Below are 50,921 nucleotides of genomic sequence, written 5' to 3'. Positions count from 1 at the left end.
TTATAAGGCGTAAGAGCTGGGATGAACATGATCGGTGAGATCCCGCAAGGCGTAGCCTGAGGAAACTCACCACATGCCCACGGAAAGCGAGTGATTTCCCGGACCTTCAAACGCCATCCTTGGTAACGGAAACCACCGGAATGCTCGAAGCTGTCTTACACATAAGGGGAGAATTGTTGAAGACTCGGAATAGTACCGTTCTACCGTCCATGTTCAAGTATTAAATATCTGTTATAACGCCAATTGAAACCCTGATCCAGTCACAGGATTTAACACAGTTTTTACGAAAAAAAAGATCAGACACGCTACGCGGCAAGAAAGTATAATCTTCACTTTCCTACTTCGTATAGCTGAGTCTGATCCTATAACTATTTCCTTCTACTTCTGTCTCAATAACCTCATACTGTTGAGTATAACCACTAAGGCAGCTCCCGTATCACTTAACACAGCCATCCATAAAGTCAAAAATCCTGGGAAAATTAATAACAACGCGGCAAATTTAGTAACGAGAGAAAACCATACGTTTTGTTTAATAATTTTTAGTGCTCTCCTGCTTAATCGGATCGTATGGGGTAATTTTTCCAAGTTATCGGCCATTAGAACAATGTCAGCTGTTTCCATCGCTGTATCCGTTCCTGCGCCACCCATTGCAATACCGAGATCCGCAGTGGCGAGAGCTGGAGCATCATTAATGCCGTCACCGACCATTGCTACAATTTTTCCTTCTCCTTGCAATTTCTTCACAACTTCCACCTTCTCCTCAGGTAAAAGTTCTGCAAAATAACGATCAATACCGGTTTCAGATGCTAATTTCTTAGCTGTTCCTTCATGATCTCCAGTCAGCATCACCATTTCCGCTAAACCAACATCCTTCAATTTCTGAATCGATTGGACAGTTACTTCTCGAATCGTATCAGCGACAGCAATAACACCGATCACTTCAGAGCGCGTACCAACGATCACTAAAGAGCTCCCCTCATCCTGCAGAGATTGGATATCACTTTCTAAACCTGAGAGCGGAACATTCATCTCTGCAAATAACTTACGATTACCAGCAAAGTATTCGACTCCTCCAATTGTAGCTTGGGCCCCTTTTCCGGCTATTGCTTTAAAATCGCTCCCATCTTTTGATGAGATGTTTCTTTCTGTTGAATAAGCTGTTATTGCTTGAGCGATCGGGTGATTAGAGTGTTCTTCAATCGTTCTTGTAATGCTTAATACTTCTTCTGCTTCTTTGGCATCACTTACCGTGATGACCTGAGAAACTTTAGGTTTCCCCTCGGTTAGTGTTCCTGTCTTATCAAAAGCAATCGTTTTAATCGCTCCTGCCTTCTCTAAGAAGGTACCACCTTTAATCAAGACTCCATTTTTAGCGGCATTTCCAATCGCTGAAACGATAGCGACAGGCGTTGATATTACTAAAGCACAAGGACAAGCAACAACCAATAGAGCCAACCCTTTATAAATCCATTCACCCCACGTTCCCATTCCTAATAAAGGTGGAAAGACCATGACAAGTAAAGCAAGACCAAAAACAATGGGTGTATAAACTCTTGCAAATCGATCGACAAACGCTTGTGTTGGAGCTTTTTGTTCTTGTGCTTCCTCAACAAGATGAATGATCTTAGCGATAGTCGTATCTTCTACCAATTTTGTGACCAGCACCTCTAAAGAGCCACTTTCGTTGATCGTTCCCGCATAAACCTTATCCCCAGCTTCTTTATCTACGGGCATCGACTCTCCTGTTATCGGAGCTTGATTCAAACTTGACGTGCCAGAAATAATTTTTCCATCAAGCGGCAGCTTTTCACCTGGTTTAACGATCATAACGTCATTGATAAAAACATCATCCACAGGTTTACGTACAAACTCATTGCCTACTTTTACTGTTGCTTCCGAAGGGGCAAGGTTAATTAATTTCCTAATCGAATTTCTCGTACGTTCAATCGATCGATTCTGTAGCGTATTTCCTAACGCAAACAACCAAACGACTGTTGCACCCTCAAACCATTCCCCAATAAGAGCTGCACCGAGGGCTGCTGTTGCCATTAGAACATTCATATCTAACGAGCCACTTTTAATTGCATAAAAAGAGCTTTTAACTGGCTTATATCCTCCAACAGCTATAGACGCAGCATATAATAAAGTCACGAGTAGATCTGGCAAATTAGTAAAAGAACTTATAAACCCAATAGCTAAAAGCGAACCTGAAATAATAGTTGTCATATCCCGTTTCTTAGGTTCAGGAGAAGTTTCTTGGGTTCTTCTTGCAGTTTCAAGAGAAGCCTTAAATCCAGATCTTTCTACTTCTTTCATAATTTCTTCTTGGGAAGTATCATGATCTACCTTCATCTTACCGGTAGAAAAGTTTACACTAATCTCTTTAACATTCGGGTTCTTTGAAAGGTGTTTCTCGATTGTTGCTGCACAAGACCCGCAGTCCATACCGTCAATCTTATAGATTTGATTATTATTAGTAGTAGAAACGGGCTCCGCCTCAAACCCTAATTTACGAACATGACTAGGGATTTGATCCATAATGGATGGATCTGCTACCCCTACCGACATTTTCCCTGAGCCATAATTGACTTGAACAGTTTCGATGCCTTTCGTTTTGCTAAGACTTTTTTCAATGGTTGCCGCACAAGAAGGGCAATCCATTCCTTTTATTGTATATTTTATTGTTTCTTTTTCTTTATGCTCATCATCCGAGCTGTTGCATGAATCTTCATCACTTCCACAACATGAACTAGTATGTTCAGGATCCTCAGATGGAATGACCTGTTCATCTGCACAACAGCTTTTTTTAATATGTTCTTGTGAGCGACTCATGTTCATACCTCCATTCTTTCTCGATAGACTTTCTAATATGTTTTAGGACTCATTCGCATGAATCATAGCGATTGATACGAGCTGGTGGACATGTTGGTCAGCTAACGAATAAAAAACCAATTTGCCTTCTTTCCTATATTTGGCTAAACCCATGTTCCGTAGAAGGCGCAGATGGTGGGAAGCTGTAGCTGTTGTAGCTCCAATAATATTTGAGACATCGCATACACACAGTTCAGATTCTATTGTTAAGGCATAGGCAATTTTCAAACGGGTAGCATCGGATAATGCTTTGAAAATCTGCTCTACTCCTAGAACGTTATCGATTTGAGGTTGGACTCGACGTACGATTTCTTCATCGTAGCAAAACGTATCACACGTATCAGATGGTGTGGTTTTCGCTATATGTTCACTCATTCGATTCACCTTCATTCTAATATTTGTTTGAGTATTTGATTATAGTGTATGTTGAATCAAATTTAATGTCAATGAATTCATTCAAATACTTGCTTGAATATAAAAATAATTCTTTCTTTACACCACATCAAGAGATTTGCTACAATTATACTAATCAGTTGAATAGTTGAATTAAGGAGTTGTTTTCTTTTGGATAAAAGAACATTTAAAAATAGCATTTACAACGAATTCACACGCATTGGGAAAGTATTATCTAGCCCTAAACGACTAGAGTTATTAGACTTACTTTCACAATCACCTAAGTCTGTTGAAACTCTTTCAAATGAAACAAAAATGAGTACTGCTAATACATCGAAGCACTTACAAGCCCTTCTTGATGGCCGATTGGTCGATTATCGTAAAGAAAAAAACTTTGTTATCTATTACTTAGCCAATCAAAAAGTTATCGACTTGTTATTTTCCATTAAAGGAATTGCTGAGGAACAAATCGCTGAAGTTAATTTATTGCGTGAAGAGTTTATCGGCAGAAATAATGAATTAGATACGATTAAGTTGGAAGATTGGATGAATCGGAAAGAGAATGGTAACCATATTCTAATAGATGTTAGACCACAATCGGAATATATGAATGGGCATCTTGATGGCGCTCTTTCAATCCCTATGGATGAAATCAATGACTACCTAAAGAATTTGCCTAAGGATAAAGAGGTAATTGCGTACTGTAGAGGTCCTTACTGTGTTTATGCAACCGAGGCTGTTGAGCTCTTACAGTCTGAAGGGTATCAAGCAGCTCGTTTGGATGCAGGCATTCATGAATGGAACCAATATCAAGATCAATATTCTCATTAAATTAAAGGAGGAATTCATTATGTTATTTCGTCAATATTTACACACAAATCCAATTGCTGCTTCTTACCTGTTTGGCTGTGGTAGCAAAGCTCAAGGGGTTATTGTCGATCCGTTAAAAGAAGAAGTCGATTTTTACATCGAGGAAGCCAAGCGGCTAGGAATGAACATCGAATATGTCATTGATACACACCTACATGCTGATCATATTTCAGGAGCACGCGAACTTTCGCAAAAAACAAGAGCAAATTATGTCCTTCACCACTCTGCGGACACAGATTTTGAGTTTACGGCCGTAGAGGATGGTGATGAAATTATGGCTGGGAATACGAAATTGACAGTTCTTCATACCCCAGGACACACTCCTGAACACATTTCTATTGTAGTTACAGATACAACACGCGGGGATGATCCTTGGTTCGTATTAACGGGACACACACTAATGGTAGGAGATGCAGGACGCACAGAACTAGCGTCATCATTAGAACAAGGGGCTACGAATTTATTTAAAAGTCTTCAAAAATTATCTGGTCTTGGTGAATATATAGAAATTTATCCTGGTGCCTTCTCTGGATCTGTTTGCGGTCGCAAACTAAGCGGGAAGCCTACGTCTACTATTGGATTTGAGAAACGATTCAATCATGCATTACTAATTCAAGAAAAAGATGATTTTATTAAACACATGATGGAAGATGTTCCTCCACAGCCAGAAAATTTCAAGGAAATGCGTAAAGTAAATCAAGGAAAATAATTGACTTAAACGAAAACCTCAGAATAGTTCCCAGGTTAAAGTTTCGGAGGTGAATTCCATATGGGAAAATTACCAAATAAAGTTCAAATCGGGGTCAAAGAAAACATCAGTCAATTTTCATTATTGGTCACCATTAACTTATTTGTTGGTTCTATGGTAGGTCTGGAACGTACGATTCTTCCGATGATCGGGGAAGAGGATTTTGGACTTGCTTCGACTAGTGCCGCCCTATCTTTTATTATCAGCTTTGGTTTCTCAAAAGCTATTGTTAACCTATTTGCGGGTGACTTTGCTGATCGAATGGGCAGAAAACAAGTGTTATTATTAGGATGGGGAATTGGCTTATTCGTACCTCTACTCGTTATATTCGCTCAATCCTGGTGGGTTATTGTATTTGCGAATATTCTTTTAGGAATGAATCAAGCTCTAACATGGTCAATGACCGTTAACATGAAAGTCGATCTTGCTAAACCAACACAAAGAGGTCTAGCTGTTGGTTTCAACGAATTTGCTGGTTACATTGGGGTTGCCTTAATGGCAGCTTTATCAGGATACGTCGCATCAACTTACGCTTTAAGTACTGAGGCATTTTATATCGGAATTGTGATTGTTGTGATCGGATTTATTCTTTCTTTAATCGTTAAAAATACCGATGAACACTTAAAAGTTCAGGCCAACAGTCAAAAGAGAAACACTACTGATGCCACTTCTACTAAGGAAGTATTTAAACAAACTTCCTGGAAAAATAACAACTTATCTAGTAGTAGCTTTGCAGGACTAGTAACCAATTTGAAAGATGGCATGGCTTGGGGACTTTTCCCATTGTTCTTCGCTGCTAGCGGTTTAACTGTGTCTCAGATTGGTACAGTTGTAGCTGTTTATCCCGCAGCGTGGGGATTCTTTCAATTGTTCACAGGAGTCTTAAGCGATCGAGTTGGCCGTAAATGGTTAATCGTCACTGGAATGTGGCTCCAAGGTCTTTCACTTTGGTTGATATTATTTGTTAATACCTATTCTCTATGGTTAGTAGGTTCCATTCTTTTAGGAATTGGTACGGCTATGGTTTATCCGACAATCATGGCAGCCATCAGTGATGTAGCCCATCCCGATTGGCGTGCCACCTCTATGGGGATTTATCGGTTTTGGCGTGATAGCGGATATGCTTTCGGTGCGATACTAGCAGGTGTTATTGCGGATATGCTTAATGTGAATTGGGCGATTGGTCTTGTAGCAATACTTCCCCTGCTATCTGGGTGGATTGTTTTTACGAGAATGAAAGAAACCTTACAAGTCAGTTCAGGAACATCCTAATAAAAGCGGTAATAAAAGAGTAAGTAGTTCCAATACTGTGGAGAAAGCGTAAAAATCAGCTTAATTATTATACTAAAACGCAGTATTCTAAGCACAATAAATAACTGTACAAATACCAAACAAAAACACTTGGATTTTTAATGCCCAAGTGTTTTTTTATATTTTATCGTTAAACTAAAGCCCCAGATTATGAAGGACTCAACTTCAGACATTCCGGTGGTTTCCGTTACCAAGGATGGCGTTAGAAGGTACGGGAAATCACTCGCTTTCCGTGGGCATGTGGTGAGCTTCCTCAGGCTACGCCTTGCGGGATCTCACCGATCATGTTCATCCCACTGGAGTCTCGCAATTTCCCGGACCTTCTTACTTTCGTGAGGAGAACGGAAGCATCGTGTTTGGTGAGGCTTTATTCTATAGCATAGGTAAGACGCATTCTCCTATGCTAAGGGTTCGTTCACTTTCATTTCGAATGGGGTGGCTTTGAAACGACGAGACTCCCGCGGGAGAGGGATTTAGACAAGACCCCACAGGGAGTGACAACGACCGAGGAGGCTTGCCAGTCCCCCGCAGGAAAGCGAGTTGTTTCAAAGCCACCCCTATCCCTTATATGGTAACGAACCCTCATCATCTCGGAATCGAGTCTTCAACAATCCTGTTCTGGTAGTTTAAGTACAGAATTTCATAATCTCTACTTTTTTTAACATAAAATCACATTCACCTTTTGGGTATGATTTAGTATTTTTAAATCCCATAACGGCTGATCTAGCAGTAATAGCACAAGACCAAACCGCTATGCGATTTGGTCTGCTAATTTATATGCTATTTTGCATGATTCTCCACCGAAACGGAACTTCTTTAAAAAGATCGACTCCTAAAAGGGAATCGGCTCCTTTATTATATAAAAATAATTTTATGAATATATTAAACTTGAAATTTTTCACCACCTTTCCATAAGTGTTAAGGGGCGTTTGTTTAAAAGTTCAAAGCAATAGATGCAACATTCGCATCCCCCTATAAGTCATCCAATTTGCTCTACTTCTTACACTGTTCATTATTTGCATATTCAACCGTCTCGATGTATCTTCCCTTCTCTATTTTAATTTATCGATGTGATATAAAATATACCATTCCAAGCAAAAAAGAGGTTGTCTCCACATGAGACAACCTCTCCTTTTTAAAACTAAACTACTTGTTTAGCTTCTTTTGTTTTTTTTCTTTGTTGTTTTTTCGATATAACTTCCTGATTAGCCGTTTTAAAGAATGAGTAACCCATTAACAGAATAACGACAGAGAATGGAAAGGCTGCAATAATTAGAACGTTTTGCAAGCCTTGCGTTCCACCAAAATACACGATGATGGCCGCCATTGCTGATAAACAAAGCCCCCAGATGATCTTCACCATACCTGATGGGTTTAAGGATCCTGAAGTAGTTAAAATTCCTAAGACAAATGTGGCTGAGTCTGCAGAAGTAATAAAGAAAATGGCGATAACAAGGATCGTAATAAATGACATGAGCACACCTAATGGATATTGTTCCAACATAGCAAAGGTTGCCGTTTCTTTTGGATATTCAGAAATTGCTGCGATCCCTTGCTGTTCAATTTCTAAAGCCGACACTCCAAATACAGCGAAAAAGACGAAACATACGATAGCTGGAACAAATAAGACACCGAGCATAAATTCTTTTATCGTACGTCCTTTTGAAATCCTCGCAATGAAAATACCGACGAACGGTGCCCAAGAAATCCACCAAGCCCAATAGAAAATCGTCCATCCATCAATCCATGAGCGGTTTTCTTCGTCCATTGGCGCTATTCGAAAACTCATATTGAAAAAGTTCGTAATATAACCGCCAATGGATTCAGTGAACATGTTCAAAATATACAACGTAGGACCAACGATTAATAGAAGAATCATCAGAAGAAAGCCAAGAACCATATTAATGTTACTTAAATATTTGATTCCTTTGCTGACACCTGACCAGGCTGAAAAGATAAATAAAGCGGTAGAAACAATTAAAATGACTAATTGAACGCCATAATTGCTAGGGGTATTAAAAAGAAAGGCCAGTCCTTCGTTTATTTGGGCAGAACCAAATCCAAGCATAGCCGCAACACCAACAACGGTAGCAACGACGGCTAAAGTGTCGATTAATTTGCCTGCGATTCCTTCCATTCGTTCTTTTCCAAATAGGGGGACAAGGGTGGAACTGATTAACCCTAAATAGCCTTTATGAAACTTAAAATAAGCGAGTACTAATGCAACAAGCGCATAGACAGCCCAGGCGTGGATACCCCAGTGGAAAAAGGAATACTGCAGAGATTCTTTAATAGCCTGCGCACTACCTTCCTCTGAAGTTGGACTGCTTACGAATGCATGTGAGATAGGTTCAGCAGTCGTCCAAAACACTAACCCCATTCCCATTCCAGCACTAAATAACATAGCAAACCATGATAGAAGACTGAACTCTGGTTTATCATCTTCCTTACCTAACTTAATATGATTGAAGCGTGAAAAGATTAAGTAGATGCAAAAAGCTAGCATCAACATGATGATTAATAAGTAATACCATCCAAACCGAGTGGATATAAAAGTAGTTGCATTTGAAGTCATTGTCTTCAAATGTTCCGGAGCTATTGCACCCCATAAGACAACCAGTCCACAAACCACGAGACTATACCAAAAAACTGATGAAACTTTTTTCATCTATGCTCACCTCTTTTGTAAAATTTTGTCGAAAACGCACGTTCAACGGATCGGCTTCAACAACATTTTTATATGTTACATACGATTATAATCAATTGCAAACCGCATTTTTTGAAAAAAGCAAACATTCAAGCCTCAAATTACGAGTTTTTTCAGACATATAAAAACCCTCCTCACCCCTATCATTGAGCGGTTGACTCAACCTCTCATTGATAAATACGCAGGATGATCAAATTGTACAGAAAAAACTTTTTGTCTAACACAAAAAATATTTTCAATAAAAACAAAATCTGTCACTGAGCTTCACTGAGCTTCACTGAGTCTCACTGAGCTCACTGAGTAGTACTCAGTCACTCTCAGTAGGTTTGGGGGGTTTTGTAATTCGCTGATATGATTTGAATTATGCGCAAAACAACCAACAAGGAGAGATTTTCTATGACAAAACAACGAATTCCATTAGTAGATACAGATATTCATGAGCGCGTTCAATATAAGGAGCTTCTTGAGTATCTTGATGAGCCGTTCAAACATTACATTACGAATTGTCATTGGATTCAAGAAAAACACATGCCTTACACTCAGCCTTCCGTAGCAGGAGTTGATCGTGCCGATGCAGCACTTCCGGACGGCAGACCTGCCGGGTCCGATTTAGCATACATGCAAGAACAACTCTTGGACGATATTGGTCATGAATTCGGAATTTTAACCGGAGCATTAGACCCTTCTCCTTCCTCTATGAACGGCTGGTACGAGATGGCAGCAGCTCTGGCATCTGCCTACAATGATTGGCAAATTGATAAGTGGCTAGATCAGGATGAACGATTATATGGGTCTGTTCACGTAGCTGCTCAGGAACGTGACGAAGCTGTAAAAGAGATTGAAAGAGTAGGTTCCCACCCTAAGATGGTGCAGGTTCTCCTTCCAATCGATGACATTATGTGGGGAGATCCCTACTATCACCCGATATTCGAAGCCGCTGAAAAGCACAACTTAATGATCGGTATGCACCACAATGAACCACCCGTCTATTATGGGAAATGGCCAAGATATTTTATCGAGTGGCATACATTAATCCCTACCGCTCATATGAAACAAGTCACCAACATGATATTTAATGGTGTTTTCGATAAGTTTCCAAACCTTGGACTTATGATGATTGAAGGTGGATTCACGTTCATCCCTCATATGATGTGGAAAATGGATCAGCAATTTAGAGACCTACGCCATGAAGTTCCGTGGGTGAAAAGAATGCCAAGTGACATTATGAAAGAGCAGGTTCGTTTCTGCACTCAACCTTCTGAGGAGTTGAGTAAAAAGGATTTCATGTCCCTAATTGACCAAATGGGTACGGACGAAATGATTTGTTTCGCGACGGACTACCCTCACTGGGACTTCGATTCACCTCATAGAGCATTACCGAATTTAGATTCAGAACTTAAACACAAACTTTACTCTGAAAATGCGAAAAACTTTTATCCAAAAATACCAAACACGAAGGAGGGATAATATGAAAGAACAAGTTGTTTGTAAAACGTCCGATATCCAGCCGGGGGATATGATGAAATCAACTTTCGGCAAACAAACTGTTCTGGTTTGCCGTACACCAGATGGTGAGTTCTATGCTTTTATGAACCAATGCATCCACCAAGGTGCTCCCCTCGATAAGGGAATGGTTTGCGGGGCGACCACCGAGAATAGTGAACCAGGTGAGTACGAATATTGCCATAAAGGGGAAATTATCCGTTGCCCATGGCATGGTAGAGAGTTTGATATAAAAAACGAAGGGCGAATGCTTGCGAACCCTAATAAAAAAATTCCTAGCTTTAAAGTACGAGTAGAACACGAAAGTGTCATCGTATATAAATAACGACAAGAAGGTGATTAATATGAACAATTCTGAAGAAATAACCGATGTCATCATTATAGGGGGAGGTCCGACCGGCCTATTTGCTGCTTTCTACGGTGGAATGCGAGAAATGTCTGTCAAAGTCATTGACAGCTTACCCCAGGCAGGCGGCCAGTTAATGGCCTTATACCCTGAGAAATATATTTATGATGTGGCCGGAGCACCAAAAGTTTTAGCAAAAGATTTAGTCCATCAATTAGAAGAACAAGCAAACCAATTCGACCCAGAAATGTGTCTTGAAGAAAATGTTCAGTATGTAGAGAAACTGGAAGAACAGTTATTCAAAATCACGACGACAAAAACCGTTCACTATGCCAAGACAGTATTAATTACGAGTGGCGCAGGAGCGTTTCAACCACGTCGACTGAAACATGAAACTGCCAATAAATATGAAGGGAAGAACCTCTTCTACTCCATCACTGACCTGCAATCGTATAAAGGTCAACGAGTATGTATTTCAGGAGGCGGAGATTCCGCTGTTGACTGGGCGCTTATGCTCTCAGAAATTGCAGAAGAAACGACTCTTGTTCATCGCCGAAATGAATTCAGAGCACATGAGCATAGTATCAATCAATTAAAAGAGACAAATGTTCAAGTTAAAACTCCAAGAGCGATCGATGAGCTCGTCGGAACTGAAGATTATATCCAATCGGTCGTTCTAAAAGAACCTAAAGGTGAGAATTCTGAGAATCTAGAAATTGATTCCTTGATTGTGAACCACGGCTTCCTATCAAGTCTTGGGGCAATTAAAGAATGGGGATTAGAACTCGAAAAGAATTCAATCGTTGTTAACCAGAAGATGGAAACCAATATTTCCGGAATCTACGCAGCTGGAGATATTACTACGTATGATGGAAAAGTTAAGCTCATTGCGACAGGATTCGGCGAAGCTCCTACAGCTATTAGTCAGGCGAAGCATTACATTGACCCGAATACGAAGGTGCAGCCGCCTCACAGTACGAGAGTCTTAGGCGGAGAGTAATCGTTTGTCGTTACAAGTCAAACAAACGAATCCATCAGACAATTATATAAACGATCTAATTGATTTGTTTCTTACCTTTATGAAGATCAGCCCTCTCACCTTTGGAGGTGGGATTGCCATGATTCCTCATATTGAAAGTGAAATAGTGTGCAAAAAAAGATGGTTTACCAGTAGTGAGGTGCCGAATATTATAGCGATTGCACAATCAGCACCAGGTTCTATCGCGATAAATGCTTCCATTTATATAGGGTACCATGTACGCGGCTTAGGTGGTGCTATAGCTGCCATGCTCGGTATGGTACTACCGGCTGCACTTATTATTATCGTATTAACCTACCTTTTTCTAACCTATCAAGACTTATCCCTCGTTCAAGATGCGTTTAAAGGGATTCGGCCAGCGATTATCGGACTTATCTTATTTGCAGCTTTCAAAATTGGCAAAAGTGCGATTCACGATCGTTTTACATTGCTGCTATTTATTATCGCTATTAGTTTACTGGTCGGCTTAGCCATCTCCCCTGTTTTTCTCATCATTGGAGGGGCTTTGATAGGATGGGTTTATCATGCTTGTCGTAATCAAAGGAGCTAACACTCATGCTCTTCTTTTATCTCTTTATCGAGTTTTTTACAATTGGCCTGTTTGGGTTCGGCGGAGGATATGCCATGATCCCTTTAATGGAACAGGCTGTCCGTGAACACCAATGGCTGTCTCAACAACAATTCACTGACATTATTGCCATTGCCGGATCCGCACCAGGACCCATAGCAACAAATTCAGCTTTATTTATAGGATACCAAACCTCAGGAATAGGAGGTGCGATCATTGCAGCAGGCAGTAATTTGCTGCCCTCCTTGATCATTGTGCTCCTTTTGATTAAAGTGATCGCGCGCAATGCCCAAACTCAACTTTTAAGTCGGAGTTTATATGGCATCCATCCAGTAATTACCGCACTTATTTTATATGCTGGCATCCGAATGGGTGTACAGAACGATATATTTTCACAATCAGCTGAATACCCGCAATATTTTATTATGATTCTAGCGATCACACTGCTATACAAAAAAGTGTCTCCTGTTTGGGTGATTGGTATTTCAGGTGTTTTAGGTATGCTGATTTATGGTTTATAAAGGAGGAAATGATTAATGATGAACAAAAAGATGTACATCAATGGACAATGGGTAACGGCTACAAGCGGACAAACTCGTACAATTATTAACCCATTCAATCAAGAACAGATTGCAGAAGTTCCTGAAGGCGATGAGACAGACGCACAATCCGCAGTCGATGCTGCTAGGAATGCTTTTGACCACGGTGAATGGCGCCACACACCAGCAACGGAACGAGGAAAGCTCGTTTCAAAAGTTGCTGAACTTATTGAGCGTGACCAGCAAGAATTAGCTGAGCTTGAAACGTTAGACTCAGGGAAAACGCTGACGGAAAGCTTAGATGATATGAGTGACATCGCAGAAGTTTTCCGTTATTACGGCGGACTTGCCGATAAAGATGGTGGTGAAATGATTGAATCCCCTCTTCCCGACTCAAGAAGTAAAGTCGTTCGGGAGCCTGTAGGTGTTTGTGGGCAAATCACCCCATGGAACTACCCTCTCTTGCAAGCATCTTGGAAACTAGCTCCAGCGTTAGCAGCCGGGAACACACTCGTAATCAAACCGAGCGAAATCACGCCGTTAACTACAATCAAGGTCACAGAGCTCATTGAAGAAGCTGGTGTTCCAAAAGGTGTGGCCAACTTAGTATTAGGCTCAGGTGCCAAAACAGGACAACTGCTCGCGGAAAGCCATTCTGTTGATCTCATTTCATTTACGGGCGGTGTTGAAACAGGACGCAAAGTAATGACAGCCGCTTCAGGAAATTTTAAAAAGATTGCCCTTGAGCTCGGCGGTAAAAACCCGAATATCGTGTTTGCTGACGCAGATTTTGAAACAGCCGTAGACCAAGCCTTAAACGCTGTCTTTTTCCATGCGGGTCAAGTGTGTTCAGCCGGCGCCCGTTTACTCGTTCAAGATTCCATCCATGATGAATTCGTTGAAGCGTTAGTTGAACGAACGAAACAAATCAAGCTCGGCAATGGCTTCGATGACTCCACCCAGTCAGGTCCGCTGATTTCAAAAGAACATCTTGAAAAAGTGGAAAGCTATGTTGACATTGGCGTCAAAGAAGGGGCCAACCTAATCGTCGGCGGTAAACGCCCTGAAGCTGAAGAGCTACAATCAGGCTTCTTCTTTGAACCGACGATCTTTACAAACTGTGAAACTTCCATGCAAATCGTGCAGGAAGAAACTTTCGGTCCTCTATTAACCATTGAACGATTTAGCACCGAGCAACAAGCCGTTCAATTGGCCAATGACTCAAAATACGGACTAGCTGGCGCCGTATGGACGACCGATATTAGAAAAGCCGAACGAGTCTCCAGTGAACTACGAATGGGAACGGTATGGATTAACGACTTCCACCCATACTTTGCCCAAGCCCCATGGGGAGGTTACAAATCTTCTGGAATTGGCCGTGAACTTGGCAAACAAGGTCTAGAGGAATATACAGAAGTGAAGCATGTATTCGAAAATACAAACCCAGCCCCTCTTAACTGGTTCTAAAATTTATCAGTGTAAGTAAATTTTAAAATTCAGACATATAAAACGGTATATCAAAAATGAGAATTAACTTTTAAGTAGTTCAGTTTTGGAGTCCAACTTTTGAAACACACACTCCAAAACGAACTACTTTTTTGTTGTGAATTGGTTACTAAAATCAAGTGATCTGGAACAACGATGCCTAGACGGTTGCTGTTCCGTCATCGGTAGAAGTCACAAAAAATACTCCGTAACCCTAACGCTTGTAGCTTCTGCTTCAGGGATTGCGGAGCATTCTCCCAACCTACAGTTATGTAGACATGAACGAATCAATTCAGCCCACAAGATCAGGGGGAATGACTAATCCTCCCCCACTAGAAAACATTGTAGTCGATCTTTTCACAAAACTAAACTGCCATACTCCGGTTGAATTCAGAGCTATGGCAGTTTAGTTTTTTGTTTATTCCTATATGAATGAACTCAGGTTAAGAGATACTAAAGAGCCTACAACCACTCTTAAACAATTGCTCCTTAAGGATATCGACTTTTAGTATAACTTTTTCAGTGCTTCTTTATTAAAAGGCAATAAATCATCTGCTTGACCATCGCGTACCTTGCTCACCCACTTAGGGTCCATTAATAGAGAACGTCCGATCGCTACCAAGTCAAACTCTTCATTATCGAGCTTTTCAATAAGACCATCGAGACTAGTTGTGTTGGCACCGGCAAAACTTGTGAATTCCCCATCAAGTCCCACAGATCCAACAGAAATAACCGGTTTACCTGTCACTTTTTTTGTCCAGCCTGCCAAGTTCAAATCAGAACCTTCGAATTCCGGTTCCCAGAAACGTCGGGTAGAACAGTGGAAAATATCTACCCCCGCTTCAACTAGAGGCTGAAGTAAATTTTCTAATTCTTCCGGCGTTTCAGCAATTTTGGCATTAAAGTTGTTCATTTTCCATTGAGAAAACCGGAAGATAATTGGGAAGTCAGGTCCAACTTCACGCCGACATGCCTCTATTACCTCAACTGCAAAATGTGCTCGCCCGATTATATCTCCACCATATCGATCAGTACGCTGATTTGTATTTTCCCAAAAGAATTGATCAATTAAATAACCATGCGCCCCGTGAAGCTCGATCCCATCAAAACCAATGCGTTTTGCATCAGCAGCTGCTTGAGCATAAGCTTCTACCATATTAGCAATCTCATCATCGGTCATTGGCTCCGTTACTTTTTCACCAGATAAGCTTAGACCAGATGGCCCAACAGGTAGTGCCTCTTCATTGGGAAGATCGCCCTCTTTACGTGTCATCCCCACATGCCAAAGCTGTGGTACAATTTTCCCGCCGACTTTATGAACTTCCTTCACCACTTGAGCCCAGCCATTTAATGACTTTTCACCATAAAAAACAGGAATACTAGCACCTGAAACAGATGTCGGATGATTGACCCCTGTTCCTTCTGTTACTATTAAGCCTACTCCATTTTCAGCTCGGCGCCGGTAATAGGCTGCCACATCCTCCCCCGGTACTCCATCTGGTGAAAACCCACGTGTCATAGGCGCCATCACCGTACGATTAGGCAAGGTTAATTTTTCACTTGTAAATGGTTGAAATAATGGTTTAGTAGATGTATTTGTACGTGTATTACTCAATATTTGTCCTCCTCTTTCCTTGATGCAATGAGTATTATTTCAAATTCCATCAAGAAATCAAAGATATCTGCCTACACATTTCAACGAGCGAATGAAGTTTCTCCCTCAACCATGTTCCCTAACCTTGCTTTTCTGATTCCAAAATCCACTTTTTCATGACTATGTTAAACCTTAATATTGTTAGTTATTTGAGGGGGAATTTTATTCAACCATCGGGCAGGATTGGAAGAATCGGTTTCGATATAATTGTGTAGAGAAAGGGGCGGTAGGGAAGGAGTCGCTTGCCGTATGTTTCTATCGGAATCATGCTGTTCTACTGTTACTGTTAAAGTATCTGTTATATCTATCGAGCCACTTAGATAAGTTGTTAAAATACGTGGTATGGCTAGGAGCTTAACTGGCGTGTATGCCTACCTTCGCCACATCTCCTTGTAAGACCGTTTCCAAATTTACATTACAAGTTAATTTGATGTCCTAAGTGGATCATATCAATGGCAATAATTACACAGTCCCACGATTTTTACGTATGAAGCTTGTGCCTCACGTGAAGATGTTTCCGTTCTCCTTACAAAAGCAAGAAGGTCCGGGAAATTGCGAGACTCCTGTGGGATGAACATGATTGGTGAGATCCCGCAAGGCGTAGCCTGAGGAAGCTCACCTCATGCCCACGGAAAGCGAGTGATTTCCCGGACCTTCTAATGCCATCCTTGGTAACGGAAGCCACCGTAATGTCTGAAGCTCAGTCTTCCATAATCTTGTGTGGTACCAGGTACCACACAATTACAGCCCCTTGCATAGAAAAAGTGATTGAACCAAATGGCTCAATCACTTTTATAAATTACTCTATCCATTCATTAACTAAATCTTCGTTTTCTTCTACCCATTTCTCTGCACCGTCAATAGGTTCCTCTGCATCATCCACATAAGTCATTAGCTCACCAATTGAAGCATCATCCATCTTCCAATTTTTCAACCATGCATCAACTTCTTCATAGTCTTCCGCAAATCCATGCCTTGTCGCATGATGAATTTTCTCAGTTCCTCCAAATGTTTCTTGAGGATCTTCTAAATATTTTAAGTCATATTGAGAAAATATGCGGTGAGGACTCCAAAGTGGAGCAACGATCGGTTCTTCATCTTTTATTGCTTCACCAATTTCAGCTAACATCGCTGGTTCAGAACTACTAAGCAACTCATAATCTAACTCATAATCTTCAATAAGTTGTTCCGTAACTTCCATTGTACCAGCGCCTGGATCAAACCCGGTAATTTCACCATCAAATAATTCTTTGTTTTCATTTAAATCTTCCACGCTATTAATATCTTCCATATATTCTGGAACGACTAATCCCACTTTTGCGTTTTCATACCAAACTTCGTCTGAGAAATTAACTTCATCTTTATACTCTTCTAGATAGTTTGCATCTTGTACAGGAAGCCAAACCTCAAGACTCGCATCCAATTCTCCATCAGATAAAGCTTTCATTGTCGTACCCATGTCTACATTATTTAATTCAACATCGTAACCTTTATCTTCAAGAATAACTTTCCACATATTCGTAACCGCAATATTTTCAGCCCAATTTATTTGCCCCATGCGGATTGGTTCTTGTTCGTTCTCCTCTGAATCACCTTCACCAGATGCACTTTCGCTATTTCCACAAGCAGCTAATATAGTAAATAAAGATAAAGTGATTAATAGTACAATAGACTTTCCCATTTTAAAATTCATTATAATACCCTCGCTTTTTTAAAATTTTTCTAAAAATTTTCACCTTTTGGATTTGAATTACTATAATTACACGATTACTGAGTATCCTCAAATAAAAGAAAACTTCCTTTCATCGTGCGATAATCACCATAAATCCGCCCCTTCAGATAAACATTGTTAAAAACGTTAAATTTTTTTCGAACAATATTTATCTTAACGTACTCAGATTAAATGTCAAATTTTCAGAGATTTCCAGAGTCTCAAACTCTATTCTCCCTAGAGTTTAATAAGCTTAGATTGCGCACACAACAAAAAGAGCGCAATCCTTTTTACAGAATTACGCTCTTTTGAATTAAGCGGGGTGTTAATTGTTCCCTAACTAGCTCGGATTGTTCCTTATCCCGTTAAGATTGTTCCCTAACTAGACAGGATTGTTCCTTATCTCATTAAGATTGTTCCCTAATGGCCAATGATTGTTCCCTATCAGAAATTTCATCTCTTAAAAGTGTGCTCCCTCGTCAAATGATTAAATTGTTTAGAATGTTTGATTGCGAATTGAATAATTTTATTATAAGTGTTTTGTTCCATTTCCTTTTTAGCAGGAGTGTAAATTTCTGCTGTACCTTCATCAATGATTTTGATCCTTTCACCACCTCGAACATACAATGTTACATACAGAAAAGGTTCGATCATTTGTGTGTTCACAAGGAATTCTTTTGGAAAGTCGGCAGTGATCAGAAGACGATCTTCTACTTGGCTTAAGGAAAGTTGGCTATGAAAACCAAGATTCTCAATTTCGTTTAGAAACAATGAACAAGCACCCCTTATATGTTCTAGATTTCTTCCATATTAACTGCAAACTAATCGGCGTTCTAATAGATCCTATTCATTCTCATTCCTTTCTATTCCCGGTTTCAAACGAATCTAACGTAAATTTTATTAGTGCGTGTTCAAAAAGACGCCAAATTAGAAACAAGCAGGTCGAGGCGGCGAAGTTTCTGAGGACCAGAGTGTAGGCTTTTCCTACATGAGGACCGGAAGAACGAGCCAACGAAGAGATGCGCTGCTTATCATTTGGTGACTTTTTGAACATCCTCTATTACGAGAGTTTCTAAAGAAATTACAAACGGTTATATATACTAAACAATAGGAACTTATATCGGTCAAAAGGAATCGAACTTTCATTGTGTTGAATCACGATAGACTGGTATTTACGAACAGAGTAGCCTCGTTGTAGATTCGAAAACTTTTCCAAGTGTTTAAAAGAGGGTCTTACTATTAAATTTGTCAGATAAGCTGATTGAGTCGCTCCAGGTTTTCTCGTGCGATTCAGTGCCTCAATCATTTGTTGAGCTGTCAAGACTCCAATTCCATGTCCAAAATAAAGACCATTCTCAAGAACTACAGCATTTTCTCCCCGCCAATGAGCAATTTGAGGATCAACGTCAGGATTTCTAAAGTAGACAATATCACCAAGTATAAAATTGTCCGTGTAAGTAGGATAAATTCCCAGATCAGGATCCGCATGCCAACTGTAAATATAAAGGTCAGGAAACAATCGATTAAAAGCGTATTCACCAATCGCTTTTAACACTGCATGATAAAGTATGATTAGCATAGCCCCTGCACATTCAAATCCATATTGGGCACTGTTTTTGAAAATATCTTCAATGCCTTCAGATGGTTTCACACCTTGCCGAAGCATAAGTCCTCCGGGCTGTGTCACTATCCAATATTCTGGGTTACTACGGGTTGTATTAAAAGTTGCAAACTGCACTTCACTTTGATGCATCACTCCGGCACTATCGATGATATTTTTTCGTAATTGAACTTCAAAATTAAACTCGCTCACGTATTCATACGAATAAACCTCAGGGGCTTCACTCATGGATTGAATAATCATTTTTTCAGTACTATTGGTTGACTCTATATTACTTTGTTGAAAGGGTCTTCCCGATATTAGAATCATACTACACCCCTTTTCAGATTAAGTAATTGTTCATTTATTAACAGCCTATTCGAACATAAAGAGATACTTGTTAATAATTCTGAAAAGGGATGAGTTATTAATTACTCAAGATTTAGCAAAAGGAGGCAATTCTCTCATAAGAATTGCCTCCTTTTCTAAAATTATTTTTTTGAGAAAAAACACTTCAGCTTACTACATAAATTTTAGCAGCCGCTTCCTCCACCTGTTGGCGCGCAGCCTCTACATTCTCCCCTTTACATAGAACAACAGCCATTCGGCGGCCAACTTTTGTATCTGGTTTCCCGAATAAACGCATTTGTGTATTTGGCACAGCTAACGCTTGGTCTACTCCGGAAATTTGATAAGTACTGCTTTCCTTCGATGCTTTGATCGCATAGCTTGCTCCTGGTGATACGAGTTGGACTTCTTCGACTGGCAATCCTAAAATCGCTCGGACGTGCAGGGCAAATTCAGATAGTTCCTGAGTAACTAAAGTGACCATGCCCGTATCATGCGGACGTGGGGAAACTTCGCTAAAGTACACACCCTTTTCCGTAATAAAAAGTTCTACACCGAAAACACCAAATCCACCGATCTCATCAGTAACTTTCTTAGCAATTTGTTCTGCTTCTATAATCTGTTCCTCGTTCATCGCATGAGGCTGCCATGATTGAATATAATCACCGTCCTGCTGGACATGTCCGATAGGTGGACAGAAAACTGTACCCGTAGCCGAACGAACAGTTAACAATGTGATTTCCGAATCAAAATGAATAAATTCTTCCACAATCACCCGAGTGCTTTTCCCGCGTCCACTGTTGATTGCTTCATTCCATGAATTCTCAATATCCGCTTCTGTACGACAAAGGCTTTGACCTTTCCCTGAAGAGCTCATGATCGGTTTAATTACACAAGGTGTTCCAATTTCACTCACTGCCTCATTTAATTCTGATAATGTGTTCGCAAACTCGTATTTAGCTGTCGGAAGTTCTAGTTTCTCACTTGCCAATCGTCTGATACCTTCACGATCCATAGTTAGTTGAGTAGCATAAGCTGTTGGAATAACGTGATAGCCCTCCTGCTCAAGCTCTAAAAGTGTTGCCGTTGCAATGGCTTCTATTTCAGGAACAATAAAATCAGGTTTCTCCTGCTCTATCACCTTCCGAAGCTGCTCACCGTCAAGCATATCAATTACATGAAAACGATGGGCTACCTGCATGGCAGGCGCACCTTCATAGCGATCTACAGCAATGGTTTCAACACCCAATCGCTGCGCCTCAATCACCACTTCTTTACCCAACTCTCCTGCTCCTAACAGCATTAATTTCTTAGCATACTTTTGATTCGGTGCTCCATACATATTGCAATCCCCCTGAATGTTTTTATTTACAGCTATTTTATCGTCATTTACAGGATAATAGCAAGTATTCACAGGTATTTTCCGAACGAATTTTAAATAAATATGAAAAATGTTCACTTTTAAACATTTACTTAGTAATTTTTTCAAGCAAAAACTAGGGATCACTGTCACGGGTCAACCCCAAGGAAACATAGGGTATCAATGAAGTTTATAATCGAATCAGGAGGAAAATAATGTATCCTAACTACCCATATTTTGGACCCTATACCTACCCGTACGCGATCCATCCTTATCACGGAATTCCGTATATTCCTCAAGACACCAGAAATTCTAATTATCAGCCCTATCCTTTTCACACAGCAGATCGCCAGCAACCTGTACAAGGTCAAGCTTCTTGGACAGAAGGCGGAGCTGTTACTCAATGTGGCATCCCTTGGTCGAATAATCGCTATATGACAGTAGCAGTCGGCAGAAATTCTCCTTATCAATGTGGCCAGACACTTAAAGTCACAAGGCCTTCTACCGGAAAATCTGTATTGGTTATGGTGGTGGATCAAGTTCCAGAATATCAAGCAAATAAAATCAACCTTCACCGACGAGCCTTTGAGACGTTAGGGGCAAGTCCTGATGTAGGTATAATTAATGTTGAAATAACACCATCACCAGAGTTAGAAGAGGAAAAATGGGGGAAATACCTTTTAGAAATTACTCAAACAGCTTACCCAAGTTACAACGTTACAGAGTATAATACTATAGAAAAAACACAAGTGAATTCTAACCGCACAAAAGAAACGTACGAATATAGCCTACAATCGCCACAAGAAAATATTAAGGTTAGAGGTACGGTTATCTATGATACGAACACAGACCGAGTAGTTTCTTTCGACTTAAAAGAAATGTAATCCATTAAAGCAGTAAAAAAAGGCTGGTTATTTGCCAAACGGGGTCCCTTTCAACAAAACCTAGAGTTCCACACTAAATTACAGTTGGATTTGTATAGCTAATTGCACCGTATTTATAGTGGTATTTGTAATTAAATAAAAAAATCTCAGTTTTTTTAACTGAGATTTTTTTATATTACTTGTTGAACTAAAGCATCCTTAAAGAAGTAGAATTTCATTTCCTCATTGCAATAAATATCTTTCCCCACATTCATTTGCCCCCGGACAAAACTAGTCCCTCCTGAAATTATGCTTGTCATATGTGAATAATTTAAAGCCTACACTACTTATTATGATATCTACTATTTATTAGTATCTCAACTTACTCACGTTTCATTTATACCGTTTAAGAAATTCACTTTGGCTTCTCTAGGGTTTTAATAAATTCATTAAGTTTCGTTATCTTGTTTGTTTTAAATGCAATCCCTTTTTCATCAGTAATTATATATGTAGGCGATCCCTCAGATAACTCTAACAACTCCTCTGTGTTTTTAACATCGCTGACAGAATGGGTTGCCTGTATTCTTTGAAAAGGAAAATCTGCTGCAACAGAACTAGGATAGGCATCATATCCTTCCTCTTCATTAGGTTCGGGATGATAGGTATAAAGCCCATACCCTTCTTCTACTGTCAGTTCCTGAACAATATCTTGTTTGGAATAAGGTGTGACAGTTACCGTTTGGGATTCATAGGCAGGCAGTTTACTATGATCTAACAGAGCATCCTTTGTAACTAGTTTTTCTTCATAATTCTCTCCAATTTCTACGGCTACTTTTTGCCCCTGCTTTAAACCATTAAATGAATCCACTTCACCCTTCACTTCCAAAAATTCATTTGTCTTAACTAAAAAAGCTTCGATTGACTTCTGTTTTTTATCGTGGTCCAGCTCTTGTTCTCCCATTAACTCATCTTCAACAAAGACGACAACTGTCTCTTTCTCATGATTTACTTCGAATATATTACCCTCAATAGAAACAGTATTATTATTGGAACACCCAGCTAAAAGTATGGTTATAACCATGATGATCCCCACGTTCTTATAAATAAAAAACTCCCCTTAAATTTGAAGTGATTGGCAATAATATTAGCGTATCATATAAGTTTAAAGGGAACGACCCAACAAAAGAGCCTCACCTTTTTAAAGAATCGCCCTAGTCCTGAGGGCCTGTGAATTTCAGTGGTAAATGTGGATAATAAACTAAGGGAAACGTATCAAATATAAATCCATTCACACCAAGGTATTTTGTTACTGGTAAACTAATAGAAAAGCCAAAACCATTAAATATGTTTTATGAAATATTGAAGCGATCAAGGCAATAGAACTTGGAATATAAAGAAAGATTACATTCTCTATTCTCAATATGCGTCGCCAGTCTGTAATAGTGTCGCCGTGATACTCTGGAAGATATTCTTTCCATAGATAAAACCCCATTAATGAACCTATAATTCCTACTACACTAGCTATTAATTTTCTCATAGTGTAACTCATTATGACTCCCCCCTTCTGGTGCAATATATGCATAAGGCATAGAGTCAAACACTAGTATAATTAAAAATGTTGCCTAGTTCATTGGTAAGAGAATGATAATCGCACCTTTTGGAAAATGATTGAGGTGGAAGATCAAGAAACCGATCGAGGAAGCCGTAAAAGTCTGTATCGATAATGTTTCCTAAACGGAATTATATTTATCATGGTAATTTTCATCCTAGCTACAGTGGGATTTTAGGTGAAACCATACAGTATTCCAACTTGTTCTAATGGAACTTGTCGTAAATCTTTCTTATACTAGTCCCCTGATAAACCTGAGGATCCCGCATATCAAAGAAGCAAACATATCGTTTATTCGATATTCTATTGTGTTAGGAAAGCTTAAAATAATTTTTCTACATCTTTGGAATCTAATCCACCTCCTTTAGGTAGGGGCGGGACAGACTTAGGTCCAAACCCTGGAGGAAGAGGTTCAGCTTTTGTCAATGGTTGAAATATTTGATGAAAATTCTTAATTGTAATTACCTTTGCACCTTTATCCGAATGTAGATAAACTGAAGATGTATCTTTTGATAGATAAACCTGAATGGCTCCAAATTCATTGAACTTCAATACACCTAATTTAGTATGTGTTTCGAAATTAGAGTCAATATCATAAGCAGAATTTATCGTGTTGATTATCTCTACTACTTGTTCTTGGTTATTAATTTCAATTGGATTTTTAGATTGTTGTTCAATAACCTGAATTTCTATATCGTAATCTTCTATCCAAATTTGTGAGTAAGTCTGTTTCTTCTCTTTTTTAAAAGGTTGATTAGTAGTATCTAAAGGGAAGGCGAAAGACGATTGAGTAGCAACAAAAAGAAAAAATGGAAAAAGAAATACTAATGCTCTTTTCATTTTCGAACTCCTTCCTGAATCAATAAGTAGCCCTTATAGAGTGTATTAAAGAACTCCTTTATATTATGAGACGACTCTTTCCATATTGAGTATAAGATTAAAGAGGGTGCAAATCTAAAAGAGGTTAAGAAATTGGTCTTTGACTCTAAATTGCTAATATTAGATGGTGTAGACATTATCAAAGAACTACCATTAAATAAGTAAAATTAATCATTAATCCCCTTTATACTACTATGTATTAAGAGGATTTTTCTAACTATATCAAAACTCGTTTTCCTTCTTCCACTATCCTGCGTCGTTAGCACAATAAGCGATAGAAACTATGCTGCTATTGCACCCGTTAATGCAATAAGTAAGTTTGGAGTGTTTAATATTATTTAGTCTCCCTTATAACTTTAAAGCACAAACTTGATAAAATAAATGAAGCTACTATTAAAATAGGTGCTACTACAAAAATTCCTAATAGATCAGTTTTATAATTCCACGGGACAAAAGCATCCCATAATTCAATCATTACTTTCCATAACACATTTAAAATAAATAAAGTAAAAGCAAAATATATTATTTTCACCAATATTGTTTTCATTATTTTTAATTCTTCCCCCCACAAGTGTACAAATTTTCATTCAACTCTTCTGGGTCTTTAGCACAAGAAGCGAATGCTCTTATTAAACAATCGTACCCTTGTGAACAAAATTATTTTTTCTCTAAAATTTTTTCTCTTCTAATTCTAATCTTTTTCGTTCCAAATCTAATCTTTCTTTTTCTAATTTAATTTCTTGTTCTTTCACTTTAAAGTATTTGTTAGTAGAATAAATACACATAATTAAGCTAACTACAACAACAATTGCTATCAACAAGATAGAAAATTCCAAATTACTCAACTCCCCTATATAATTAATTATGACTAAGAGAAAGGTTAACATAAGTATTACTCCTCAGTACCTCAATGACTCTTCTGTCTTCTTCCACTAAACTGCTGCGTTAGCACAAGAAGAGAGAGACCCCAACGACAACTCCAGTTATTCCATTCAAGTTACCCGTTTGTTTAAGTACCCTTTTCACCATAATTTAATTCGCTTTTAACTTTCCGACAATAAAACCAACAGTACAAACCAATAACATAGAAAGGTAAGAGATGATTGTAATAGTTGTTCCATTCAATACATCTGAAAATAATAAAGATAATTTAGTACCCGACCAAATAAATGAAAGCATATAATATTGACTAATAAGTGCTATAAACATATTTCTACTTTCATCATCCAAAAGTACAAATTGCCATAAATATAGTAAAAACGAAAGTAACCAGATACTATTTCCAAAAATAAAACTTTTAAAATTGTTTCCACCTATACTGGCAAGCTTAATTCCGATCCAGAACCACAAGACAGCAAAAACAATTTGGCTCAAAAGTGGAGGTATTATCAGCATAAAGGTATTTGATATAAATCCATATATAAGTGGTATTAGTATCCATATGAACACTTTTTTATTTTCTGTCATTTTCCCTCTTCCTATCTTTTAATTAAACTCTTCTGCGTCTATAGTTGAACAACAATGCTGGTATGTTATTGTGTTAAAGCCCCCTTTAACTTCAATAGAACTTTACTTTATTCATCAGCATTTACTGAATCATTTCTAATTTTTTATACCAGTCCAATGCTTTTACTTCAATTTCTTGAACAAGGCGCACTTTACCATTTATATACGATTCAATATCATTGGGAAATTGTTGTGACAATTCTTCTTTCAGCTCACCATAACTTTTCTTTACATGTTGATGATTTCTTAGGTAATCTCGAAAAGCTAAGTGGCGTTTTATTTCATAACTTCCAACCTGATAAATATGAACGTGATGGGAGCGATTATCTCCACCTTTTTGAAAGTACCTTCGTTTAGGTATCCCATTCTCACCTTTAGGTTCATATACAATGGCCTGCATATCTTGATTGTATTTATCTATAAGGTCAATGTCTTTAACGACAGGCATAATGTCTATTATTGGTTTAGCTTTTAACCCTGGAACTGATGTACTACCAATATGATAAATATCTATGATTTCATTTCCAAAAATGAGTTTAAGTTTTTCAACTTCTTCGGCAAACATTAAAGGCCATTTTTCATTATATGAACACACTTCGACCTTTCTCAAAATACCTTCCCCTTTCTTCAACTAAACTGCTTCGTTAGTTTAAGTATATTTCTTCACAATCTCATTCGATTTTAGCATAAATATCCAATTAAAAAGAGATAATTTCATCCAAAGTCTGACTCGATTGTTGAAGATTCCCCTTTAAATCATGAAACCCATTTCATATCAATAATGTTCGTATTCAATAATTATATGTAAATAGGCATTCTGACAATGTATAGGTTGTTCTTGACCAAACAGTTCTAACTCAAAGTTGTTAGACAAAAATTCGCTTTATCAAATTCACGCCCTTTTATAGTTGGTCTTTTCAAAAAAGATCGTTTAGCTTTTTTCAAGAAGATTTAAGCCTTTTACCTCCATAACAATGTCTAGAATTATCTAGGTCAATACCAATGGAAATAGTTCCACAAAGAACAGAGTTATAGATACTCAATTCTTCAAAGATACATAGTTCTTTAATTACGTTATAAGCATCCCTTTGCTTCTACTACTTTTTCTTGGAATCTTATTTATTTAAAATCATTCTCTAGACGAATATCAATACTTCTTCCTATGATAAAATGAAATGGAAGAGGGAGGTCGACGAATGGAACAATCAAATAAAACATATGCAGTAGAAGCAGATCAATTAGTAAAAGCTTTTGGAAAAGAACGAGCTGTAGATGGCATTAGCTTAAAGGTGCCAAAAGGAATTGTCTATGGATTCCTCGGGCCTAATGGAGCTGGAAAAACGACGATGATCCGTATGCTAGCAACTCTTCTGAAACCAACAGAAGGTCAAGCGAAAGTCATGGGGTATGATCTAGCAAAAGAAGCAGACAAAGTAAGGCAATCGATCAGTTTGACGGGACAGTTTGCTTCTGTTGATGAAGAATTATCTGGCCGAGAAAATTTAATTTTCATCGGCAGGTTAGTGGGTTTTTCTCGCAAAGCAGCAAAGGATCGTGCCGATGAATTATTAGCCGCTTTTAATTTAGAAGATGTAGCGAAACGCCAAGTGAAGAAATACTCCGGCGGAATGAGAAGAAGAATTGATATTGCCGCAAGTATTGTTACTTCACCAGAACTACTCTTTTTGGATGAACCAACAACCGGTCTTGATCCAAGAAGTCGGAATGAAGTGTGGGATATCGTTCGAGCATTAGTCAAAAATGGAACGACAGTATTTCTTACGACACAATACTTAGAAGAAGCAGATCAACTTGCTGACCTTATTGGTGTCATTGACCGAGGAGTTTTAATTGCGGAAGGAACGAGTGCAGAATTGAAATCATCGATTGGTGTTCGAAGCTTGATTATCGAATTCGAAGACGAACAGGATTTGAACCAAGCAGAGGCAATCTTTGAGGGTATGTTCACACAAGCACCTGAAGTGGACCGCGATCATTTATCGATTTCCGTTACGATGAAAGACCAATCAAAGGCTGCAAAAGCGATTGGAGAACTAGCAAACCAACAGATAGCAGTGAAAGACTTCTCTATGCAGCAACCAAGTTTAGATGATGTATTCTTAACGATTACCGGCAAGCCTACTAAAGGGGAGGTTGGGGAAGCAAATGGAGAATAATTCATTACAAAAATCAATCACTTTAGAGAAACGCCCATCAAAACCTTCGCCAATGAGCGCTGCCCTGACTTTTGCATGGCGAGCATTATTACGCATACGCTATGTTCCAGAACAACTTTTTGATGTGACGGTATTCCCGATTATCTTCTTGTTGATGTTTACGTACTTATTCGGTGGAGCGATTTCGGGCTCAACAGGAGAGTACTTAAACTTTGTCTTGCCAGGAATTTTAGTGATGACAGTTGCGATGATTACCATGTATACAGGACTAGATTTAAATAAAGATATCGAAAAAGGCGTATTTGATCGTTTTCGTTCACTACCGATCTGGCAGCCTGCTGTATTAGTTGGGGCGTTGTTAGTGGATGTAGTGAGATATTCACTTGCCTCAACAATCATGGTGACACTTGGGTATATTCTAGGATTTCGTGCAGAAGCGGGGTTCACAGGAGTACTCCTTGCAGTCTTGGTTATTTTATTCTTCGCTTTTAGTTTATCATGGGTCTGGACGATGCTTGGAATAGTTGTTCGCTCAGAAAAAGCACTAATGGCAATAAGTATGATGCTATTATTCCCACTGACCTTTTTAAGTAGCGTATTTGTTGATCCTTCAACCATGCCAAAGTGGTTACAACACTTTGTAGATATTAACCCAATAACCTTCGTGGTCGATGCTGCTAGGGGATTGATTCATGGCTATGATGTAACCAGCGAATTATTGATCATCACATACATCTCAATAGGTTTGATTACCGTGTTCGGTACTCTGACAATGTACTTTTTTAGAAATAAGAATTAAGTTTGCAGGTGCTGGTCGATTTTGATCTGCTACCTACCAACCAAGTGGAGAATTGAATTAATAATAATACTAAACAGCCTTGGTTCTGTAGTCTATGGGACTAAGGCTGTTATCCTTAAAATTGTAGTAAAAAATTTTTATAACAATCTACTTATTATTAAGCTGAATTGTTTCTTCGTTGTTCCCCCACTTGACAATAACTTCAATGGTTTCATCTTCGCCAATAAGAGATGATCCAGAGGAAGAAAAATTCTTTTTGTTTAGGATGTTCTTCTCCAAACGAGCATCCCACCATAAAGATGAAAGAAAATAAAACCACCGTTCTAGAAACTAATTTCTTTTTCCTATAATCTTCAAAAGCGAGCCTGAGTGGATAATCAGCACCCCTATAACGGATAACTTGAATTGGAGCTATATACTACTAGGTCTTTCACTCTAGCCCACTAATCTTTAATTCTTGTATGCGAGACACCTATAATAAAACCATAAAATGTAGTCCTGCATTTTTTTATTTACCTAACTACTCGACCTCGACCTCAATGATTTGGATAAGCCTTCGTCATCCATAAGTCTAAACTTCGTTATTTCTCCTTCCTCATTGATGTTAATTCTGCCAGTAACTTTAGAGTTTCTTTCTTCTGTACCTTCCTTGTTATACAGTACATTCACTGTGAAATCGTAGGCTCCTTCAGTTGCCTCAACGTTTTCAATACCCATCTTTTCAATTTCAAATTTATAGCCATTATTATATGCGGATGCATGATATCCAGTGGCATATGTTCCAATAAATTCATCATACATACTTTCACTAAAATAAGGTTGATATTTTTCTTCTAAATATAAATCGAGCTGAGTAGGTTCTTCTGGAGTAGTGGTTTCTCCATTCCCAATGATTGTTGAATTTTCAGGGTCATCTAACAAATCTATTAACTTTTGGTCAGGGCCTGTAAACTGTTGATTTAAAACAGTTTCTATAGTCGTAACATTTTGGTCTTTAGAAGCACTGTCAGAGGTGTTGACTGAAGAACAACCGGTAGAAACAAAACAGATTCCTAAAAGTAAAATGGATAATACTATTCGATAATTATTTTTTCTATAAATAAAATCCCCTCCATTTATTAGATTACTTGTATACATACGGATTACAGGAGGGAGACGTTTCAAACTCATTCCACATACTCGCATAAACACTCACTTATCTCGGAATCGAGTCTTTCACTAGTCTCAAAGCCACCCCTATCCCTTATACGGTAACGACAACACTACTTGCTTCAGTGGATCCATAATCTATTTCGTTACATGATTACGTACATACGGTTCATCCAACACTTTTTGAATGAGATGATAGGCGTGGGGATTATGCTGTTTAAGCCAACGTAATGACTTCTTTGAACCTAAATACCAACGATCATTAAGGTGAAAATAGATTCCCAAGCTATCTGTTAACATCCAGTGAAAGTCATAGTTGCCCTAAAGATCTTTTTTTTGGATCCATTTTCCATCCTCTGAAGCCATATCCTTAGAAAATCTTCCTCATCATCTGAACAGAATATCTCTGGCCCTTCTTCCTAAAAAACGTTAATCCTTGTCTGTTCTATCATAACGAACAAGTACTTTCATAGGATTTATGCGATTCGCAGATAATTCCTTAAAGCAATTAATCAATTGGGCATAGGAGACTTCATGTTCAAAAATGTTTGTTAAATAACTTGATTTTTCATAATCATTGAAGAACCACTCCGCATGTTTTCTATAATTCCACCCATCACTTGAACCGACTATTTTTAACTCTTTCCAGTAAAAATCTTGAGTAAGATAAAATAAGTCTTTGTTTCCATCAGATAGAATACAAACTTCCCCTTCTGATTTCATGGAACGAAGTAACGTCTTAAAAGCATCACTATTAGAAGAACATTCTAAAGCGTAATCATAATAATTGCTGCTTACTTGATCGTTGCTGATATAGACATTTGTTGCACCTAATCTGGTTGGGAGAGCATGCCTTTTATCATTGGGTTCTAACACATCTACATGATCAACATTCATGTATTTCTTCAAAAAATAAACGGCTAACGTCCCCATGGTCCCGGCACCCGCTACTAAAACACGACTAGAGTTTTCGGGGCAAAGTTTGAGAACTCCTTTTGCCGCGTCACAGGAAAGAGTGTTAAGTAAAGCATATTTATAATCTAGATGTTCAGGAACAACTACTGCTTTATCTGATTTCACTACGCCGTAATCTTTGTGTCCATAAAATGCGAGGACACGATCTCCGACTTTGACTTGTGATACGTGATCCCCAACTCCCAGAACCTTTCCGTAGCTTTCATATCCCGTTCCCTTCGGATAGACAGGATCCGGATCTGTCACATCCGATTCATTATATTGTGGCAGTTCAGCTCCAATACTTATGGCACCCGCAATAGTTTGAATGTACACTTCATCCTGTTTTAAAGCCGGTAATGTCCATTCTTCCCACTTTAAAGTTCTTCGTCCGGTTAGTATTAATGATGTTTGTTTCATCGTTTCCTTCTCCCTTTATTAAATATATAACGTAAGACTACTGTAATCAGCCCCCTATAACAGAATAAGTTCATACTCTTTTTCAAATGAACTTCCAAAACGATTGGACGTCTCGAGACACTTCTTAATAATGTTATACGTGTCCTCTTTCTAACCACAAGAAAAGATACACTTCCATGTTAATGCCACACCAGTTCCAATCATTCCATAAAACTGTATAACCCTTCGTAAACTTTATCATCATCCCGATTACAATTTAATAACAGGTGGAGTCCTTTATTTTTAAGGTTTATTTAGTATTTAGCACCAATAAAAATAGGAACATTCAGACTATAAGAAGTAAAAAGAACCTTCAATCTAAAGATAGATCAAAGGTTCTGTGTTTTATTAGAGATATTCAATACCTTGATTCTACATACAAAGAATCAACTAAAAACAAGCTCTTTTTTACTTAGACCAAGCGTCTCAGCTGTTGAATTATGAATTTCTTGCAGAAGCTCTGGGTTTTCCATTAGTGACATACCATAAGAAGGAATCATTTCTTTGATTTTCGGTTCCCACTCTTTCATATGTTGCGGGAAGCATTTTTGGATTACCTCAAGCATAACGTGAGCAGCAGAAGAAGCACCCGGAGAAGCGCCTAGAAGTGCTGCGATTGAGCCATCAGCGGCAGTAACCACTTCCGTACCAAATTGAAGCGTTCCTTTGCCGCCTGCTTCCGTATCTTTAATAACTTGCACACGTTGACCTGCTACTACTAAATCCCAATCCTCGCTTTTGGCATTCGGGATAAACTCTCGTAACTCTTCCATGCGCTGTTCTTTCGATGACATAACTTGCTGAATCAAGTATTTTGTCAATGGCAACTCTTTTGCGCCTGCCGCTAACATAGTTAGAACATTATTGGGTTTTACGGAAGTTACTAAATCAAACATTGAACCAGTTTTTAAGAATTTTGGTGAAAAACCGGCAAATGGTCCAAATAGCAATGATTTTTTATTGCCAATATATCTTGTGTCAAGATGCGGAACAGACATAGGAGGAGCACCAACCTTAGCTTTACCATAGACTTTTGCATGATGCTGCTCTACAACATCCGGATTATTACACACCATAAATATTCCGCTTACCGGGAATCCTCCAATATTTTTGCCTTCAGGAATACCGGATTTCTGAAGTAAATGCAAGCTTCCTCCTCCGCCTCCGATAAAGACAAATTTTGCAGTATGGCGTTCTACAGTACCACTGTCGAGATTCCTCACTTTCAACTCCCACGAGCCATCGCTAGTTCGTTTAATGTCAGTAACACTATGCTTGTAGTTTATATCGACATTTTCACTCTCTAAGTGGTCAAACAACTTGCTTGTTAAAGCACCAAAATTAACATCAGTGCCAGAGTCGATTTTTGTTGCCGCGATAGGTTCCTTCGATGCGCGGTCTTGCATAATAAGCGGAATCCATTCCATCAGTTTTTCCCGATCATCGGAAAATTCCATCCCTTGGAATAGAGGATTTCTTGACATCGCTTCCAAACGATTTCTTAAAAACGTTACATTTTGAGCCCCTTTTACTAAACTCATATGAGGCAATGGCATGACAAAATCCTGTGGATTATGTATAAGATTGTAGTTTACAAGATAAGACCAAAACTGCATGGAAACCTGAAACTGTTCATTAATTTTTATTGCTTTTCTAATATCTATAGATCCATCTGGTTTTTCGGCCGTGTAGTTAAGTTCGCACAGTGCGGCATGCCCTGTCCCCGCATTGTTCCATACGTTAGAGCTTTCCTCACCTGCGTCCCCGAGCTTCTCAAAAACTTTAATGTCCGATTCCGGTGTTAATTTTTTTAAGAGTGTACCTAAAGTTGCGCTCATGATGCCTGCGCCAATTAAAATGACGTCTGTTTTAGTTTCACTGTTGCTCATTTTTGCCACCCTTTCTCCCTGAAATTTGCAGAAAAGGTATATGACTAGGTCACACCAGATCTATGGCGCGACCTAGTCACACACCTTTTCATTCTTAATTATAACCATATCATAGTTTATTCAATTATTTATAGATTAATATATCTACTATTATATGATAATTATAAGTTATTTGAAAGCTGGTTAAAAGTAAGATCTCCGTCCCCAATACCAAGAACGACAAAGCCTCACTCCAACTTCTTATAAGGTTTTGCAGATAAGCAGGAAAAGTTTTGCACTTAAATGGTAATGTTGATTGGACGGGCATTTGCTCGTTATTAAAAAAGACGTAGTTTTCTAGTATTATATTTGTTCCTCACTTTTCGAAGATCTTCCATACTAATGAAGTTATTAAAGATTGGGATAAATTCCCGCTTCTACAATCATTAGTTATAACTTTTCACTCTTACCTCCTAAGCCCCTTGTTCTATTTCTAAGGATGGAGCCATAATTCTGTTACCACCTAATATTTACTTTAGATAACCCTTCCTAGATTATAAATTGATATTGATTAATCAAGATCCATTTACTAATCTTCACTCATATAACATCGGTAAATGATGCGCTGTTGAGACTTACACATTTCCGACAATTCTTCTAGGACGTCGTGAAAACTGAGCAGTTCATAAATTAAAATCGTCTGAGGAGGCAGGTGTTGTCTGAAGTGATTATCCTGTTCTACATGATCCTGTTTCCATTTCCAAAACAATCGATCCAACTTTTCCACTTTTTGAAAATGTTCTTCACTAATGTGATGAGCTGGATCTTTTAAAATCCCAATATATGAATAAGTAACCTCTTCAATAAGGATACGTTCCTGACTATGAAATTCAGAAAGCTTCGCTTGAACATATTGTAGATTACCTAAATGGTAAGCAATTTGTTGCAATGCCCCTAACTTCTTTTGAGCAAATTGAAAAGAACGCATCTCATCCTTAGTGTGACGGTGGTACTTCCATTCCTCCCTTTGATATTGAGAGAGCTGATACGTTTTTTCCAAATGCATGGTCAATTGACGATAAGAGCGTCCAATGCTGCTCGGCTTTTCTACGAATTCTCCATTCTTCCCTATAATGATACGTTCAAGCAACCGAGCAGCGTGGCCGTATACCTCATTAATACCTTGAAAAATTCGTGGGGAATAATTAGGGGGCAGTAAGAAAAAGTTAACTACAGTTGAAACGATGATCCCAATTGATGTCGTACCGAGCCTTGTTATAAAGGAAACAAAATGTTGATCCTGAAAGTCCGGAATCATAGCTGTTGCCGTAATCGTTGCAACTAAAATACCATCATCCAATTTTAATTTGTGACAAATAGCAATAGTAAGCGTAGCTGCTAAAGCAAATGTAATAGCACTTTTACCGAATATCGCGTAAAAGGTCACCGCAAGAAGAGCACCAATAGCTGATGCTGGAAACCGTATGGCCGCTTTTTTAATCGAATCCGCAGCTGTATGTTCAATCGTGACCACAGCTGTAATAACTGCAAAAATAACTGGCAAATTAAAAAAACCACAGATAAGTGCGGTTATAAATACAGAAATTCCAGTTTTAAGTGTCCGACCACCTAAAAAATTATTTTTCTTCAATATGTCGAAAATCTTAGACACTCTCATCACTTCCAAAATCGTTAATTGACATAATTTATTCTCATTTAAGTTTGTATCATATACACATATTTTATTACTTCATTATACTGTTAAAATTTCTACGTACTGTTTTTGTTTTTTTACTTACTTGGAGTTATTGTATGATATAAGTTAGTGACAAAGCAAATGGGTATACAATACATCCCCCTCTATCATCACCCAATCTTTGGTTTCTTTTTAAAAGCTTTTTTAGGTTTATATTTTTGCCCAACCTTATAAATTATAGGAGTACCAATTACAGTAGGTAAGAACCAATAATAAATAGTTGGGAGTTCATTTAGTATAGGAATTTTGTGTACATTCACTACTAACGTCGCCGTTATAATCCCTATATAGGAACCAAGCATTCCTCCTATATGAAATGTTAACCACTTTTTAGTCTTCTTTCTTTTAACTGACAAATAACCAATCAACGCAAGCCCGTATGAAAACAAAGCGATATAAAAAAGATACTGACTCTCTTGCCAATGAATTATCGCCATTAAAATAGCGGTTATAAATACAACTACGTAAGCCCAGTGATAGATTTGTCCAAATTTAGTATGTTTACCTTTTCTTTTCTTGGCAAACATTGCAATCAAACCGCTAACCAAACACACAACTCCTGCACTAATATGAACAGTTAATAAAATACCTACCAATTCATCACCTCAATAAATTATTAGTTTCACCTCTTAATTTTGCACTAGGATACAACTCAAGTGTTGAATTCTTTATAGTCCAAGGTATTATTTGCCCATTACCAGCAATGGGATTGTTGATTGGATGAGAATCTGATCACTCCCCTCGCCCTTTATCTATTCTAACGACGGAACCAGATGCTGTTCCTAACATAATAGAAAATTCCTATTACCAATTATTTCAAAGCTAGACAAATAACTCAATACTTTATCCTATTAAAAACACTCCCCTTTCATCCATCCTCATTATCGATTCAGATCAACATTTACAACAAGATTCTTTTCCCACCTTAATTTTACGGATGAACAGCTCAGTGATAAGATGAAATTATTCATGCTAATAAACTGCTTATAGACAATTAGTAAACTCAAACGCTAATGGAGATGTAAAAAATGTTTCAAGATATTAACCTAGAAGAAGTATTAGATTTACATCAGCAACAGCAAATGAAACTTATTGATGTTCGCTCCCCTTCCGAGTTCGAAAACGGGTCGATACCTGGGAGCATCAATATTCCAATATTTACAGATAAAGAAAGAGCAGAGGTTGGAACGCTTTACACACAAGTTAGTGTTCAGGCCGCAAAAGACCGCGGACTGGAAATCTTTTCTGATAAGCTTCCTACTTTTATAGAAAAATTCAAACAAATTGAAGGACCGAAAGCAGTCTATTGTTGGCGTGGAGGTATGCGTAGTAAAACGGCGGCAACAGTTATTGACTTAATGGGAATTTCCGTATCCCGTTTGATAGGTGGAGTAAGATCTTATCGTAAGTGGGTCGTAGATTCTTTAGATTCTTTTGAAATGAAGCCAAATGTCTATGCACTGAACGGGTATACAGGGGCAGGAAAGACCATCATTTTAAATGAACTCATAAAAAAAGGATTACCTGCCATAGATTTAGAAGGCAGGGCACAACATCGCGGATCTATTTTTGGTCAAATTGGTCTAAATCCTAACAATCAAAAAACGTTTGACTCCCTTCTATTGGATGACCTAATCCAGTTACAGGATTCCCCGTTCACGATTACTGAAGCAGAAAGTAAAAGAGTTGGGAAAGTAACTGTTCCAGATTTTTTATTAAGAAAAATGGAACAGGGTACAGAAATTTTTATTGATATGCCAATAGAGGAGCGAGTTCGCAACATTTTAACTGAATACCAACCATGGAATTATCCTGAGGAATTCCTTCGCGCATTTAAACTCATTAAGAAGCGAATCCATACGCCAATAGCGACGCAAATTGAAAAAGACTTGCTTGCAGAGAACTACTCATCTGCCGTTCAATTATTGCTAGAGTATTACTATGACCCACGGTATGAACATTCAAGAGAACAATATCCTAGTGATAGAAGCTACACAATCCAAGTGAAAGATGTCGATGATGCAATAACTTCTATCTCCGAATTTCTGACAGCACAGCACGCCGTCAATACGGGAAGTTAGTCTCGTTTTTTAACTAGAATTCTTTCAAAAGAAACCCTGATCTCAGATGCACTGGGATCAGGGTTTCTTTCATTTTATATATTATTCTACTTGCAGGAACCCTTCCAATAGTTGACGAGTTTCGTTTTCTGCAATAGTCCTAAAGTCAATACACACTTGATCATCTTGAAGTCGTGTGACGATAACCGGGGAACACGCACGCAACTTAGAAGCTAGTTCGTGGGTAGAAAAAACATTATGCGTTACCGTTGCAATATAGGTGGGGAGTTGAACACCTGGCATCGTTCCTCCCCCTATTTGCGATGTACTCTCTTGAATCTCCACATGATAAGAGCTTGTGAGCGATAGAAGTTCATCAGCAAACTTTTCTGCTTGTTCTCTGATTTCTTCTGGTAATCGAGTAATATCCCTTAGGGTTGGAAGTTCTTCCCTAGCCTCTTCGCCTGACAAATAAGTTTTCAATGTTTGTTCTAAGGCGGCCAAGGTCATTTTATCGACCCGCAACACTCTGGCTAATTGGTGTTTTTTTAATTTTTGAATGATCTCTTTTTTACCAGCAATGATTCCCGCTTGTGGTCCACCTAGTAGTTTATCACCACTAAATGAAATGACATCGACACCTGTGTCTATCACTTGTTTGACGACAGGCTCATCACCAATCCCTTGTTCTTTAAAATTATAAAGAGACCCGCTCCCTAAATCCTCATAAAATACAAGTTGATCCTGTTGTTCTTTTAAAGCAACCAGATCTTCAGTATCTACGGATTCCGTAAAACCAACCGTCATAAAATTGCTCGTATGGACTTTCATAATCATCGATGTATCTTCATTGATCGCGTGTTCGTAATCCGTTAAGTGGGTTTTATTTGTGGTACCGACTTCTACTAGTTTTGCACCGCTCTCTTCCATAATAGATGAAATGCGAAACGAACCACCAATTTCAACTAGCTGACCGCGGGATACGATCACCTCTTGATTTTTAGCCAATCCACTTAACACAAGAAATACTGCGGCTGCATTATTATTCACCACCATAGCCGCTTCAGCACCTGTTACCTCTTTAAGTAAATCTTCAATAATATCATGACGTGATCCGCGCTTACCTTCAACCTCCTGATACTCTAAATTTGAATAATTGCGAGCAACGTCAGCTACATGATCCACAGCCTTTTCACTAAGCCGCGCCCGTCCTAAATTCGTATGCAACACAGTTCCTGTCCCGTTAATTACACGGGTTAAACGATCTTTTGTCCATTGACTAACATTGCTTTTTACATTTGTAAAAATAACCTCTTCTATGCCCTTGCTGAAAAAATCTTCAGTTAGATTATCATTTAAAATACGTTCTCGGATATCGCTAATTTCGAGTTGAACGAATCTTGTTAATCGGTCTTTTGTCATATGATAAGTCGTTCGAATGGTTTCAAACTGTTCCGCTTTCTGCAATTCATGAACGGGCGGCAATTGCCGTAAATATTGTTTCATATCTTCAATCCTCCAACTTCATTCACGTCCGGATTCTATAAAGAAAGTGCCCCAGTCATCAATTCATGAGGCACTTTTTGTAAAAGTTATCACTGTTTTTTTATCTTATCGACCATGTGATTTACAGTAGGATATTCTCCTGTTTCAAGCTTTGAAAAGATCTTTTCACCATTCACGCTAACTTCAAATGCTCCTCCCGAACTTGGGATAAGCTCTAAGCTAGTAATATTTGTGCGAAAATGACTAAATAATTGTTCCGCAAAACTTGCGGCTTTAGGTGCATAATTTCACTGCATACAAAATTCAATAACCACTCTATTCATCGCCACTTGATCCTCCTTTATATAATTTAAGATGTGCTGTCGTTTAATTCTTTGCTTTTCCATTTTCGTTTATCATCTAAACGTACTGTATAGGTTAGCTGATCTAGCAATTCTAAAAATGGAATTAAATATTTTCTTGATATATTCAGAGCGTCCTTCGCTTCTTTCAAACTAAATGTATCACCTGTCTCTTCCATTAATATAGAAGCCGACTCATCAACAGCGGTTCTATGAATAAGTAACTCATCTGTTAATCGATACGCTTGATTGGTTTGAATAAGGAAAAAAGGCATTTCACTACATTCATTCTTCGGGATCGCTGTATTCATTAAATACTCGTCCCACTTTTTTACGGCAAGTCCATCTTTTTTCAAGGAATTAATCACTTCTACCATTCTTTGCTTCCATTTTTCAGGTAGGTGAGGCTGAAAGGAAGCGCCGGAAATGAACTGCCCCTCTTTTCGCAATTCCTCTTGTTCCACAAGTGCATTTATGCTGTATTCAATTAAAGATTTAGGATAGACCTCACCAAAAGATTGAACCAGCTCAGCTTTACTTATTCCTAATCTCATTGGAAAATCATGATGGTAGCTTTGTAGCTGTGAAGTTATTTCATCTTTCAATTTAATAAAAATCTTCATCAAACTATATTTTCGCCTGGAAACTTCTAATACATACCCTTGTTCCATTCCTTTGGTAACAGCAGATTCTAGTATGTGCTCATCTAAAGAAGTGTATTGAATCAGTTGTTGAACATCAAGGATCATATGTCTACTCAATACATCTTCAAGCAAATCTTCAGGCGTACTTTCTTTCTTTTGCTGCAACATTTCAATCGTCTCTTGACCAAAGCGGTACTTTCCACCCTTTGGTTGGATCACCCATCCTCCACCAAGGGTTTCGACTGGTGTTGGTCGTCTTATAATGAAGCGATCGCCACGACGAACTACCACATTTTCTTCTAACTTAACCTGGCATAGCACTTCTTCTTTTTCTTGCTTTACTTCATTCCTATCAAAAAATACAATCTTCCCCATCACCTCGGATGTGCCTACATGGATCCTGACTGGTTGCCGCTGTTTTATAGGAATAGAGAGGCTCTCGACAAATTGAAGCGATACATCGATAAGGTCGGTAACTAGGAAGTGATCAGAAGCGACAAGTACATCCCCGCGACTAACTTCTTCTGTGTCAACACCTCCGAGGTTAATCGCTGTCCTTTGCCCTGCTAATGCTCGGTCCTGTTCTTTATGATGAACTTGTATTTGTCTAGCTTTCACCTTATTCCCATTAGGAAGGAGCCGTAGTTGACTTCCTTTTTCCACAATTCCTTCATAAATTGTACCTCTCACAATCGTCCCTTGTCCTTGAACAGTAAAAACTTGATCAACAGGTAACCGAAATGAACCGTAAGCATCGCGGCTTTCCACTGTTTTCAATTGGCTTACAATGGTTTGCCTCATATGATCAAGTCCTCTACCTGACAAACTATCCACGTAAACAAACGGATCATCGTGAAAGATTGTTCCTTTTAATCCATCTTTAATATCTTCTGTTACGAGTTCTAACAATTCCTCATCCACACGATCAATCTTTGAAATCGCCACAATACAATGCTCAATCCCAAGGAACTCTAGTATTTCTAAATGTTCTTTCGTTTGTGGCATAACTCCTTCATCCGCCGCAATAACAAGAACGACTAAGTCAATCCCAGCAACACCAGCAATCATTTGCCGGATAAACCGCTCATGTCCTGGAACATCAACAATGGAAATATTAATACCTTCTTCTATTTGTAAAGGTGCATAACCAAGTTCAATTGAAATATTTCTTTCTTTCTCTTCTTTTAAACGGTCTGTATCGACATGACTCAACGCTTTAGTGAGTGATGTTTTTCCATGATCAATATGTCCTGCCATTCCGATTGTAAAGTACGTGTCATTCATTAGCGCGTCACCTGCTTTTAGTTTACATAGTACTTATATCTTAATAAGGAACGATCTGGTGTTCAAGTTAATCGATCTACAATTGACTACTTATTTTCAGGCTGTCTTTAATCTTGTTGTTGATTTTATCACAAAAAATATTGATGTCTTTATTAGGTAAGTTGCTTCTCTTATTTCATTAACGGTCCCGATTGTTGAATAACAAGAAAGTCCGTTTGCCGTATGGAGTTTGGGAGGGCAGGGAAAACAGATCGCTTTCCCCACCGCCCCTTTCTCCACACAATCAGCCCAGAATAGAGTTTTCAAAAATCCTGTTTGATGATGGAATAAACTTCTTCCTCAAACCGGGCAAAGATATCAACATTAACGTTTAACATAGTCTACTTTTAAAATATAGAGTCATTTGCTTGATCTCAAAATCTAAATTTGTGTATAATGTAAATTGTCCTATTATGGGGTTGGATGGGTGACTGGTGTCCTCCTGGGTCTTCAAAACCCTGAGGGAGGCGCGTGCCGTCTCCGGTAGGTTCGATTCCTACACAGTCCCGCCATACATAAGAAGAACGCATGTAACCCAGATAGCAAAGTCAAGAGATCGTCTTACTTAGACGATCTTTTTATTTATCTATTGGCCATCAGGAGAAACTAGTTATTTCCCCTATCCATTTGATTTCGCAGACTAACTAGAGGATGATAAACAATGAAGGTATTACTAGCATCACCCAATTTTCATCAACCGCGAGGAAATACTGTGACCGTCCAACGAATTGCCAATGGGTTAAAAAATTTAGCCGTTGAAACAGAAATTATTTCAACAACTGAAGAGGCATCCTGGACCTCATTTCCTCAAGCTGATCTTATTCATGGATTTCACGCCTATCACTTTTATAAATTCATGGAAAAGTTGGATAAGAAGCCAGACCCTTATATGGTAACGATAACGGGCACTGACTTAAATCATGATTTGTTTGATCCACAAAAAAGGAAAGATGTTTTTGCCTCTCTACATGGCGCTCAAGCTATCCATGTTTTTGATGACAAGGCAAAAACCGTTATAACCAATGAATTGCCCGAAATAAAAGACAAAATATTTACCATTGCCCAAGGGAACAGTGATTTTCCCGATCAGAATCCTCACATTCAAAAGGAGGAAAATACGATCCTTTTTGTTCTGCCTGCAGGGATAAGAAGGATTAAGGATGTACCCGCAGCCATTCATAGTTTGCAAAGACTTCATATTAAATACCCAAATATCCGACTCTGGTTGGTCGGTCCCATCATTGAATATGATGAAGGCGATGATGTAAAAGAACTTATTTCTGAACATCAAGAATGGGTTAGTTATATAGGACAAGTACCACACGCAAAGATGGGCTCTATTTATCAACAAGCTGATGTTGTCCTCAATACGTCTTATTCAGAAGGACAGTCTTCAGCTATCATCGAAGCCATGAGTTATGGGATCCCTGTCTTAGTATCCAATAACGCAGGAAACCGCAGCCTTGTCTCCCATAAAAAAACAGGGTTTGTATATGACACCCAAAACGAATTTCTTGATTATAGTGAGCAAATCATAAATAATAACAAGATAAAACAAGGAATCGGGCAACAGGCTAAACAATACATTGCCACCAATCATTCAAGCACCTATGAATCTGAAGCATTCTTAGCGATTTACAATCAGATTCTTAAAAAATAACGGTAATGATTGCGACTCCATTCCCCATGTTTTTAGAGCTTATTCTCAGAGCAATCTTTTATAAGAAAAAGGAGGGTGTGAACATGTCTAGTCAAGAAAACGTAAAGTTAACTTCCCTATCTAGTAAAGGTGGTTGAGGATGCAAAATTGGTCCTGAAGACCTGACGCAAGTTTTGCGTCATTTACCAAAGTCCGTAAATGATCCGAATTTACTCGTTGGTTTAGATACATCCGATGATGCCGGTGTTTATAAAATTAATGACGAAACCGCACTTGTTCAAACATTAGATTATTTCACTCCAATTGTTGATGACCCTTATATGTTTGGCCAGATTGGGGCTGCAAACGCTCTAAGTGATGTCTATGCCATGGGGGGTAAACCAATCACTGTCATGAATATCGTTGGATTTCCAATCGGAACACTAGATAAAAGTATTCTAGCTGATATCCTAGCAGGCGCTTCTGACAAAGTAAGTGAATCTGGTGCAACATTAGTCGGCGGCCATTCAATTGACGATCAAGAGCCAAAGTTCGGCTTGTCCGTAACAGGTACGATTCATCCTGAACATATTCGAACGAATACTGGTGCAAAGCCTGGCGACCGACTAATCCTGACTAAACCGATTGGAGTTGGCATTTTAACAACAGCCATTAAAAAAGATCTTCTCAACCAAGAGGATCTAGACGAAGTGATGGATGTTATGGCTACATTGAACAAAAAAGCTGCTGAAATCATGTCAGATTACACGGTTCATGCCTGCACAGACGTAACCGGTTTTGGACTCCTTGGCCATACGTTAGAGATAGCCAAAGGAAGTCAAGTTGGAGTTACGGTAACAAGCAAGAATGTCCCCGTCTTATCGAAAGCAAGAGAACTTGCTGAACAAAATGTAATTCCAGGCGGTACACGACAAAATCACCAATGGCTGTCAGCAAATATTGATTATGACACGAGCATTAATGAAATTGACCAGCTCATTCTATGTGATGCCGTAACATCTGGTGGACTTCTTATTTCCGTCCCAGAGGTTGAGGCTGAATCATTACAAAAAGCACTGCAAGACCAACAAGTAAACTCTTCGATCATTGGAGAAGTTACCGGTGAGAACCCGGATCGAATTAAAGTAATATAAAATAAGGACTCTACTAGAGTCCTTATTTTATGATATCCAGAAGTAAATATAGTCTACTCTCGCACAATTTTATAGTAAAAATGGGGTATAAATATGAAAAAACAGGTATTCTTAATACTTACACTAAGTATGGCTTTTCTATTATCAGCGTGCGGAACTGATGAAGAACATGCAGAAGATAATGATACGTTTACGATCGGTGTCATTCCAGCGCAAACCGAAGGATCCATGGACACTGCTATGGATCAGTTACAGTCAATCCTTAATGAGCAGCTGAATCGAGAAGTTACCATTGAAGTTTATCCCGATTATAATGGAGTCGTGGAGGCGATGAATTACGATAAAATTAACATGGCTTTTCTAGGACCGTTAACTTATGTTGTGGCCCATGAAAAAAGTGGGGCCAAAGCAATTCTTACTCAGTTAATTGATGGTGAGCCTTATTATCGCTCTTATATGATTACCCACCGTGATCAATCATGGAGTTCTTTAGACGATTTATTAACGGAACCAGCAGATGTGAATTTTGCTTTTGGAGATCAAAATTCAACCTCAGGCTCCCTGATCCCATCCATTGAACTACAAGAACGCGGTGTATTTCAAACAGAACAGGACAACCAATTTAATTCTGTCCGGTACACAGGATCACACGATGCCTCCGCATTAGCTGTTCAAAATCAGCAAGTAGATGCTGCAGCAATCGATAGTGCGATTTATCATCAATTAGTTGACTCTGGAAAAATTGATGGTCAACAATTGAAGGTCATTTGGGAATCGGACAAACTATTTCAATACCCATGGGCCGTTCACAAAGATACAGATGAAGAAACAATTCAAAAATTGCAAGAATCCTTCCTAGCTATTGAAGATCAAGAAATTCTTGATGCTTTTGGTGCATCAGGGTTCACTAAAGCAAGCAACGAAGACTATGAGAACATTAAACAAGCAGCCCTTAAACAAGGAATTATTAAAGATTAGAGTTGATCAAGGTGTGGTTTAGAAAACGCAACATTTTAACATTTATACTACTCATCCTATTTATATATATTAGTATGAAACTAACTGAATTTGACTTAACAAAATTTAGCAACTTTCGTAATATGATTGATTTCATGTCGCAATGGTTTCCCGTCAACTATTCCAATCTTCCCGATGTATTAAGGGATACACTCGAAACGTTAGCCATGGCATTTCTAGGTAGCCTTTTCGGTTTAGTACTTGCCTTGCCTTTAAGTTTCGCGGCTGCTCGTAATACAGCACCTTCACGCTTTATCTATCAATTTTCTCGAGTGTTTTTAAGCATTGTGCGCTCTATTCCAGAAATCGTGTTTGGACTAATTTTATTAACTTCACTCGGACTTGGTCCCTTCCCAGCTGTTTTAGCCATCATGTTTCATAATATTGGAGTGTTCGGAAAATTAATTTCGGAGCTCATTGAAGCAGCTGATCCAGGTCCTCAAGAAGCGATGAAAGCTGTAGGGGCAACATCCTGGCTCGCTTCCCTGTTTAGTATATTGCCACAAATTTGGCCTAATGTCCTTTCCCATTATTTTTACCGATTTGAAGTGGCCATTCGTACTTCACTCATTTTAGGCTTTATAGGCGGCGGTGGTATTGGTCAGCGATTATTTAACGATTTCAAAACCTTTCAATACCCATCCGTTTCACTCGACGTAATCGTCATAATGATTATGGTCATCGTCGTTGACTTCTTCGGCAGCTATGTCCGAAACAGGGTGATCTAAATGTAACGTCCATACTTCACGTTTATAGGATAAGGGAGGCAAACCATATGATTGACATAAAAAAAGTGTCCGTTCGTTATCGAGGAACAACAGAGGACGCACTCTCTGACATCAATTTATCATTCAAAAAAGGTGACTTTATTTGCATACTCGGGAAAAGTGGTGCCGGGAAATCAACATTCATCAGGACTATTAATGGCTTACAAACACCAACAATCGGTGAAATTCACCTAGATGGCTTGCAAATATCTAACAAAAATGAAAAACAATTACGTATCGTCAGACGGGAAATGGGAATGGTATTCCAACATTTCAACCTTATTCCCCGTTTAACTGTTATACAGAACGTTCTGACAGGTAAATTTGGATACCGCAATAATTTTAAAAGCTTAATCGGTTGGTTTACTCCAGGTGAACTAGAACATGCAGAACGTGTTATTTCCGATATGGGACTTTCCAAACTACGAGATCGGAGAGTTGAACATTTAAGTGGTGGACAAAAACAGAGGGTTGGTATTGCGCGTGCCCTTATACAACAACCGAAAATATTACTTGGGGATGAACCAGTGGCTAGTCTTGACCCCGGAACGTCAAATGAAATTTTTGCTTTACTCAAGGAATTACACAATCGGTTAGAATTACTTACGATCATTAATGTACATGATATTGACCTTGCTAAACGATATGCAACACGAATCCTGTCACTAAAAGATGGAGAAATTATTTTTGACGGTAGTCCGGACGAATTCACTGAAGATGACTATCAGAAGACCTACCATTCCACCAAGCCGTCTCACGTTTAACTACAAGGTTTTCTACAAGGAGGAATTATCATGAAGAACAGTCCATGAGTAGTAAATTTCTCAAGGGTCGTGTACGACTCTAACGATGCAAGTATTATAACTTCTATTCAAGATGAAACCCAAAAATCTGTAGTCTTAACTTTTGACGATGGCCCAAGCAAGGTTTTACCAGAGATCTTAGACGTCTTAAATTTAGATAACGTCCCTGCCGTCTTCTTCTGGCAATCCCGTCTTTTATATTCAAAAAGACCATGGAAAAGAGTACTAGCCGAAGGACACATAATTGCATCACACACAACGAAACACCCTAACTTAACAAAGCTTTCATATCATGAACAATACAAAGAAATAGAAAAAAGTCTCAATAAAATTGAAAGCATCATAGATAGTAAAGTGAACTATTTCCGTCCCCCATTTGGTCAATATAATGCGGACACAATCAAAGCTGTAAAACAACTAAATTTAACCCCCATTATGTGGCGAATCGCTAGCCTGGATTGGGAGTTAAAAGATGACCGTCAGCAAATCATTACAAATATTACCGACCATTTAGAAGACGGAGCTATTATTCTACTACATGAACTTAAACAAACATTGGATGTATTACCCGATTTAATAGCAGCCATTAGAGAAAAAGGTTATAACTTTACGACTTTATAGAAAAAGAAGGCGTCCCTCTATTAAAAAGGAGACGCCTTCTTTTTTGATTATTCTTTAGGATTGAGCAAATTCTGCTACTTTTTCTTCTGGAGCAAAGCCAACAGAACGTTCCACTTCTTCCCCATCTTTAATAAGAATTAAAGATGGAATGCTTTGAATTCCGAATTGTTGAGCTAAATCTTGTGATTTGTCTACATCAACGTAGTAAAAATCAACATGATCAAGCTGTTCATCCACGCTTGAGACCACCGGCCCCAATTGACGACAGCCTGGTCACCAGTCTGCGCCAAATTCAAGTACCATTGGTTGACTCATATTCTTTGTAGCCTCTACATATTCTTCTGAAGTAATCGGTTTCGTCATTTCAATACCTCCTTATTGTTTCTCTACTATCATTTCATTTTAGGTTAAGATTATCCAAAGAATCATTATGTTCCGGGAATGTAACAACCTTCCGGACCACAAACCATACCATCCTCTAACTGAGCTTCTTCTTGTTTCTCTTTTTCAAGTTGCTTTTTCTGCCACTCTATATCAATGGTTGGAGAAAATTTCTCAGGATAACGAATATACCAACGCTGCTTTCGAATTAGAAAGTTTTCTTGGTCAAGAACTAAAGCTTCATCAAGTTCTTGTATTGCCTTGTCCTTTTTCCCATTATTAGCATATTCCACGCCTAGTTTAAACTTAGTCTCTGCAAGCTGCTTTTCTAAGTCACTTGCACCGCTCTGAGGTTGATAATAAACATCATCAAATTCGACCTTTTCTAATTGATGTCGAATCAGTTTCTCTAAAGCTTGAACATGTTCTTGTTCATTAACTTTAAACCCTTGTTTAATTAAGCGTACGGTTCCATCTTCATCAATAAAGATTCCATTTGGAACAACTTTAAACCCAAAATAGTTACCTAGTTTATTTTCCTCATCTACCACTGTTTTAAACGTAGTATTTTCAATATAAGGCTTCACAACATCAGGGCCTTGTACATCGACAGCTACGGAGAGAATCTCAAAATTCTCATCCTTATGTTCATTATAAAAAGATTGCCATCCAGGCAATTGTTCACGGCATCTTCACCAAGAAGCCCACATAAAGATCAAGGTTTGTTTCCCTTTATAATCCTCGATTGATACTTCATTTCCATCCGTATCCTTTAAATTAAAGTTAGGCATTTTTTCCATCAACAAAGTTATCATCCTCCTTTTTTTATTATTATAAATAAACAAGAACGTTTTCAAAAGTATTTTGTTTTAAGGTTCGATCAGTATGATAATTTTCTGAGATTTTAGAAATTAAATTAAAGACACATCTAACTTGTTTATCTATACCTTTTTTGAGATAATAAGTAGTATTGAAATAGACCGAACATACATAAGGAGGAGCCGTTACATGTCAAATGCAGGCCCTAATTCTAAACTAAAAATCTTCTCATTAAGATCTAACGAACCGCTTGCTGAAGAAATTGCCACTAATATGGAATTGGACTTAGGTAAGTGTTCAGTTTCCCAATTCAGCGATGGAGAATTACAAATCAATATAGAGGAAAGCGTTAGAGGTAGTGATGTTTTCGTAATTCAATCTACGAGTGAACCTGTTAACCAAAACATCATGGAATTGTTAATTATGATTGATGCATTAAAACGGGCATCAGCAGCATCGATTAATGTTGTTATTCCCTACTATGGCTACGCTCGACAAGACCGTAAAGCAGATGCCAGACAACCAATTACGGCTAAACTTGTAGCCGATTTGATTGAAGAGGCAGGTGCCACTAGAGTCATTTCTATCGATATTCATGCACCACAAGTGCAAGGTTTCTTCAATATTCCGGTTGATTTATTGCTAAGTATGCCTATACTATCCAAATACTTTATTGAAAAAAATCTAGAAGATATTGTCGTTGTTTCACCGGATCACGGAAGTGTTAAAAGGGCTAGACAACTGGCCGATCGCTTAAAAACAGACATTGCCATTATTGATAAACGAAGCCCACGCGGCGACTTCCCTGGTGAAACTAATATTGTTGGCGACATTGAAGGTAAGACAGCTATTTTAATTGATGATATAGTCGACACAGGCACAAGAATTACAAGTGGAACAAAGGCATTGTTAGAAAAAGGCGCCAAGGACGTTTACGCCTGCAGTACGCACCCTGTTCTTTCCGGACCAGCCATTGACCGCATAGAAGAGTCCGAAGTGAAAGAATTGATTGTAACTAATAGTATTTCACTACCTGAAGAAAAAAGAATTGAGAAAATAACTCAACTGACCATTGCACCACTAGTAAGCGAAGCTATTAAACGAGTGCATAATGAAGAACCTGTTAGTCCGTTGTTTGACTAATTAAGAATCACTTAAAAAAGTCCCTTCCGTTTTCAAAGCGGAAGGGACTTTTTAGTTCTTAATTTCCAATTTTCAATGAAATTATCTCTCCTTATTCTGGAGTATTGTTTGCTCCTCTAGTTTAAATGAATTTGGGATAGTTCACGAAGACAATGCGAAGGAAATTGCAAGACTCCTAGTGGAAACGAGCGATCCGAGGCCTAGTCAGCCCGTTTTCCACAGGGAGTCTCGTGAATTCCCTTCCTATCAATGCCATCGGAGAAGTAACATAAAGGCTTATCCGGGAGGCAAATACAACAACTATAGATTCAATTTTTTGTAATGCTAATCAATGATTCTAACATGACTACGTCGCATGCGCTAATATCATTTAAAATCAAGCATTTAAAATAACTAATATTCGGAAAGAAGATAATTTCACATTATTGAAATCACCTTCTTTACAGTTAATTAACGATTTAAATCCTCTTAAATAAAAGCGTCTGTTTCTTACTATATCTATTAGTTGTTATTTTCTTCAGCAGCCATTGCATCTTGTTTCGTTTCATGAATAGTACCAAATGGATGCTCAGGCGGCGCATAGGTCGTATAAAGTTTAAGCGGTTTTGCCCCCGTATTCGTTAAATTGTGCCATTTACCAGCCGGCACCATGATTGCATAATCATCATAAACTTTTTCTTCAAAGTCTAATCGATCCTTCCTATCACCCATTTGAACCAATCCTTGCCCCTTTTCAACACGTAAAAATTGATCAACTGTAGGATGAACTTCTAAACCAATATCTTCCCCAGCATCAATATTCATCAAGGTCACTTGCAAATTATTACCTGTCCATAAAGCGGTACGAAACGTACTGTTTTGCTTAGTAGCTTTCTCGATATTCACAACAAATGGTTTTGTTCCATAGTCTTTTAATTCAATTCTGTCTTTCTCATTTGATGATAAAAAATCAAATCGTTCAGCATGCTCCGCCTCGTCATTACAAACCCTCAAAAATAGATCCTGAAATGGTGAATATTGACTAAGTAAATAACCTTTACGATACTCTTCATAACCAGCTATTTCCGCTTCATAAGCCTTTTGTAATCCCTCTGTATAAGAGTTAAATGTCATTTGGTCAATTTCATACACAGGACGTTTTCCAGTAAGCGAAATGTATAGATCAGTAAATTGGCTCAAATGAGATTTTTCATCATCTAAAGTATGAAAAATAGCATCTTTATGCGTTTGAGTTGGTGCAAAGTTTGCTAATCGACTATAAAAATCAACAGCTTTAGCTTTTCCTTGTATTCCACCAAATATGGCTTCAGATATTTGTTGACTGTTTCTTTCCATAAAGTCTGAGTTATACATTGGTGCGTTTACATAATAAGGATATGGATACATATTAGGAACATAGTTCACCTTAATCATTCCCCTTCACAGGTTTATAAAGTCATCCTATGCACTATGCTTAGAAGAGTGTAATTCGGGTTATGGTGTCTTCCTACTATAGGCTTTTAATAGATTAAATAGAATTGGAATTTAACTTACAATTCTTCACACAAAAAAGCAAGCCTTAGAATATTCCTAAGGCTTGCTTTCGTTCATGTGGCAGCGTCCTACTCTCACGGGGATCGACCCGACTACCA

Annotated in this window: 50 protein-coding genes, 1 tRNA gene and 1 pseudogene; 22 read left to right on the top strand and 30 right to left on the bottom strand. The window is 38.4% G+C overall.

Annotated features, from left to right (window positions below):
* Positions 1–378: 378 nt before the first annotated feature.
* A complete protein-coding gene (locus ACFQIC_RS20825) occupies positions 379–2,832 on the bottom strand; it encodes a heavy metal translocating P-type ATPase (RefSeq protein WP_204711268.1) in 2,454 nt (817 codons plus the stop codon).
* A gap of 42 nt (positions 2,833–2,874) precedes the next feature.
* The gene (locus ACFQIC_RS20820; RefSeq protein ID WP_204711266.1) at positions 2,875–3,246 is read right to left on the bottom strand and encodes an ArsR/SmtB family transcription factor; all 372 of its coding nucleotides are present in this window, start codon (positions 3,244–3,246) and stop codon (positions 2,875–2,877) included.
* Positions 3,247–3,435: 189 nt separating this feature from the next.
* Between ACFQIC_RS20820 and ACFQIC_RS20815 the strand changes: the two genes are divergently transcribed.
* Genes ACFQIC_RS20815 through ACFQIC_RS20805 form a run of 3 tightly spaced genes read left to right on the top strand, consistent with a single transcriptional unit; the run spans position 3,436 to position 6,154 of the window.
* Positions 3,436–4,095, top strand: a complete 660-nt coding sequence (locus ACFQIC_RS20815) for an ArsR/SmtB family transcription factor (protein WP_204711264.1) — start codon at positions 3,436–3,438, stop codon at positions 4,093–4,095.
* 19 nt (positions 4,096–4,114) lie between these two features.
* Positions 4,115–4,843: an MBL fold metallo-hydrolase gene (locus tag ACFQIC_RS20810; protein WP_204711262.1), complete on the top strand. Its 729-nt coding sequence runs from the start codon at positions 4,115–4,117 to the stop codon at positions 4,841–4,843.
* 60 nt (positions 4,844–4,903) lie between these two features.
* On the top strand, positions 4,904–6,154 hold the full coding sequence (locus ACFQIC_RS20805) for an MFS transporter (protein WP_204711260.1): 1,251 nt from the start codon (positions 4,904–4,906) through the stop codon (positions 6,152–6,154).
* 1,180 nt (positions 6,155–7,334) lie between these two features.
* On the opposite strand, the gene ACFQIC_RS20800 is transcribed toward ACFQIC_RS20805, so the two are convergent.
* Positions 7,335–8,861: a BCCT family transporter gene (locus ACFQIC_RS20800; RefSeq protein ID WP_204711258.1), complete on the bottom strand. Its 1,527-nt coding sequence runs from the start codon at positions 8,859–8,861 to the stop codon at positions 7,335–7,337.
* Positions 8,862–9,296: 435 nt separating this feature from the next.
* Here ACFQIC_RS20800 and ACFQIC_RS20795 point away from each other — a divergent pair, with 435 nt between their 5' ends.
* The 7 genes from ACFQIC_RS20795 to ACFQIC_RS20765 all read left to right on the top strand — a co-directional run bounded on the left by ACFQIC_RS20795 (position 9,297) and on the right by ACFQIC_RS20765 (position 14,790).
* Positions 9,297–10,367 (top strand): amidohydrolase family protein, encoded by a 1,071-nt coding sequence (locus ACFQIC_RS20795; protein ID WP_204711257.1) that lies wholly within the window; start codon positions 9,297–9,299, stop codon positions 10,365–10,367.
* Position 10,368: 1 nt separating this feature from the next.
* Positions 10,369–10,728, top strand: coding sequence for a Rieske (2Fe-2S) protein (locus tag ACFQIC_RS20790; RefSeq protein WP_204711256.1), 360 nt, complete (start codon positions 10,369–10,371; stop codon positions 10,726–10,728).
* Between the two features lie 19 nt (positions 10,729–10,747).
* Positions 10,748–11,749 (top strand): NAD(P)/FAD-dependent oxidoreductase, encoded by a 1,002-nt coding sequence (locus tag ACFQIC_RS20785; protein ID WP_204711255.1) that lies wholly within the window; start codon positions 10,748–10,750, stop codon positions 11,747–11,749.
* A 4-nt stretch (positions 11,750–11,753) separates the two neighbouring features.
* Positions 11,754–12,338: a chromate transporter gene (locus ACFQIC_RS20780; RefSeq protein ID WP_204711254.1), complete on the top strand. Its 585-nt coding sequence runs from the start codon at positions 11,754–11,756 to the stop codon at positions 12,336–12,338.
* A 5-nt stretch (positions 12,339–12,343) separates the two neighbouring features.
* Positions 12,344–12,877 carry a chromate transporter gene (locus ACFQIC_RS20775; RefSeq protein WP_204711253.1) on the top strand — a complete coding sequence of 178 codons (534 nt, stop codon included), beginning with the start codon at positions 12,344–12,346 and terminating at the stop codon, positions 12,875–12,877.
* An 18-nt stretch (positions 12,878–12,895) separates the two neighbouring features.
* The gene (gene betB / locus ACFQIC_RS20770; protein ID WP_204711278.1) at positions 12,896–14,362 is read left to right on the top strand and encodes a betaine-aldehyde dehydrogenase; all 1,467 of its coding nucleotides are present in this window, start codon (positions 12,896–12,898) and stop codon (positions 14,360–14,362) included.
* A 296-nt stretch (positions 14,363–14,658) separates the two neighbouring features.
* Positions 14,659–14,790, top strand: coding sequence for a hypothetical protein (locus ACFQIC_RS20765; RefSeq protein ID WP_390217845.1), 132 nt, complete (start codon positions 14,659–14,661; stop codon positions 14,788–14,790).
* Positions 14,791–14,885: 95 nt separating this feature from the next.
* On the opposite strand, the gene ACFQIC_RS20760 is transcribed toward ACFQIC_RS20765, so the two are convergent.
* From ACFQIC_RS20760 to purT, 5 genes are all read right to left on the bottom strand, one after another.
* Positions 14,886–15,995 carry an NADH:flavin oxidoreductase gene (locus tag ACFQIC_RS20760; RefSeq protein ID WP_204711252.1) on the bottom strand — a complete coding sequence of 370 codons (1,110 nt, stop codon included), beginning with the start codon at positions 15,993–15,995 and terminating at the stop codon, positions 14,886–14,888.
* Positions 15,996–16,833: 838 nt separating this feature from the next.
* Positions 16,834–17,727 carry a glycine betaine ABC transporter substrate-binding protein gene (locus tag ACFQIC_RS20755; RefSeq protein WP_204711251.1) on the bottom strand — a complete coding sequence of 298 codons (894 nt, stop codon included), beginning with the start codon at positions 17,725–17,727 and terminating at the stop codon, positions 16,834–16,836.
* A 471-nt stretch (positions 17,728–18,198) separates the two neighbouring features.
* Positions 18,199–18,516, bottom strand: coding sequence for a hypothetical protein (locus ACFQIC_RS20750; protein WP_204711250.1), 318 nt, complete (start codon positions 18,514–18,516; stop codon positions 18,199–18,201).
* 310 nt (positions 18,517–18,826) lie between these two features.
* Positions 18,827–19,675, bottom strand: coding sequence for a protein-glutamine gamma-glutamyltransferase (locus ACFQIC_RS20745; protein WP_204711249.1), 849 nt, complete (start codon positions 19,673–19,675; stop codon positions 18,827–18,829).
* A 184-nt stretch (positions 19,676–19,859) separates the two neighbouring features.
* Complete coding sequence (purT, locus tag ACFQIC_RS20740; protein ID WP_204711247.1) at positions 19,860–21,035, bottom strand: formate-dependent phosphoribosylglycinamide formyltransferase; 1,176 nt, start codon at positions 21,033–21,035, stop codon at positions 19,860–19,862.
* 233 nt (positions 21,036–21,268) lie between these two features.
* Between purT and ACFQIC_RS20735 the strand changes: the two genes are divergently transcribed.
* Positions 21,269–21,937, top strand: a complete 669-nt coding sequence (locus ACFQIC_RS20735) for a DUF3889 domain-containing protein (RefSeq protein WP_204711245.1) — start codon at positions 21,269–21,271, stop codon at positions 21,935–21,937.
* A 394-nt stretch (positions 21,938–22,331) separates the two neighbouring features.
* Here ACFQIC_RS20735 and ACFQIC_RS20730 read toward each other — a convergent pair whose 3' ends face one another.
* The 8 genes from ACFQIC_RS20730 to ACFQIC_RS20695 form a co-directional block, all read right to left on the bottom strand.
* On the bottom strand, positions 22,332–22,997 hold the full coding sequence (locus tag ACFQIC_RS20730) for a hypothetical protein (protein ID WP_204711243.1): 666 nt from the start codon (positions 22,995–22,997) through the stop codon (positions 22,332–22,334).
* Between the two features lie 225 nt (positions 22,998–23,222).
* Positions 23,223–23,465, bottom strand: coding sequence for a hypothetical protein (locus ACFQIC_RS20725; protein ID WP_204711241.1), 243 nt, complete (start codon positions 23,463–23,465; stop codon positions 23,223–23,225).
* 381 nt (positions 23,466–23,846) lie between these two features.
* Entirely contained in the window at positions 23,847–24,365 is a 519-nt protein-coding gene (locus tag ACFQIC_RS20720; protein WP_204711239.1) for a hypothetical protein, read from the bottom strand.
* Positions 24,366–24,738: 373 nt separating this feature from the next.
* Positions 24,739–24,951 carry a hypothetical protein gene (locus ACFQIC_RS20715; protein ID WP_390217841.1) on the bottom strand — a complete coding sequence of 71 codons (213 nt, stop codon included), beginning with the start codon at positions 24,949–24,951 and terminating at the stop codon, positions 24,739–24,741.
* A gap of 121 nt (positions 24,952–25,072) precedes the next feature.
* Positions 25,073–25,240: a cell division protein FtsL gene (locus ACFQIC_RS20710; protein ID WP_204711237.1), complete on the bottom strand. Its 168-nt coding sequence runs from the start codon at positions 25,238–25,240 to the stop codon at positions 25,073–25,075.
* A 196-nt stretch (positions 25,241–25,436) separates the two neighbouring features.
* Positions 25,437–25,871 (bottom strand): hypothetical protein, encoded by a 435-nt coding sequence (locus ACFQIC_RS20705; RefSeq protein ID WP_204711235.1) that lies wholly within the window; start codon positions 25,869–25,871, stop codon positions 25,437–25,439.
* Positions 25,872–25,992: 121 nt separating this feature from the next.
* Positions 25,993–26,520 (bottom strand): GrpB family protein, encoded by a 528-nt coding sequence (locus tag ACFQIC_RS20700; RefSeq protein ID WP_204711233.1) that lies wholly within the window; start codon positions 26,518–26,520, stop codon positions 25,993–25,995.
* A 165-nt stretch (positions 26,521–26,685) separates the two neighbouring features.
* A complete protein-coding gene (locus tag ACFQIC_RS20695) occupies positions 26,686–26,784 on the bottom strand; it encodes a hypothetical protein (RefSeq protein ID WP_204711231.1) in 99 nt (32 codons plus the stop codon).
* Positions 26,785–27,106: 322 nt separating this feature from the next.
* On the opposite strand from ACFQIC_RS20695, the gene ACFQIC_RS20690 reads away from it, so the two are divergent.
* Positions 27,107–28,087 (top strand): ATP-binding cassette domain-containing protein, encoded by a 981-nt coding sequence (locus tag ACFQIC_RS20690; RefSeq protein ID WP_390217838.1) that lies wholly within the window; start codon positions 27,107–27,109, stop codon positions 28,085–28,087.
* Positions 28,077–28,886: an ABC transporter permease gene (locus ACFQIC_RS20685; protein WP_204711276.1), complete on the top strand. Its 810-nt coding sequence runs from the start codon at positions 28,077–28,079 to the stop codon at positions 28,884–28,886. Before ACFQIC_RS20690 ends, ACFQIC_RS20685 begins: the two co-directional genes overlap by 11 nt.
* A 147-nt stretch (positions 28,887–29,033) precedes the next feature.
* Here the strand turns inward: ACFQIC_RS20685 and ACFQIC_RS20680 are convergent, their stop codons facing one another.
* From ACFQIC_RS20680 to ACFQIC_RS20650, 7 genes are all read right to left on the bottom strand, one after another.
* Positions 29,034–29,165 carry a hypothetical protein gene (locus ACFQIC_RS20680; RefSeq protein ID WP_390217836.1) on the bottom strand — a complete coding sequence of 44 codons (132 nt, stop codon included), beginning with the start codon at positions 29,163–29,165 and terminating at the stop codon, positions 29,034–29,036.
* Positions 29,166–29,402: 237 nt separating this feature from the next.
* Positions 29,403–30,056, bottom strand: coding sequence for a hypothetical protein (locus ACFQIC_RS20675; RefSeq protein ID WP_204711227.1), 654 nt, complete (start codon positions 30,054–30,056; stop codon positions 29,403–29,405).
* Positions 30,057–30,173: 117 nt separating this feature from the next.
* Positions 30,174–30,335: a hypothetical protein gene (locus tag ACFQIC_RS20670; protein WP_390217834.1), complete on the bottom strand. Its 162-nt coding sequence runs from the start codon at positions 30,333–30,335 to the stop codon at positions 30,174–30,176.
* Positions 30,336–30,464: 129 nt separating this feature from the next.
* Positions 30,465–31,409 (bottom strand): zinc-dependent alcohol dehydrogenase, encoded by a 945-nt coding sequence (locus ACFQIC_RS20665; RefSeq protein ID WP_204711225.1) that lies wholly within the window; start codon positions 31,407–31,409, stop codon positions 30,465–30,467.
* Positions 31,410–31,834: 425 nt separating this feature from the next.
* Positions 31,835–33,379 carry a malate:quinone oxidoreductase gene (locus ACFQIC_RS20660; RefSeq protein ID WP_390217852.1) on the bottom strand — a complete coding sequence of 515 codons (1,545 nt, stop codon included), beginning with the start codon at positions 33,377–33,379 and terminating at the stop codon, positions 31,835–31,837.
* 526 nt (positions 33,380–33,905) lie between these two features.
* Positions 33,906–34,967 (bottom strand): FUSC family protein, encoded by a 1,062-nt coding sequence (locus tag ACFQIC_RS20655; RefSeq protein ID WP_390217832.1) that lies wholly within the window; start codon positions 34,965–34,967, stop codon positions 33,906–33,908.
* A gap of 215 nt (positions 34,968–35,182) precedes the next feature.
* A complete protein-coding gene (locus ACFQIC_RS20650; protein ID WP_204711221.1) occupies positions 35,183–35,668 on the bottom strand; it encodes a DUF2306 domain-containing protein in 486 nt (161 codons plus the stop codon).
* A 432-nt stretch (positions 35,669–36,100) separates the two neighbouring features.
* On the opposite strand from ACFQIC_RS20650, the gene mnmH reads away from it, so the two are divergent.
* Positions 36,101–37,153, top strand: a complete 1,053-nt coding sequence (gene mnmH, locus ACFQIC_RS20645; RefSeq protein ID WP_204711219.1) for a tRNA 2-selenouridine(34) synthase MnmH — start codon at positions 36,101–36,103, stop codon at positions 37,151–37,153.
* 81 nt (positions 37,154–37,234) lie between these two features.
* On the opposite strand, the gene selA is transcribed toward mnmH, so the two are convergent.
* From selA to selB, 3 genes and pseudogenes are all read right to left on the bottom strand, one after another.
* Entirely contained in the window at positions 37,235–38,638 is a 1,404-nt protein-coding gene (selA, locus tag ACFQIC_RS20640) for an L-seryl-tRNA(Sec) selenium transferase (RefSeq protein WP_204711217.1), read from the bottom strand.
* An 89-nt stretch (positions 38,639–38,727) separates the two neighbouring features.
* Positions 38,728–38,913, bottom strand: a pseudogene (locus ACFQIC_RS20635) (Rdx family protein); the annotation flags it as partial.
* A gap of 74 nt (positions 38,914–38,987) precedes the next feature.
* Positions 38,988–40,907, bottom strand: coding sequence for a selenocysteine-specific translation elongation factor (gene selB / locus ACFQIC_RS20630; RefSeq protein WP_204711215.1), 1,920 nt, complete (start codon positions 40,905–40,907; stop codon positions 38,988–38,990).
* 454 nt (positions 40,908–41,361) lie between these two features.
* Between selB and ACFQIC_RS20625 the strand changes: the two genes are divergently transcribed.
* The 7 genes from ACFQIC_RS20625 to ACFQIC_RS20595 all read left to right on the top strand — a co-directional run bounded on the left by ACFQIC_RS20625 (position 41,362) and on the right by ACFQIC_RS20595 (position 46,947).
* A tRNA-Sec gene (locus tag ACFQIC_RS20625) sits at positions 41,362–41,458 on the top strand.
* Between the two features lie 149 nt (positions 41,459–41,607).
* Positions 41,608–42,606 carry a glycosyltransferase gene (locus ACFQIC_RS20620; protein WP_204711213.1) on the top strand — a complete coding sequence of 333 codons (999 nt, stop codon included), beginning with the start codon at positions 41,608–41,610 and terminating at the stop codon, positions 42,604–42,606.
* A gap of 83 nt (positions 42,607–42,689) precedes the next feature.
* On the top strand, positions 42,690–43,739 hold the full coding sequence (gene selD / locus ACFQIC_RS20615; RefSeq protein WP_204711211.1) for a selenide, water dikinase SelD: 1,050 nt from the start codon (positions 42,690–42,692) through the stop codon (positions 43,737–43,739).
* A 93-nt stretch (positions 43,740–43,832) separates the two neighbouring features.
* On the top strand, positions 43,833–44,717 hold the full coding sequence (gene phnD, locus ACFQIC_RS20610) for a phosphate/phosphite/phosphonate ABC transporter substrate-binding protein (RefSeq protein WP_204711209.1): 885 nt from the start codon (positions 43,833–43,835) through the stop codon (positions 44,715–44,717).
* Positions 44,718–44,728: 11 nt separating this feature from the next.
* Positions 44,729–45,484: a phosphonate ABC transporter, permease protein PhnE gene (gene phnE / locus ACFQIC_RS20605; RefSeq protein WP_204711208.1), complete on the top strand. Its 756-nt coding sequence runs from the start codon at positions 44,729–44,731 to the stop codon at positions 45,482–45,484.
* Positions 45,485–45,531: 47 nt separating this feature from the next.
* Complete coding sequence (phnC, locus tag ACFQIC_RS20600; protein WP_204711207.1) at positions 45,532–46,287, top strand: phosphonate ABC transporter ATP-binding protein; 756 nt, start codon at positions 45,532–45,534, stop codon at positions 46,285–46,287.
* A 69-nt stretch (positions 46,288–46,356) separates the two neighbouring features.
* Positions 46,357–46,947, top strand: coding sequence for a polysaccharide deacetylase family protein (locus tag ACFQIC_RS20595; protein ID WP_390217828.1), 591 nt, complete (start codon positions 46,357–46,359; stop codon positions 46,945–46,947).
* 54 nt (positions 46,948–47,001) lie between these two features.
* On the opposite strand, the gene ACFQIC_RS20590 is transcribed toward ACFQIC_RS20595, so the two are convergent.
* The 3 genes from ACFQIC_RS20590 to ACFQIC_RS20580 form a co-directional block, all read right to left on the bottom strand.
* Positions 47,002–47,205 (bottom strand): thioredoxin family protein, encoded by a 204-nt coding sequence (locus ACFQIC_RS20590; RefSeq protein ID WP_390217826.1) that lies wholly within the window; start codon positions 47,203–47,205, stop codon positions 47,002–47,004.
* Between the two features lie 170 nt (positions 47,206–47,375).
* Positions 47,376–48,005, bottom strand: a complete 630-nt coding sequence (locus ACFQIC_RS20585) for a thioredoxin family protein (protein ID WP_204711205.1) — start codon at positions 48,003–48,005, stop codon at positions 47,376–47,378.
* Between the two features lie 15 nt (positions 48,006–48,020).
* Positions 48,021–48,128: a peroxiredoxin family protein gene (locus ACFQIC_RS20580; protein ID WP_390217850.1), complete on the bottom strand. Its 108-nt coding sequence runs from the start codon at positions 48,126–48,128 to the stop codon at positions 48,021–48,023.
* 208 nt (positions 48,129–48,336) lie between these two features.
* Here ACFQIC_RS20580 and ACFQIC_RS20575 point away from each other — a divergent pair, with 208 nt between their 5' ends.
* The gene (locus tag ACFQIC_RS20575; RefSeq protein ID WP_204711203.1) at positions 48,337–49,290 is read left to right on the top strand and encodes a ribose-phosphate diphosphokinase; all 954 of its coding nucleotides are present in this window, start codon (positions 48,337–48,339) and stop codon (positions 49,288–49,290) included.
* A gap of 501 nt (positions 49,291–49,791) precedes the next feature.
* On the opposite strand, the gene ACFQIC_RS20570 is transcribed toward ACFQIC_RS20575, so the two are convergent.
* Positions 49,792–50,694, bottom strand: coding sequence for a cupin domain-containing protein (locus ACFQIC_RS20570; protein ID WP_390217824.1), 903 nt, complete (start codon positions 50,692–50,694; stop codon positions 49,792–49,794).
* Positions 50,695–50,921 lie beyond the last annotated feature (227 nt).

This window comes from Halobacillus seohaensis, from assembly GCF_042663045.1.
GTDB classification, from domain to species: Bacteria; Bacillota; Bacilli; order Bacillales; family Halobacillaceae; genus Halobacillus_A; species Halobacillus_A seohaensis.
This window is presented reverse-complemented; position numbering and strand designations above follow the sequence as displayed.

Coding starts and splice junctions, on each gene's coding strand:
- ACFQIC_RS20825 (WP_204711268.1), bottom strand. CDS start 2,832: ATGAGTCGCTCACAAGAACATATTAAAAAAAGCTGTTGTGCAGATGAA.
- ACFQIC_RS20820 (WP_204711266.1), bottom strand. CDS start 3,246: ATGAGTGAACATATAGCGAAAACCACACCATCTGATACGTGTGATACG.
- ACFQIC_RS20810 (WP_204711262.1), top strand. CDS start 4,115: ATGTTATTTCGTCAATATTTACACACAAATCCAATTGCTGCTTCTTAC.
- ACFQIC_RS20805 (WP_204711260.1), top strand. CDS start 4,904: ATGGGAAAATTACCAAATAAAGTTCAAATCGGGGTCAAAGAAAACATC.
- ACFQIC_RS20800 (WP_204711258.1), bottom strand. CDS start 8,861: ATGAAAAAAGTTTCATCAGTTTTTTGGTATAGTCTCGTGGTTTGTGGA.
- ACFQIC_RS20795 (WP_204711257.1), top strand. CDS start 9,297: ATGACAAAACAACGAATTCCATTAGTAGATACAGATATTCATGAGCGC.
- ACFQIC_RS20790 (WP_204711256.1), top strand. CDS start 10,369: ATGAAAGAACAAGTTGTTTGTAAAACGTCCGATATCCAGCCGGGGGAT.
- ACFQIC_RS20785 (WP_204711255.1), top strand. CDS start 10,748: ATGAACAATTCTGAAGAAATAACCGATGTCATCATTATAGGGGGAGGT.
- ACFQIC_RS20775 (WP_204711253.1), top strand. CDS start 12,344: ATGCTCTTCTTTTATCTCTTTATCGAGTTTTTTACAATTGGCCTGTTT.
- betB (WP_204711278.1), top strand. CDS start 12,896: ATGAACAAAAAGATGTACATCAATGGACAATGGGTAACGGCTACAAGC.
- ACFQIC_RS20765 (WP_390217845.1), top strand. CDS start 14,659: ATGAACGAATCAATTCAGCCCACAAGATCAGGGGGAATGACTAATCCT.
- ACFQIC_RS20755 (WP_204711251.1), bottom strand. CDS start 17,727: ATGAATTTTAAAATGGGAAAGTCTATTGTACTATTAATCACTTTATCT.
- ACFQIC_RS20745 (WP_204711249.1), bottom strand. CDS start 19,675: ATGATTCTAATATCGGGAAGACCCTTTCAACAAAGTAATATAGAGTCA.
- purT (WP_204711247.1), bottom strand. CDS start 21,035: ATGTATGGAGCACCGAATCAAAAGTATGCTAAGAAATTAATGCTGTTA.
- ACFQIC_RS20735 (WP_204711245.1), top strand. CDS start 21,269: ATGTATCCTAACTACCCATATTTTGGACCCTATACCTACCCGTACGCG.
- ACFQIC_RS20730 (WP_204711243.1), bottom strand. CDS start 22,997: ATGGTTATAACCATACTTTTAGCTGGGTGTTCCAATAATAATACTGTT.
- ACFQIC_RS20725 (WP_204711241.1), bottom strand. CDS start 23,465: ATGAGTTACACTATGAGAAAATTAATAGCTAGTGTAGTAGGAATTATA.
- ACFQIC_RS20720 (WP_204711239.1), bottom strand. CDS start 24,365: ATGAAAAGAGCATTAGTATTTCTTTTTCCATTTTTTCTTTTTGTTGCT.
- ACFQIC_RS20715 (WP_390217841.1), bottom strand. CDS start 24,951: ATGAAAACAATATTGGTGAAAATAATATATTTTGCTTTTACTTTATTT.
- ACFQIC_RS20705 (WP_204711235.1), bottom strand. CDS start 25,871: ATGACAGAAAATAAAAAAGTGTTCATATGGATACTAATACCACTTATA.
- ACFQIC_RS20690 (WP_390217838.1), top strand. CDS start 27,107: ATGGAACAATCAAATAAAACATATGCAGTAGAAGCAGATCAATTAGTA.
- ACFQIC_RS20685 (WP_204711276.1), top strand. CDS start 28,077: ATGGAGAATAATTCATTACAAAAATCAATCACTTTAGAGAAACGCCCA.
- ACFQIC_RS20675 (WP_204711227.1), bottom strand. CDS start 30,056: ATGAGTTTGAAACGTCTCCCTCCTGTAATCCGTATGTATACAAGTAAT.
- ACFQIC_RS20670 (WP_390217834.1), bottom strand. CDS start 30,335: ATGTTAACAGATAGCTTGGGAATCTATTTTCACCTTAATGATCGTTGG.
- ACFQIC_RS20665 (WP_204711225.1), bottom strand. CDS start 31,409: ATGAAACAAACATCATTAATACTAACCGGACGAAGAACTTTAAAGTGG.
- mnmH (WP_204711219.1), top strand. CDS start 36,101: ATGTTTCAAGATATTAACCTAGAAGAAGTATTAGATTTACATCAGCAA.
- selA (WP_204711217.1), bottom strand. CDS start 38,638: ATGAAACAATATTTACGGCAATTGCCGCCCGTTCATGAATTGCAGAAA.
- selB (WP_204711215.1), bottom strand. CDS start 40,907: ATGAATGACACGTACTTTACAATCGGAATGGCAGGACATATTGATCAT.
- ACFQIC_RS20620 (WP_204711213.1), top strand. CDS start 41,608: ATGAAGGTATTACTAGCATCACCCAATTTTCATCAACCGCGAGGAAAT.
- phnD (WP_204711209.1), top strand. CDS start 43,833: ATGAAAAAACAGGTATTCTTAATACTTACACTAAGTATGGCTTTTCTA.
- phnC (WP_204711207.1), top strand. CDS start 45,532: ATGATTGACATAAAAAAAGTGTCCGTTCGTTATCGAGGAACAACAGAG.
- ACFQIC_RS20580 (WP_390217850.1), bottom strand. CDS start 48,128: ATGGAAAAAATGCCTAACTTTAATTTAAAGGATACGGATGGAAATGAA.
- ACFQIC_RS20575 (WP_204711203.1), top strand. CDS start 48,337: ATGTCAAATGCAGGCCCTAATTCTAAACTAAAAATCTTCTCATTAAGA.